Below are 55,419 nucleotides of genomic sequence, written 5' to 3' on the forward strand. Positions count from 1 at the left end.
CAATGGACTGATGATGTTCGGAATCACGACTGCCCTCTTTTTTTCGGCTATCCAGCAGGCCACGGGGAAGTTGGGCACGTCAAATAGAACCGCGCGTGAGCCGTAAAGGATTGGAGCAGCGAGAGCTTCCGGCGCAAAGCGGTCGCTGGCAGCGCCTCAAGCGGCTGGCGGCATTTGCCATATAAATCGGATTTTTTTCGACATCTACTCAACAATCACCAATGACTACTCACTAACGACTAACCACTATCGCGGTAGGCCGCCCCTGCCCGCCTGATCAGCCGGTTGATGAAATCGAGTTTCTGCACCACCGGCGGCGAGAGCACGAAGGGGTAGCTGTCGGGCTGGCCCATGCTGCGCTGGATGCTGTTCAGCGCGACGCTGAGGGGAACCCAGGCATCGACCAGGGGCTGGGCACCCACCGCCCTGTAGGGATCGAAATCGACCTCGGCGGCCATGGCCTCGTGGCGGCGAGGTTCTGTCGTGAGGCCGAACGCGCGGGCGGTTTCCAGCGTATCGACGATGTGGAAGAAATGCGCCCAGCATTCGGCAAAATCCTCGGCCGGATGGGCGCTGGCGTAGGTGCTGATGAACCTCTCCTGCCAGTCGACTGGTGGTCCCTGTTCGTAATTGCGTTTCAGCGCCTCGGCATAGTCCTCGCGTTCATCGCCGAACAGTGCCCGGGCTTCGTTAAGCGTCTGGTCGTCGCGCACCAGCTGGGCCCAGTAGAAATGGCCGATCTCATGGCGGAAATGGCCAAGCAGCGTCCGGTAGGGCTCGTTCATTGATACCCGCACGCTTTCGCGCGTCGCATCATTGGCCTCTGCCGCCCGCAGGCTGATGAGGCCGTCCTCATGGCCGGTCATGGCCGGAACGATATTGCCGTTGGCATCGACCTCGTCGGCAAGGAAATCAAACACGAGGCCGCCTTGCGGATCGACGTCGCGGCCGGGGCGCGGCAGGTTCCAGCGCAGCAGCGAGTAGAACAGATGACGCTGGGCCTGGCCGATCTTCTGCCAGCGCGCCAGACCTTCCGGATTGTCGGAGACCGGCACGATGCGGTTGTAGCGGCAGGCCTGGCAATAGACTTGGCTGTCATTGGTCGAGATCAGCCAGTTGCAGATGTCGTGCGCTGCATTGGCGCAGAAGCGGACGTCGGCTTGCGTGCGCGAGGACGCCTGCCACAGGTTTTCACCAGCAGGCGTCAGAGCCTCTACCGCCAACGCCTCGGGCAGAAAACCGAGCTGCGATCCGCAATTGATGCAGACGCGGTTGTCGAAGTGAACGGGATTTCCGCAATTTCCGCACTCGTAAAGTCTCATAGCCCGCCCGATATGTCTCGATGTAAGGGATGCTGGCGCAGCGGATGCCGGCCATAACGTGGTCTCATTCACAGAGAAATGCCCGCCGGCACAAGGCACAGCGGGCATCGGCGCTGAAATCGTCCATCCAGTTGAACCCGTCAGGACAGTCGATCCGCGCACCTTGGAGCCGCTGGCGCCTCTTTTCGAGATGACCGGCGGCAATCCGGATTACATGCGATCAACGGTACCCTTGACGGCATCCTTGGCCTTGCCTGTGGCCGTCTGGACCTTGCCCTTGATTTCCTGGCCCTTGCCTTCAGCCTGCAGCTTTTCGCTACCGGTTGCCTTGCCGGCAGCCTGCTTGACCTTGCCTGCTGCCTTATTGGCGGCGCCGGAAATCTTGTCGGAAGTGCTACCCATGATCAGTCTCCTTGAGAGGTTGAGGACAAGAGCGGAGCGTCCTGTCCTTGCGACTGGAAAACGGAGGGAGGCTCAAATTGTTCCGGCGCAACATCCAAAAGACGGAAAATAGATTTGCCTATGCGTGACCCGCATCGACCGACAGCATCGCGGGGGCGACGCCCATCAGGGCCAGCGCCCGGTCGTATTTATCGCCGAGATCGCGGTCGAAGATCAGTTCTTCGCTGGCCGGGCAATTCAGCCAGCCATTGTTGGCAATCTCGTTTTCGAGCTGGCCAGCACCCCAGCCGGCATAGCCCAGCATCATCATCGCCTTGGCAGGTCCCTGGCCGCGCGAGATGGCCCGGACGATGTCGAGTGTTGCCGTCAGGCAGATGTCGTCGTTGACGGGAATGCTGGATTCACTGAGGTAATCGTCCGAATGCAGGACGAAGCCGCGCCCGGTTTCAACCGGACCGCCGGTCTGGATCTGGAAATCGCGGGTGACGCCGGGCAGCCGGATCGCCTGCTGCTGATCGATGATGTGCAGATGCAAAAGAACGTCCGGAAAGGTCAGTTGCTGCGGCCGGTTGAGCACGAAGCCCATGGCACCGTCGTCCGAATGGGCGCAGACGAAGATGACCGTGCGGGCAAAATTGCTGTCGAACATGCCGGGCATGGCGATCAGGAACTGACCATCCAATACCCCGCGTTCGCGTTTTTTCTGGAACGTCGCCATCATGGTCTTAGCCTATCAACTCAGGTTCAAATGAAAAGCGTTTCCACCCTGGTCTTTTGTTGAGGATTTCATCGGTCCTTGAGGTCGCGTGCCATCAAAAGAAAATGATCGCGCGGTGAAAGCCGGCATCTTTCAACCCTGCCCCAAAACCGATATGCCTCAGCATCATGAAACATCATCGCCTCCTAGAGAATGTGCCTCATTTGGCTGCGCTGGCAACCCTCTCGGCGTATTTTTTTATCACCCCTGCCGCCGATGCCGCGCAGAGCCAATGGGTACAGTCAGAGGGTGGCGAGGTGCGGATTGTCGCCGACAGGCCCGAGCCGGACGGCACGATCCCTGCCATTCTCGACATCCGGCTGAAGCCCGGCTGGAAAACCTATTGGATTGAGCCCGGCGCGAGCGGCATCCCGCCGCAGATTACCATCGATCCACGCGACGGTATCTCCTTTTCCGGAATGCGCTTTCCAGCCCCGAAGGCGTTTCACGACGGCATTGCAGGCTATACCGGCTACGACCATTCGGTGGCGTTTCCGCTGTCCTTGAAGCGGGAGAAGACTGGGGATCTCAGCCTGAAGATCTCGGTGTTCCTTGGCATCTGCAAGGACATCTGCATTCCGGTTCAGGCCGATCTTGATCTTTCCCTGCCGCAGGGGCTTTCGGAAAACCCGCTCGACCGGGCGCGGATCGACGATGCGGTTGCGGCGCTGCCGATGCTGCCGTCCGACACGTTCAAGGTGACGGCCGCCTTCTTCGATGCCGCTGAAAAACGCCTGCATCTGTCGCTGGTGACGCCGGTGGCGACAACGCCAGCCGAACTCTTTCTCGCTGGCCCGCCCGGCTACAGCTTCGGCAAACCCGAAAAAGTGACGTCCAAGAACGGCCACGTCACAGCTGAGATCGCCGTGCGCGTTCCAGCAAATGGCGGTGCACTGAAAAGCGGCTCTGTCATGCTCGTCGCGCGCGCCGGCGAGCAGAGCATGCAAACCCCACTTGCCTTTGACTGAACCGAATCTATATTCCCATCCGACCCAACGGAGCCATCGCGCTCCGACCTTCCCGAAAAGACTTCAAGGAGTGAGACCGTGACCATTTCCGTCGGAGACAAGCTGCCCGCCGCCACCTTCAAGGAAAAGACCGCCGATGGGCCGGTCGAAATCAGCACCGAGCAGTTGTTTGCCGGCAAGAAGGTCGTCCTGTTCGCCGTTCCCGGCGCCTTCACCCCGACCTGCTCGCTCAACCACCTGCCTGGTTACCTGGAAAACCGCGACGCCATCCTTGCCCGCGGCATCGACGATATCGCCGTCGTTGCGGTCAACGACCTGCATGTGATGGGCGCCTGGGCGACCGCATCGGGTGGCATCGGCAAGATTCACTTCCTCTCAGACTGGAACGCCGCCTTCACCAAGGCGCTCGGCATGGATATCGACCTGTCCGCCGGCACGCTCGGCCTGCGCTCGAAGCGCTATTCGATGCTGGTGGAAGACGGCGTGGTGAAGACGCTCAACGTCGAGGAAAGCCCCGGCCAGGCGACTGTTTCTGCTGCTGCGGCCATGCTCGAGCAGATCTGACGCTACCCATCCGACAAGCGGACACCCCACCTCCATCATGCTCGCCCTTGTGGCGGGCATCCAGCGACCCGACGTCTGTCGGGTCAAAAAACCTTTCAGCCCGAGGACTTGGGCTGACTGGACTCCTGTGACAAGCACAGGAGTGACGGTGGTTTTGGCTGCCGCGGGATTTTCCCAGTGACCTTCCGAGAAACGAGAACCGGCTCTGTCAGTCCGAACCGGCCTGTCGAAGACACAGACGGGCTTTTACATTTACGCCATCAGCGCCTATTGCACGTGCCGCTCAACCAACGTTGCAAGCTGCCCGATGACCGTGCCCCAGCCGTCGTAGAAGCCCGCCTCTTCGTGCATGTTCCGGTCGGCATTGCTCTTGTGCATGACATGGGCGTGATAGTCGGTGCCCTCAGGGTGATCCTGCAGCGTGATGATGGCCGTCATGAACGGTTGCTCGGCCGGCCGCCAGCCGCCGGTCAGCGCATTGGTGAAGACGATCTTTTCGCCATCCTCGACGGCGAGGAAGCAGGCGGAGAGATGCGGCTGGAAATCGCCGCCGTTTTCGCTCATCTGCGTTGTGAAAGCGCCGCCCGGGCGCAACTCCATCGCGACGACCTTGCATCTGGCCGGTTGCGGGATCCACCATTGCTCGAAGCGTGACGGATCGGTCCAGGCGCTCCAGACGAGCGATCGCGGTGCCTTGATGATCCGGGAAATCGTCAGGTCGAGTTCGGGGTTGGGTGTTGTCATTGTCAGCCTCCTTCTGCCTGTGTCTTAGTTACAAACTGCTCGAGCCTGTCGGTACGGCCCTCCCACAGCGCCCGCTGCGCCGACAGCCAGGCATCGACCGCGGCGAACTGCTGCTTCTCGATGACACAGGTCCTGACCCGGCCCTGCTTGCGGGTCTGGATCAGGCCGCTGCCTTCCAGAAAATGAATGTGCTTCATGAACGACGGCAGGGCCATGTCGAATGGCTGTGCAAGGTCGCTAATGCTGGCAGGTCCCTTGCCCAGCCGAGCCAGGACGGCACGGCGGGTGGGATCTGCAAGCGCCTGGAAAATGCCGTTGAGTTGCTCTGAATAGTGACCCATAAGGCTAAGTATCATCGTTAAACACTTACCACAAGAGCTAAGTGTTACATCCTATCCTTGACTTGTCAGACTGGGACGGCATCTCTGCATTCGAGTGAGTGTTCGGGAGATCACGATGAAGACATTTCTGCGTATTGTTGCCGCTTGTGCCGCCATAACGGCAGCCGGACAGGCAGCAGCCAAGATTCCGCTGGTCAATGCCACCTGCCCCGGCAAGATCGAGGTTCACGCCGATCAGGGCGGGCCGATCTACATCAATGGCAAGGAAGGCAAGCTCAAAGTCTTCAATGAGAACTATTACGAAGCCAAGGGCAGCGGCGTCACCATATCGCTCACCATCAGTCCGGATGGATCTGCGGATGTGTCCTATACCGGCAAGGGCGGCGCCAATGGTGTCTGCACCGTAAAATAATCCGCAGAGGCGTCATGAACCAGAGCATCGCACTGATCGCCCTCGTCGTTGCCGACTATGACGAGGCGATCGATTTCTATGTCACGAAGCTGGGGTTCCTGCTGGTCGAGGACACTTACCAGCCGGAGCAGGACAAGCGCTGGGTCGTCGTGAGACCGCCGGGCGACGGCAGCACATCCCTGCTTCTGGCACGGGCATCCTCGGAGCATCAGGAAGCGTTCATCGGCAACCAGGCTGGCGGTCGCGTGTTCCTGTTCCTGCAGACTGACGATTTCTGGCGGGATCATGCGAAGATGGTAGAGACCGGCATCCGCTTTACCCGCGAGCCGAAAGAGGCCGCCTACGGCATCGTCGCGGTGTTCGAGGACCTCTATGGTAACCTTTGGGATCTCGTTGAGTTTACCGACGGACGGTAGAGGTTTCCGCTTTTCTTTGAATCGCGAAACGCTCCATTCTTTTGTTTGCCGCAATTCCGGACGCAAAACCGCTGCGCATTTTGCTGGAATTGCTTTGCCTACCGCTTCTTCTTGAACGGCTCCATGCCCTTGCGGGCCAGTTCGTCGGCGCGTTCGTTTTCCGGGTGGCCGGCATGGCCCTTGACCCAGTGCCAGGTGACCTTGTGGCTCTGGTTGGCGACGTCGAGCGCCTGCCAGAGTTCGCCATTCTTCACCGGCTTCTTGTCGGCGGTCTTCCAGCCGTTTTTCTTCCAGCCGTGAATCCACTTGCCGATGCCGTCCATGACGTATTTCGAATCGGTATAGAGATCGACCTCGCACTGGGTCTTCAGGCTGGTGAGCGCGGTGATCGCCGCCAAGAGTTCCATGCGGTTGTTGGTGGTTTCCGCTTCGCCGCCGCACAGGTCCTTCTCGGTCTCGCCATAGCGCAGCACGGCGCCCCAGCCGCCCGGACCCGGATTTCCGGAGCAGGCGCCATCGGTGAAGATATCGACATGTTTCATGCGGGCACTGTCTCGTTAATCAGGCCGTATTCGGCGGATGTTGCGATGGAACGGTGGAATTGCAGCTTCTTCAGATATTCGAGCGGGTCTTTCTTGACCACCAGCGCACCGGCCGGCGTCAACAGCCAGTCGTAGAGCCGGGTCAGGAAGAACCGCAGGGCAGAGCCGCGCGCAAGCAACGGCAGGGCTTCGATCTCGGCTGCGGTCAGCGGCCGCACGCTCTGATAGCCCGACAGCAGCGCCATGCCCTTGGTGATGTTGAAGGCACCGTCCTTTTCGAAGCACCAGGCGTTCAGGCAGACGGAGACGTCATAGGCGAGCAGGTCGTTGCAGGCGAAATAGAAGTCGATCAGGCCGGACAGGCCGTCGCCGAGGAAGAAGACGTTGTCTGGGAAGAGGTCGGCATGGATGACGCCTTGCGGCAGATCCTTCGGCCAATGGGCTTCGAGGAAATCCAACTCATTGGCGATCTCGGCCGCAAGGCCCGGCTGCACCTCGTCGGCGCGGTCGCGCGCATTGTTCCAGAGCGGCCGCCAGCCGCCGACAGACAGCGCGTTGGGGCGGCGGATCTCGAAGCCTTCGCCGGCCACATGCATGGCGGCGAGCGCCTTGCCGACTTCGCGGCAATGGCTGGCATCGGGCTTGCGCAGCCACATGCCTTCGAGAAACGAAATCACTGCGGCCGGGCGGCCGGACAGGTGGCCCAGCAGTGCGCCATCGGCGCGCGGCAGAGGCAGCGGGCAGGACAGCCCCTTGTCAGCGAGGTGATGCATCAGGCCCAAAAAGAACGGCAGGTCGTTCTGGTCCACCCGCTTTTCGTAAAGCGTTAGGATGTAGGCGCCCTTGGTGGTGTGCAGCAGGAAATTGGTGTTTTCGACGCCCTCGGCGATGCCCTTGTAGGACGTCAGCGTGCCGACGTCGTACTGCTTCAGGAAGCCGCTGAGATCGTCTTCGGTGATGTCGGTGTAAACTGCCAAGGTCGGATCTCGTGTTTTGAGCGGTGACGGATGGTCTGAGGTCGAGGAGGCCTACCCCCTCTGTCACTATCGTGACATCTCCCCCTCAAGGGGGGAGATCATTCTTTTTCCTTACAGGCTTTCCGGTAAGGCGGGCAAAAGCTTGCGGTCAATCTCCCCCCTTGAGGGGGAGATGTCCCGGAGGGACAGAGGGGGGTACCCTCGGCAGAACGAGAACAGTGAAACCGTTACTCCCCATTCACGAACGCCATGTCCTGCGCCGTCAGCGGCACGTGGCGAAGCTCGCGGTTGACCAGGAAGTTTTCGGTCTCCTCGACGGTATCGGCAAGCTCCACCGCAGCATCGTAACGCGCGCGAAAAGCCTCGATGATCTCGTTGACGATCACTTCCGGTGCCGACGCGCCCGCCGACAGGCCGACTGTAGAGATATCAGCGAAATCATCCCAGTCGATTTCCGACGCGCGCTGGACAAGGACCGATTTTTTCGCCCCGGCCCGGAGTGCGACCTCGACCAAGCGCTTGGAGTTCGACGAATTCGGAGCGCCGACGATGATGAAATGATCGCAGCCGGGGGCTGCCTGTTTGACGGCTTCCTGACGGTTGGTCGTCGCGTAGCAGATCGAATCGGCTGCAGGCGCCGTCAGGTTCGGGAAGCGCTCGTGCAGCCGCTTGATGACGCCGGCGGTATCATCGACAGACAGCGTCGTCTGGGTGACGAAGCCGAGATTGTCCGCGTCCGGCGGTATGTAGGTTTCGGCGTCCTCGACCGTCTCGACCAGCGACACGGCGCCTTCCGGCAACTGGCCCATCGTGCCGATCACCTCCGGATGTCCGGCATGGCCGATCAGCACGACATGGCGGCCGAGCTTCTGGTGGCGCATGGCCTGCTTGTGGACCTTGGAGACCAGCGGGCATGTGGCGTCGAGGTAAAAGAGATTACGCTCCGTCGCATCGGCAGGCACCGACTTTGGCACGCCATGGGCGGAAAACACCACCGGCTGCTTGCGATGCTCCGGCGGGATCTCGTCGAGCTCTTCGACGAAGATCGCACCCTTGGCCTCTAGGCCTTCGACGACGTAGCGGTTGTGGACGATCTCGTGACGGACATAGACCGGCGCGCCATATTCCTTCAACGCCAAGACGACGATCTGGATCGCCCGGTCGACCCCGGCGCAAAAGCCGCGCGGGCCGCAGAGGCGCAAGGTGATCGGTGTTTTTGCTGGAAGAAAAGTCGCCATTGATCAGAATGCCAGTAAGGTGAACACAAGGCCGAGAATTGCCGGCCCGCCCTGCACAAGCAGGATGCGCGGCTTGACCGACCATGCGCCATATATAGCGGCAACGATCACGCACACAAGGAAGAACAGCTTCAGCTGGACGGCAAATTCCGGCGGCGACGCGATCAGCGACCACAAAAGTCCGGCGGCGAGAAAGCCGTTATAGAGCCCCTGATTGGCCGCCAGAACCTTGGTCGCCTGCGCCTGTTCCGGCGTCATCCGAAACACTTTTTGCCCCTGCGGCCCCGTCCAGAGAAACATTTCAAGCACGAGGAAACCGACATGCAGGAGAGCTGTCAGGGCGATCAGGATGTTTGCGAGAATGGCCATTCGATTTCCCCAGGTGGCACGCTGCCTCGACCTTATGTCTTCCGCCGGAAGATGAAAATCCCGCTGATGACAACCAGCGCGGCGGCCAGCCCATACCAGGTCATGGCATATTGCAGATGGCTGTTGGGAAAGTCGAACTGCGTCACGCCGCCGATCGGCATGCCGCCTTCATGCGGCGTTGCATCGGCATCGATGAAGAAGGGCACGACCTTGGCCGGATCGAGGCCGGTGCTTGCGGCCATGACATCGAGATCCTTCCAGTAGAAGATGTTCTTGGCGACATCATTGTCCGGCACGGCCCAGGAGGGTTTTTCCAGGAGCTTGGCGCGGGAAAGTCCCGTGACGGTCTGGTCGCCGGTCAGCTGGCCCTGCTTGCGCATTTCCGGCTCTTTGGCCTCGAACGTGACGAAGCCGCGATTAACGAGGACGATCTGGCCATCGGTCAGCTGCAGCGGCGTATAGACGTAATAGCCGGTGCGGCCTCCATAGGTCGCGAAGAAATGCCGTTCCTTGTTGTTGATATAGGTGCCGGTGACGCGCACCGTGCGGTAATCGACATCCTCGCCGGCCTTGGCCAAGGCCTCGATCGCCGCCAGGTCGGCAGGCGGTGCGGCGCGGCGTTCCGCAATCGACGCCAGAAGCCCTTCCTTCCAGGCCAGCCGCTCCATCTGCCATGTACCAAGCGCGAAGAGGATCGCCAGCGCGACCAGAACCAGAACGATGCCAATGATGCGGCCGGCAAGCCCGCCGCTTTTCTTGTCCGACACAGTATCAGCCACGATCGATCTCGCCCTGGTGTGCATTGTTGCGGAATTGCAGCGTGATCAGGATACCCTTCAGCATGCGCATGAGGACCAGGCTGAAGATGATGGCGAGCGGTATCCACAACAGGAAATGCACCCAGAGCGGCGGATTGATGTTGACCTCCATCCAGAGAGCTGCCCCGACGACGATGAAACCGACGATCAGGATGACGAAGACCACCGGGCCGTCGCCAGCATCGGCAAAGCCATAATCGAGACCGCAATTGGCGCAGGCCGGCTTCATCGTCAGGAAACCGTCAAACAACTTACCCTCACCGCATCGCGGGCAAAGCCCCCTGATCCCGGCCTTGACCGGCTCGACCGGCGGGAAATGTGCGCTGTCTTCGTTCATGCCGTTTTCGTTCCTTCTTGCGCTGTGCTTCATAAACCATTCGCACCGGCAGCGATATATCGGCCCCCGCGACGTTTAGGCCCATCAACGCGTTGGCAAACAGGCAAAGAAAAAGGCGGGCACTCATGCACCCGCCTTCAAAATTCTTCAGTTCAGAAATCGATCACATATGAGCGATCGGCGCACCCCAGCCGCCCCAGATGTAGATCGAGAAGAACAGGAACAGCCAGACCACGTCAACGAAGTGCCAGTACCAGGCGGCGGCTTCGAAGCCGAAATGCTGCTTGGGGGTAAAGTCGCCCTTCACTGCGCGCAGCAGGCAGATGGCCAGGAAGATCGTGCCGACCAGAACGTGGAAGCCGTGGAAACCGGTCGCCATGAAGAAGGTCGCACCGTAGATCGAATCCTTGAAGGCAAACGGTGCGTGGGCGTATTCGTAAGCCTGAACGTAGGAGAACAGGATGCCGAGCAGAACCGTCAGGGTCAGGCCGTTGATCAGGCCCTTGCGGTCGCCGTGCAGCAACGCGTGGTGTGCCCAAGTAACCGTCGTGCCGGAGAGCAGCAGGATGACGGTGTTGTAGAGCGGCAGGTGCCAGGGATCGAGAACCTCGATGCCCTTCGGCGGCCAGACACCGCCGGTAAAGGCCGAGCGGGTTGCCTGGATGGCTTCGCCCGGGAACAGGCTGGCATCGAAATAGGCCCAGAACCAGGCAACGAAGAACATCACTTCCGAAGCGATGAACATGATCATGCCGTAGCGCAGGTGCAGCGACACGACGCGGGTGTGGTGGCCCTCATGCGCTTCCTTGATCGTGTCCGACCACCAGCCGTACATCGTGTAGAGAACGACAGCGAGACCGATGAAGAAGAACCACGGGTGCGCCCAGTCGACACCGAACAGGTGCAGCGTACCGCCCGACAGGTATCGCATATAGCCGACACCGCCAAAGGCCATGACGAAGGCGCCGATCGAGGCGATCAGCGGCCAAGGGCTCGGATCGATGATGTGGTAGTCGTGATTTTTCTGATGCGCATCGGCCATGTGGACTATCCCCGATAAGTCTTTCTCATGTCGTCATTTCCGGCTTAGCCGAAAACTATGATCTGTCAAAGTTTGTTGTCAGTTTCGGCGGGCTTTACCGTCAGCGCCGCAACCGGCTTTGACGGCTCGCGGGCGTAGAACGTATAGGAGAGGGTCAGCGTATTGATCCCCCTGGTCTCAACAGCCTTGACGATTTCCGGATCGATGAAGAAAACCACCGGCATCTTCATGTCTTCACCCGGTTGCAGTGTCGTCTCGGTAAAGCAGAAGCACTCGACCTTGTTGAAATAGGCCCCGGCCGCCATCGGCGTCACGTTGAAGACCGCCTGACCGGTCGTCGCCTTCTTCGCCATGTTGGTCGCTTCAAACTCGATCTGCACGGTTTCGCCGATCTTCAGTTCGATCTCGCGCTGCACCGGCTTGAAGCTCCAAGGCAGGTCGGATGCAATGTTGGCATCGAACGTCACCTTGATCTTCTTGTCGAGAATGATTTCGGAGGCCTGCTCGACGCGCTTGGTCGTACCGTTATAGCCGGTCACCCTGCAGAACATGTCGTAGAGCGGCACGGCGGCATAGGCCATGCCGGTCATGCCGACGACGAAAGCGAGGCAGGACGCGACGATGACGCCGTTCGCCCGTTCCTTCTTCTGTTCTGGCGTTCTGATCGGTGCCATGATCGTTCCTTACTGAACCATACCGTTGCTGAACTTGATCAGCGTCACGACATAGAAAATGGCAGCGAGACCGAAGAGAACGGCGCCAAGCGCGATATTGCGGCCGCGGCGCGACTTCTTCTGGGCGTCCGTGAGTGTCACGAGTTCCATCAGGCAACCTTTCCGGCAGTAAGCCACAGCGTGGCAATCAGGTGATCGATCATCAGCGCGGAGAAAATCGCGAAGAGATAGACGATCGAAAATGCAAAGAGCTTCTTGGCCGGCACCATCTTTTCGTCACCTTCCGGCATGCGGTGCACGCCGATCGAGTACCAGATGAAACCAAGACCGAGGGCTGCGGCGAAAGCGCCGTAACCGATGCTCGAAAAGCCGAGGATGGTCGGTACGACGCCGATGATCGCGGTCAGCACGGCATAGATGACGATCTGCGTCTTGGTGGTCGCCTCGCCGCTGACATTCGGCAGCATCGGCACCCCGACGGCGCCGTAGTCGCGCATCTTGAACAGAGCCAGCGCCCAGAAATGGGCCGGCGTCCAGAGGAAGGTGATGAGGAAGAGGACGATGCTCTCGATGGCGATGCCGTTGGTGACGCAGGCCCAGCCGATCATTGGCGGAAAGGCGCCGGCGGCTCCGCCGATGACGATGTTCTGCGGCGTCGAGCGCTTCAGCCACATCGTGTAGATCACCACGTAGAAGAAAATCGTGAAGGCGAGCAGACCGGCAGACAGCCAGTTGACGACGATGCCGAGGATGCAGACGGAAAAGGCCGATAGCGTCAGGCCGAAGGCGAGCGCTTCCTGCGGCAGGATCTTGCCCGCCGGGATCGGCCGCTTTGCCGTGCGGGTCATTATCGCATCGATATCGGCATCGTACCACATGTTGAGGGCACCGGAGGCTCCAGCACCCACGGCGATACAGAGGATCGCAATGAAACCGATGAAGGGATTGATATGGCCGGGCGCCAGCACCATGCCGGCAAGCGCCGTAAACACCACCAGCGACATGACGCGCGGCTTCAAGAGTTCGAAGAAATCGCGCGCAGAGGCTTCCGAGGGGCGAACACTGCCCTCCGGGCCCATTGCTTCGTGATTTTCGATGACCGTCATGTCTCGTCCTTGAATTAATCTGGCGCTCTTTCAGTCGCCTTTGCCGGATTTCCCGGCTTGGAACGAAGCCGCCGTTTCCGGCGGCTTCGGATTAAGTGCAGCGCTTACTTGATGCGCGGCAGCTGTTCCCACTGGTGGAACGGCGGCGGCGATGTCAGCTGCCATTCGAGCGTGTTTGCACCCTCGCCCCATGGGTTGTTGCCGGCAACGCGCTTCTTGGCGAAGGCTTCGGCCACGCAGAAGAGGAAGATCAGGACGCCGAAGGCCGAGATATACGAACCATAGGACGACACGGCGTTCCAGCCGGCATAGGCATCCGGATAGTCGATGTAACGGCGCGGCATGCCGGCGAGGCCGAGGAAATGCTGCGGGAAGAACACCAGGTTCACACCGACAAACATGACCCAGAAATGCAGCTTGCCGAGGAATTCCGAATACATGTAGCCGGTCATCTTGGGGAACCAGTAGTACCAGCCGGCAAAGATCGCGAACACGGCGCCGAGCGACAGAACGTAGTGGAAGTGGGCAACCACGTAGTAGGTGTCGTGCAGCGAACGGTCGAGGCCGGCATTGGCGAGCTGAACACCGGTGACGCCGCCGACGGTGAACAGGAAGATGAAGCCGATCGCCCAGACCATCGGCGTGGTGAAGCGGATCGAACCGCCCCACATCGTGGCAATCCAGGAGAAAATCTTCACGCCGGTCGGAACCGCGATGACCATCGTCGCGAAGACGAAGTAGCGCTGCGTGTCGAGCGACATGCCGACGGTGTACATGTGGTGCGCCCAGACGATGAAGCCGACGGCGCCGATGGCGACCATGGCGTAGGCCATGCCCAGGTAACCGAAGATCGGCTTGCGCGAGAAGGTCGAGACGATGTGGCTGACGATGCCGAAACCGGGCAGGATCAGGATGTACACTTCCGGGTGACCGAAGAACCAGAACAGGTGCTGGAACAGGATCGGGTCGCCGCCGCCTTCAGGCGCGAAAAAGGACGTGCCGAAGTTGCGGTCGGTAAGCAGCATGGTGATGCCGCCTGCCAGAACCGGCAACGAAAGAAGCAGCAGGAAGGCGGTGATCAGAACGGACCAGGCAAACAGCGGCATCTTGTGCAGCGTCATGCCCGGAGCGCGCATGTTGAGGATCGTGGTGATGAAGTTGATCGCGCCGAGGATCGACGAGGCACCGGCAATGTGCAGGCCGAGGATCACGAGGTCCATGGAAGGCCCTGGCGTTCCGGCCGTCGACAGAGGCGGATAGATCGTCCAGCCACCCCCGGAGCCATAACCACCGGCCGGGCCTTCGACGAACATCGACAGAAGCACGAGCAGGAAGGCCGGGATGATCAACCAGAAGGAGATGTTGTTCATGCGCGGGAACGCCATGTCCGGCGCGCCGATCATGATCGGCACCATCCAGTTGGCAAAGCCGCCGATCAGCGCCGGCATGACCATGAAGAAGATCATGATCAGCGCATGCGCTGTCGTGAAGACGTTGAACATCTGCTTGCCGCCGTCGATGGCAGCGTCGCCCTCGAAGCCGTAGACCATGGACGCCAGACCGTGGAAGATCTGGATACCCGGCTCCTGCAGCTCGGCGCGCATGAAGACTGACAGCGTGCCGCCGATGATGCCCGCGAAGATCGCGAAGATCAGGTACAGCGTGCCGATGTCCTTGTGGTTGGTCGAGAGGAACCAGCGCTGAAAGAAGGTCAGCGGCTTGTGGGCGTGGTCATGGTCATCGTGCGCATGGTCATGCGCGTGATCATGAAGGTGATCGTGGGTAGTGGTAGTTCCGGCCATTGGCCTGTCCCCCTTCGAAATACTTTTCGGGCGAATTACTGTGCGGCGTTTTCAGCGACGTCTACGGTCTTGGCCGCGCCGTCGATGGAGGCCATGAGTGCCTTGTTCGCATCACCAACATTGGTGGCGGCGGCAGCAAGCCAAGTGTTGTACTTGTCTTCGCTGACAACGCGGATGGCGATCGGCATATAGGCATGGTCCTTGCCGCAGAGCTCGGAACACTGGCCGTAGTAGAGACCTTCGCGCTCAGCTTTGAACCACGTTTCATTGAGACGGCCAGGAACCGCGTCGATCTTCAGGCCAAAGGCCGGCATGGCGAAGGCGTGAATAACGTCGGCTGCAGTCACCAGAACGCGGACAGTCTTGCCAACGGGAACGACGACTTCGTTATCGACGGCGAGAAGCCGCGGATATTCGTGCTTGTCTTCCTTGCCGAGCGAGGCGCGGTCTTCTTCCTTCATCATCAGACTGTCGAAGGAGAGCGGGGTTTCGCCGACTTCATATTCGTAGGACCAGTACCACTGGTTGCCTGTCGCCTTCAGCGTGATGTCCGGATTTTCCGGCGGCGTCAGCTGCGCGGTCAGGAGCTGGAAGGACGGGATCGCCAGGAACAAGAGCACGACGACCGGGCCAAGCGTCCAGACGATCTCAATTGCCGTGTTGTGGCTGGTCTTGGACGGGACCGGGTTCTTGCTTTCGCGGTAACGGAACACGATCCACATCAGCAGCGCCAGGACAAAAAGCGTGATCGGAATGATGAACCAGAGCGTGTAATGCTCGAACCATGTAATTTCTTCCATGATTCCGGTTGCTGCTGTCTGAAAGTTGGTCTGCCATGCGACCGGCTTGTCAGCCAAAGCATTCGAAGCGAAGAGCAGACAGGCAATCGATGCCAAAACTGCAAAAGCCTTGTTTTTCACTATAGTGTCTCCCTGGGCGCTTGATCAGGATCAAACCGTAACGCAGAATCCTTAGCCATACTGAAGCGCTTCAAACCACAGTTTGATGAACGCCGCAACATCTGTCCATTCAAGCCCATGCGGCATTTTGCGCAAACGACGCTTTTCACACAAACTGTTAAAGCCCTGCGCCCCCTACGGATACCGGCAGCGGCGAAAGGCGGCACGATGGCATCTCGTATTTCACGCCAATCTCCTGCCCTATACCATAAATAAAGAGCAATCGGCACTGCATCGGCGGCGTCTTACAGCGCCCTTTAGGGCAAAGTTGCTGTTTTAGGCCGGTTCATGAGCCCCATTTCCGCCACACCGGGCTGGAATGTACCGCGCGGGGCTTTTCATTTGCGGCTACGCGCTTCAAGAATAGCCAGACTGATTCTTAAGTTTGAGGTTTACATGGGCCTGTCCCTCCTTTCCCGGCTGCCGATCGCGGCGTTCGGACTTGCTGCCACACTATTTTCCTATACGGCAGCAGCCCAACAGCCCGGAGCACAACAGCCAGGTACACCGGGTACCGTGAAATCCAACCACGGCGCATGGTCGATCGTCTGCGACCAGCCGGCCGGCGCAACCGCCGAGCAGTGCGCGCTGATGCAGAACGTCATTGCCGAAGACCGGCCCGAAGTCGGCCTCTCCGTCGTTGTCCTGAAAACGGCGGACCGCAAGGCGAAGATTCTGCGTGTGCTGGCCCCGCTCGGCGTGCTTTTGCCGAACGGCCTTGGCCTCAATGTCGATGGCAAGGATATCGGCCGTGCCTATTTCGTCCGCTGCTTTTCCGACGGCTGCTATGCCGAAGTGGTTCTGGAAGACGAACTCTTGAAAACCTTCCGGTCCGGTGCGCAGGCGACCTTCATCGTCTTCCAGTCTCCGGAAGAAGGCATCGGCATCCCCGTCGACCTGAAGGGTTTTGGCGAAGGCTACGACGCACTGCCGTAAGGCATTCAGGCAAATCCGAGGAATACGGCCAGCAAGCGGTTTACCGAAACCATCGTCTCCGCGTTGAGTTTACCGCACGGCGCGCCGATTTTGTCCCTGCGCATCGTCATCACCTTATCCACCATAATCTGCGACGACTTGCGCAAACCGTTTTCGTCGTCGGGCTCGACGGAAAGGCGCAGAAGCGGCGTATCTTGCAGTGTTCCCGAAATAAGCAGGACGGTCACTGTCGGCGCTTGGTCGAAGAGATCGGATTGAATGATCAGCGCGGGACGCGGTTTGCCGAAATCCCCTGGCAAAGCGATGGTCACAAGATCGCCCCGCTTCATTCGTCGATCTCGCTCAGATCGGCAAAAGCGGCATCCATAAATCCCGCAAGGTCATCATCTGCGGCCTCGGCCTGGGCAATGATCATGGATTGGCGCCGGCACTCGGCTGCAAAACCCGCCTTTCGGGAATCCGGCACCCAAATCTGCAGCGGCCGAAGACCGGCCGCCCGCATGGCGTCCCGTCTCTGCTGAACACGCTCGTTCAATGCCTTTGCCATCTGCGTCAGCCCCTATTTGTTACATGTAACATAATCTCCCAAACCGGCCTGTCAATAATAACGGCTGACCGCGCACTCAAAACTTGCGGCCATGGTGACGCGTCTCTACATGGGAACAATCACACACGTTGCGGAGCTTCGCCCATGAACACCGATCTCATCAAACTGTTCGACAGCGACGAGGCTGCCATTCGCGAGGTTCTGGCGCAGACATTGGCGGGCGCCGATGACGGTGAACTGTTCATCGAGCATAGCCAGTCGGAATCGCTGTCCTTCGACAATGGCCGTCTGAAGGGCGGCAGCTTCAATACCGACCAGGGTTTTGGCTTGCGCGCGGTCGCCGGCGAAGCGGTCGGGTATGCCCATGCGGGCGATCTGTCGCTGTCGGCGCTGAAGCGGGCGGCCGATGCGGTCGGCGCCGTCACGCGTGGTTATTCCGGTACGTACACCGCGGCCCCGCAGCGCACCAACAAGAAACTCTATGGCGACGAGAACCCGATCGGCGAACCGAGCTTCGAGGCCAAGGTATCGCTGCTGCAGGAGATCGACGCCTATTTGCGTGCGAAAGACCCGAAGGTCCGGCAGGTTACCGCCTCGATCGCTGCCAGCTGGCAGGTGGTCGATATCCTGCGCGCCGACGGCGAGCGCATGCATGATATCCGGCCGATGACGCGGCTCAATATTTCCGTCGTGGTTGGCGAAGGCGACCGGCAGGAAGCCGGCTCCTACGGCGTCGGCGGCCGTCGCGGCTTTGGCGATTTTGTCGCTGTCGACAACTGGCAGCGCGGGGCGGACGAAGCCCTGCGGCAGGCCTTGGTCAATCTGGAAGCCATCGATGCGCCGGCCGGCACCATGGATGTGGTGCTGTCCTCCGGCTGGCCGGGCGTCATGCTACATGAGGCGGTCGGGCACGGCCTCGAAGGTGATTTCAATCGCAAGAAGACGTCGGCCTTTGCCGGGCTTCTTGGTCAACAGGTCGCAGCCAAGGGTGTGACCGTCGTCGATGACGGCACGATCGAGAGCCGCCGGGGCTCGCTCACCATCGATGACGAGGGAACCCCTTCCGCCTATAACGTGCTGATCGACGACGGCAAGCTGGTGGGCTACATGCAGGACCGCCAGAACGCCCGGCTGATGGGTATGAAGGCGACCGGCAACGGACGGCGTGAATCCTACGCGCATGTGCCGATGCCGCGCATGACCAACACCTATATGCTCGGCGGCGACAAGAGCCCGGAAGAGATCATCGCCTCGGTCAAGAAGGGCATCTATGCCGTTTCCTTCGGCGGCGGCCAGGTGGATATCACCTCGGGTAAATTCGTCTTCGGCTGCACCGAGGCCTACCTGATCGACAACGGCAAGATCGGCGCGCCGGTCAAGGGCGCCATGCTGATCGGCAACGGACCGGACGCGATGCAGCGGATCACCATGATCGGCAACGACATGAAGCTCGATACCGGCATGGGCAATTGCGGCAAGGGCGGCCAGTGGGTGCCCGTCGGCGTCGGCCAGCCGCATCTGCGGATGAACGACACGACCGTCGGCGGCACACAGGCCTGACCGGTTTTTTGGACCGGCCCCTTTTGGAAAGACCGGGGGCTATGACCGCCGGGCGCTTACCGGTGCCAAGCCCCTCCCCGTCAGCCGCGCGACGGCAGCAGCATGCAGTCGTAAGAGTGCCGCTTCAGCCAGTCGCAGGCGGCATCCGCCTCGTCGCGGCTGCCAAATCCGACGAACCGGGCGCGGTAGATGGTACCGGCGCCGTTGCCGACAGCTTCCGTATAGGGCGAAGCTGATTTCAGCGTATGGCCTGCAACCGACCGTGCCTGCGCCAAAAGCGCACGTGCGGCCTCTTGCGTCGGTGCCGCTGAAATCTGGATCTGCCAGGCGCCCGTAGGCAAGACATCCGCTGTATTTTCAAGCTCGTCCATGACAGCCGGGCGCTCGGCAGGAATTGTCGAGTCCGACGACACAATCAACGCGGCAACGGCATCGCCGCCTTGCCGTTTGGGCGCGGCAAAGGGCAATGGTACATCGGACGTGCCGAGGGCTGCGACTTCGACAGTGCCACGGGTCTTGGCCGCAGCCACCAGCGCGCGATTGCCTGAATTCGAAGCCTTGCCCAGATGGCGGTCCAGAAGTGCTGCCATCCTGTTATCGCGGCTTTTCGCGGTGCGGCCGCCGAGCACCACGCCGACCACACGCCGGTTCCCGTCGCGCACAGCGCTAACCAGGTTGAAGCCCGAGGCATTGGTATAGCCGGTCTTGATCCCGTCCATGCCGTCATAACGATACATCAGGTTGTTGTGGCCGCGGACCTTGCGGCCGCGAAAGACGAAGCTCTGGGTGGCAAACAGCTTGTATTCCTTGGGGAAGTCCCGCATTAGCGCGATCGCAAGCGTCGACATATCGCGTGCCGTCGTCACCTGGGCGCCAGCCGGCAGGCCAGAAGCGTTGATGAAGACCGTCCGGCTCATGCCGAGCTGGCGCGCCTTTCTCGTCATCGCCTTGGCAAAATTGGCTTCCGTGCCGCCGAGCTTTTCCGCCATGGCGGCGGCGGCATCGTTGCCCGAGCGCACGATCATGCCAAGGACCGCCTCGCGCACCGTCAGCTTCATCCCGGCCTTCAGCCCCAGCCGCATCGGCGGTTTGGCCGCCGCCGTCTTCGACACCTTGATCGGGCTATCCCAATGGATGGTGCCGCGGTGAAGGGCCTCGAAGGTGAGGTAGAGCGACATCATCTTGGTCAACGAGGCCGGATGATTGAGCGTGTCGGGATTTTCCGCCGACAGCACCTTGCCGGTGCGGGCGTCGATGATAATCGCGGCACTGCCGGCCCAGGCCATGGCCGGTCCGAGGACGAACGTGAGGATCGCCAAAAACAGGCATCGGAAAGTCGTCATGTCGGCCCCCAATTCGAAGGCACCCGCACGCGGGCGCGAATTTGCATCTTTTTGCGACAGAGCAGTGTCTTTGCTGCAACTTTGCGGCGGATTGCGTTTTTATGCGACGACTTTGGCCGCAGTGGTAAACGAAGATTTAACATTGACGCCATTCCGCAATGGCTAGTTAGAGTGGGATAAGGAACCGCGGGGCGGCACGGAGGCTGGACGGCAATTTCCTTGAGAGAAAGCGCCTTTCCGCGATCTTCACCGGTCGCGGAACCAAAATCCCTTGTCCGCGTTAATCGGGCACGCCGCATAACCGTCTGAAATTGCGGCCTGTTCAATGCAAGGGAGTTACATCATGGGACGCGGAATTCTGCTCTGGCTGCTGGGGGTCCCGATCCCCATTATCATCCTCCTCGCCCTCTTCTTCCGATAGGTGGCGCGATGACAATTCCGGTTACGACGGTGCCAGCAGGTACCACAACCGAGTCCTCGCACTCAGCCGTCAGCTGGGGCGCGATCATCGCCGGTGCCATTGCGGCATCGGCCATCACATTGGTGCTGTCGCTCGTCGGATCGGGAATAGGCCTCAGCCTGGCTTCACCGTTTTCGTCAGGCGGGTCGTCGCTTGCCACCTTCGCCATCGGCGGGGCCATCTGGCTGATCATCGTGCAGTGGGCATCAGCTGGCTTTGGTGGATATATCGCCGGGCGGCTCCGGACAAAGTGGACGGGGGTGAACCGGGATGAAGTGTTCTTCCGCGATACAGCACACGGGATTCTCGCCTGGGCGCTGGCAACCCTGATTGTCGCAGGCGCTCTCGGTTCGGCGGTCTCGTCGACAATAGGAGCCGGTGTACAGGCAACAGCGACGCTGACTGCGGGCGCAACGGCGGCGGGAGCCGCGGCGGCATCCTCAGATGCAGGGAGCAATGCGACATCCTATTTCGTCGATAGCCTGTTGCGACCTGCCAACCCGAGCACGCCGCCGGCCGGTTCGACCGGAGACGACACAGCCGGTCAGGTTTCGCGCATCCTTCTCACCAGTGCTGCGAATGGCGAAATGTCCGCCGGTGACCGCACCTATCTCGATCTGCTCGTTGCCTCCCGGACGGGGCTGTCGGAAGCGGATGCGAAAGCGCGCGTCGATGCGGTTCTGAAAAGCGTCGATGATGCCAAGGCCGCGGTGGCCCAGGCTGCTGAAACGGCGCGCAAGACCAGCGCGACGATTGCACTCTTCGGTGCGCTTTCACTGCTCATCGGCGGTTTCATTGCCGGTGTCGGGGCTGCCATCGGCGGCCGCCAGCGCGACGAGGTGGATGGGGTTCTGCCTGCATAATCATCGGCTTGCAGACATTGCGATAAGAGGCGGCCCGGCAAAGGGCCGCCTTTCGCATGCCTGCAATCGTTACGGCATGGGCGGATTCAGCCGGTATTAACGCCGCCACCGCTACAGTCCGGCGACATCAACAGAGGGCCGGGATTGCCGGCCATTTTGGAACCGCCCCGTGAAAACCATGCTGAGACAGGCCGCCAAGCGCGCCGCCATTATGGGTGGCCTCCACGCCGCCCGGCTCCTTGGCGCGGCCGGGCTGATGCGCGAGGCACGCGGCCGCGGGGCGATTTTCACGCTGCACCATGTCCGGCCAAGACAGCCGCTGGCCTTCGATCCCAATGCGCATCTGGAAATAACCCCGGACTTTCTGGACACGGCAATCGTCCGGTTGAAGCGGGATGGCTACCGGTTCATCGCACTCGATGCCCTGCCCGCCCATCTCGCTTCGAACGATCCCCAGCCCGTTGCCGTCTTCACGCTGGATGATGGCTATCGCAACAATCTTGTCCATGCCGCACCTGTGTTTTCCAAGCATGCGGTACCCTTCACCGTCTTTGTTGCAGGGGGGGTCATAGACCGCACAGCCATCTTATGGTGGGAGGTGCTGGCCGACCTGTTAAAACGGAACACCAGCCTGCAATTCCAATTCGATAGGATCGAGACGCTGCCGGCCGAAACCATACAGCAGAAACAGGCGGCCTTCGACCGCATTGCCACCTTTATCCAGACGATCGATGAAGCGACGGCGGTGGACCGACTGAAAACCCTTGCCTCCAGCCAGGGCGTCGATGCTCTGAAACTTACGGCAGACCTGACCCTCAATGAGGCGGGACTGAAAACGCTGATCGAAAACCCGCTGGCGAGCCTTGGTGCCCACACGATCAGCCACCGCGCACTGGCGCGGCTGCCGGACGATATCGCGCGCGACGAAATGGACAAGTCGGCGCTGCGGGTTGAAGAGATCACCGGCAACCGGCCAGTCTCCCTCGCCTATCCCTATGGATACGCCGGGACTGTTTCACCACGCGACCACAAGCTTGCAAGAGACCTTGGCTTCACCGTCGCAGTCACCACCCAGCCGGGAACAGTGAACGGCCGCCTGAACACAACAGCCCTGCCCCGTATTTCGCTGAACGGTCATTTTCAGAAGGCGGGCTATGTCAGCGCGCTCGCGTCGGGCATTGCCTTCAAGCTGATGGGCGCGCGCTAAGGCGCGCCTCTGTCAAGGATACATCCGTACCTTGTTCCAATCGCCCTCGGCCTCATCACGGCGGAATTCGATCCGGTCGTGCAGGCGGAAGGCGCCATCCTTCCAGAACTCGATCGACGTTGGCTTGATGCGGAAACCCGACCAATGATCAGGACGCGGAATCTCGCCGATCGCATATTTCAGCGTGTATTCGGCAACGGCCTTTTCCAGCGCAAACCGGCTTTCGAGCGGACGTGACTGTTTTGACGCCCAGGCACCGATGCGGCTGCCGCGGGCGCGTGTCTTGTAATATTCGTCGGCCTCTTCATTGCTGACGATCTCCACCGGCCCGCGCACCCGCACCTGCCGGCGCAGCGTTTTCCAGTGAAAACACATCGCCGCCTTCATGCTGCCGAGAATTTCCTGTCCCTTCTGGCTTTCGAAATTGGTGTAGAAGACGAAACCACGCTGGTCGAAGTCCTTCAAGAGCACCATGCGCACATCCGGCAGGCCATCGGCATCCACCGTTGCCAGCGCCAAGGCATTGGGATCATTGATCTCTGAGGCCTGCGCCTCTTTCAACCACGTGCCAAAAAGAGAAAAAGGCTCATTCTCTTGCGTGAAGTCACCAGTTGTTAACCCAGTCTCACTCATATTGCCATCCAATGCCGTAACGTGTGGCGGGGACGCGGTCCCGCCCGCCGAACAATAAATGTCAGAGCTTGCACGTTGCGTCTCCGGACCTTGAAGCCGCTCTTTCCAGTCTGACAGGTATGCCATTGCAAGACATAGCAAAGTGGATAGAGGACACAAAGGTTTTATCCCGGTTGAGCGGGATTGCCGCAGTGTGCCTGGCCACCACAACCCTTTCGGGATGCCTCGGCGGTCTTGATTTTTCCGGAACTCCCGATGTCGACAGAACCGTCGCGACCAATTCCGTGCCCTCCGTCCGCAACGGCGAAGACAATTCCGACGCGCTCACCGTCAGGAACGCCGTGTCATCCGCCGATGTGACGAGGATTGCCGGAAACCCCATTCCATGGGCGAATTCGAGCTCCGGCAGCGCGGGGGTGATCAGCAGCATTTCCGAGGAGCAGGTCAACGGCACCACCTGCCGCCGGTTCACCACCACCCGCCATTCCTATCAGGGCATCGCCAAATTCGACGGCAATACCTGCCTGCTCGGCAACGGCGAATGGTATCTGACCAGTTTTGGCCCGCGCAGCTGACGGCGGGGTGGGTGCCCTTCGCTACCGCGCATTAACCACGCTGCAACAAAGACGCGGCCCGGGGCCATTTACACAACCGGCGCAGGCTCGCAGCTAACCGGAATTTAAGCAGCAGCTTCTCATCATCACCGGCAAAGGGACAAGACCGTCAGAACGCGGCTTTCCGATTGTTTCAACAGGCTGAAAGAACCGCTGGACGCGGCAACTCGGCTTTCAAGGGCGGTGAGATAGATGCGTGATCCCTATTCAGTGCTCGGCGTCAGACGCAATGCCGGACCGGACGAGATCAAGGCCGCTTGGCGGTCCGTGGCAAAAGCCGTACATCCCGACCAGAACCAGGACGATCCGCTGGCCACCCAGCGCTTTGCCGAGGCCGGCCGCGCCTACGAGGTGCTGAAGGATCCGAAGCTGCGCAACCGCTACGACTATGCCCGCCGCGAGGCCGAACTGCGCCGCATGGAAGAGATGAAGCGTAAGACGCGCGGCACGGACGAAGACACCATCGATCCGGAAACCGCCGAAGACATGATCTCGCGCATCTTCGGTGCAGACGATCGGGCAAAAACCCAAAGCGCACGGCCGCAGGAAAGAAAATCGGCCGCCGCGCCGCCACAGGCCAAGGCCGAACCGAAGCCGGAGCCCAGACCAGAACCAAAGGCCGAAACAGCAGCGGAGCCGGACGCTAACGCGGAAGCAAAGCCCGAGCCGGCCGACAAAGTGCCGATGTTCGGCGGTTTTCCACGGGCCGCCGCGCCGGCTGCAGAACTCGTCTCTGCCATCGTCCGGCGGATTCGCGGCGCCGGCAAGCCTGCACCGGAAAAGGTGCCGGACATTTTCTGCGACGTCACGGTTTCGATCGAGGATATTTTCCGCCGCGACAAGGCAACGGCAACGCTGCCAGACGGTCAGACACTGAAGGTCGCCCTGCCCGCCGGCACCACCGATGGCAGCATCGTGCGTCTCAAGGAGATGGGCTACCGGTTGAACGGCATGCAACGCGGCGATGTCGTCGTTGCGGTGCGCGTCCTCCAGGACGGCCGCTTCCGCACCGATGGAACAGATCTGCGCACCACCTTGCCCGTCAATATCCAGGATGCGATCCTCGGATGCGAAATGACAGTGGAGACCCTGACCAGCCCGGTTAGCGTTACCATTCCGGCCTGGTCCGGCTCCGACCATGTGATCCGGCTTGAGGGCCACGGCCTGCCGACAGCAGACGGCAAACGCGGCGACCTTCTGGTGGAACTGCGGCTGATGCTGTGGGAAAAGCCGGATGAAAAGGTCACCGACCTGATGCGCAGCCTGCGCAACGGCCTGTTCCTGTAAAGGTTTTGCGACAAACGCGGTGGATGGCTGCGAGCGATTTAGCCGCTGACCCAATATTACGGGGACTAACAGTTCCTGATCTCACCCGTGCTTGAACCACCGGGACGGCTATGTCATAGCCAGTGCTCGAAAAATTCAGAGCCGACGCGACCGCAAGGGGCGCGAAGGTTCCGGCAGGTTCAACATATGCGAATTTCCAGTCGGCCAACGCCTGACTGATGGAAGCATAGGCTTTATTGGGGGCATAACATCATGTCGCAAACATCCGGTCTGATGAAGGGTAAACGCGGCCTTATCATGGGTGTCGCAAACAACCGGTCGATTGCATGGGGGATTGCCAACGCAATTCATGCGCAGGGCGGCGAACTGGCGTTCACCTATCAGGGCGACGCCCTGAAGAAGCGGGTCGAACCGCTGGCCGAGGAACTGGGTGCCATCATGGCCGGCCATTGCGACGTCAGCGATGAATCCACCATCGACGCGGTGTTCGAACACCTGGAGAAAACCTGGGGCAAGATCGACTTCCTCGTGCACGCCATCGGCTTTTCCGACAAGGACGAGCTGACCGGCCGCTACGTCGATACGTCAGCCGCAAACTTCGCCCTGACGATGAATATCTCGGTCTATTCCTTCACCGCCGTTGCAAAACGCGCGGAAAAGCTGATGACCGATGGCGGTTCGATGCTGACCATGACCTATTACGGCGCCGAAAAGGTGATGCCGAACTATAACGTCATGGGCGTTGCGAAGGCTGCACTCGAAGCCAGCGTCAAGTATCTGGCCGTCGATCTCGGCCCGAAGAACATCCGCGTCAACGCGATCTCGGCTGGTCCGATCAAGACACTTGCAGCCTCCGGCATCGGCGACTTCCGCTATATTCTCAAGTGGAACGAGTATAACGCGCCGCTACGCCGCACCGTCACCATCGAGGAAGTCGGAGATGTCGGCCTCTACATGCTGTCGGACCTGTCGCGCTCGGTCACCGGCGAAATCCATCATGCCGACAGCGGCTACCATGTCATCGGCATGAAGGCCGTCGACGCACCGGATATCGCCGTCGTCAAGGACTGACCCGCATACGAAAGTACTCCGGGGCTCTCGAACAAGACGGGCGCCCCGGCTCCTCGCGTCGGGCCGTCAAGCCCCCTGCCCCGGAGTTTCTCCGTGACCATCTACATGATCCGCCACGGCCAGACCGACTGGAATGCGCAAATCCGCATGCAGGGCCAGAAGGATATTCCGCTTAACGATACCGGCAGGCGGCAGGCCAGCGGCAATGGCCGCGCGCTTCTGGCTCTTCTAGGCGATGACACGGAAAAATTCGATTTCGTCGCAAGTCCGCTTCACCGTACCCGCGAGACCATGGAACTCATTCGCGAAGCGATGGGGCTTGCCCGCTCCGGCTACCGGATGGACGACCGGTTGAAGGAAGTCTCCTTCGGCGATTGGGAAGGCTACACAATGGCCGAGCTCGAACAGGAAATGCCCGAGCGGGTGGCGGAACGCGAACTGTCAAAATGGGATTTCATCCCGCCCGGTCCGGATGCCGAAAGCTATGAAATCCTCTCCTGGCGTGTCGGCGCGTGGCTGTCCAGCGTTTCGGCGCCGACCGTCTGCGTCAGCCATGGCGGCGTCATCCGCACGCTGTTCAAGATTTGCGGTGCCATGGATGCGGAAGAGGCAGCTCTTGGCGCCATTCCACAGGATCGGATTTTGAAGATCGAGAACGGTATGATCGGCTGGCTCTAAGTTTCACATTTGCCGAAAACGGGAAATGGCCGATCTTCTAAATCAGCCCTGCCGCCCAAATGACGCGGCACTCAGCCAGTGCCGCGAATGCAGTTTTACTGCACGATTTCCAGATCATTGATGACGCGCTTGCCATCAACCTCGGTGTAGAACACCAAAACCTTGACGCCAGCCTTCAGGCCGTCGAAATTGAATTCTTCGGGAGCCTGATAATTCTTGCCGTCGTCCAGCGACAGGCTCAATTTGTCGGTATCGACGCCGGTGATTACAGCTTCGACATCAGCACTTTCGGCGAAGGCGCTCAGCGGCGAAAAGAAACCGGCTGCGGCCATCAATGCAGCAACGATGAAACGCATCTGTCGTGCCCTCTTCAGTAATTCATTCAATTTTCTTGTGCTCACTGTTTGACCTCCGATTGTGGCAAAAATCGCCCATTGCCGTGTCATTTAAAATTTTATCGAATTTGGGCAGGTCATGGTTAACCAAACCTTGATCGACGGTTTCCTCCTGCCCCCGGTGCGCGGATTTCTTAGCAGGAACAGCCTCTAAAGCCAATCTTAAGACTCCCTCTCTACCGTAACGCCGGGGAATATGGGGTGCATGGCCGTTGACTAAAAGCGCTACAATCCGTCGTCGCGCCTGGACGCTGGCCAGGCTGGTGAAACCGTCGGTTTTCCCTGCTGCGATTGCCGCCGCCGTCGTCTTTACCGGCGGATATTTCTTCGAACAGCAGAATCGGGAAAACTTCCAGAGCGAATTGAAGAGCAACGTTCAGAACGAGCTCGACCTGGTTTCTCTGCGTCTACAAAGCGAGATCAACAACAACATCACGGCGCTGCGCGGCTTTGCCAACAATTTCGCCGTTGACCCGACGATGCCGCAAACGCATTTCGACCAGCTGGCGACCAAGCTTCTGATCCAGAACCCGCAGATGGTGCGCGTCAGCGCAGCACCCGATGCGGTCATTGGCATGACCTTTCCGCTCAAGGGAAACGAGCGAATGATCGGCACCGATTTCAAGAAGTTCCGTTCATCGAGAATCGCCGTTGACCGCGCCCAATCCAAGGCAAAACCGATCATTGCCGGACCTGTCCGGCTGCCGAGCGGCCGTACCGGGTTCAACCTCTTTTCTCCCGTCTTTACCAGGATCGACGGTAACGCGTCGTTCTGGGGCTTCATGGAAGCTGTGATCGACGAAAAGGGGGTTTACGGCAGCGCACGCCTTATCGATGACGGCCGGCAGGAAAGCCGGGCGCATGATGGCCACCGGCAGGTGGACATCCAGCTGGCTATCCGCGATATCTCGGTGAAGAACAACATACAGGATGCCTTTTTCGGCGATAACGATCTCTTCGAAAAGGCGCCGGTCATCCGCCAGCTTCAACTGCCGGGCGGCACCTGGGAACTGGCAGCGATCCCGGCGGATGGATGGGCGCAGGAGCCGGCCAACAGCACATGGCTTGAAGTCACCATTCTCGTTGCCGCAACGATCATCATCATTCCGATTTTCCTGACGGGCGGACTGGTCAATGAGCGCCAGCGCAACATCGCCAAGCTTCGATCCCGCGAACGGGAACTGCTGACCGTCTCGCACCGGCTCAACCTGGCACTCGAATCCTCCAAGATCGGCATCTGGGAAATCGACCTCGATACACAGACACGCTCCTGGGACGAGCGCATGTACCATCTGCATGGCTTGCCACCTGGCGGCGGGGATCCGAGCTACGCGGAATGGCGCGGCTCCGTGCATCAAGACGATATCGCCACTGCTTCGCTGACATTGTTCCGGGCGTTGGACGAGGATCTGGAATACCGCTCGCAGTATCGCGTCGTCGGGCCCGACGACAGCATCCGTCATATCCGCAATGTCGGGTCCACCCATACCGGTGCTGACGGCAAGGCCAAGATCACGGGCATCAGCTGGGACGTTACCGACGACGTCCTGATGACCCAGCAGTTGCGGGCTGCAAAAGCCGGCGCGGATGAAAAGAATACCGAGCTTGAAGAAGCCCTGACCGGTCTGTCCGAACGTGAGCAGCAGCTGGAAGCAATTACCCGGCGTCTCGATCTTGCGCTTGATTCCTACAAGTGCGGCATGTGGGAGGCTGATCTCGTCACCGGCATCACCTATTGGGACGAGCGCATGCATCAGCTCTACCGGCTGACCTACGCCGGCGGCGAGACGACGCATGAAACCTGGGTCAACGCGCTGCATCCGGATGACCGCGAAGAGGCGCTTTCGAGCGTTGGCCGAACCATCGCCGAGGGCTTGCCTTACGTTCAGGCGTCGCGTGTTGTGCTTCCCGATGGGACAATCCGGCATGTCCGCTCCGTCGGCAAGATCCACGAGACGCCGGGCGGCGGCCGAAAACTGGTCGGCATCGCCTTCGATATCAGTGACGATGTGCTTTTGACAGAACAGCTGCGCACCGCAAAAGCCATGGCAGAGGCCAAAAACGACGAACTGGCCGACGCCAAGGACCGTATCGAGCATAATGCACTGCATGATCCTCTGACCGGGCTCGGCAACCGCCGCATGCTCGATAAGGAACTGGAGGCGCTATCGATCGCCGGCAAGGACGGCCTGCAGACTATCGCCATCCTGCATATCGACCTCGATCGCTTTAAACAAATCAACGACACGCTGGGCCACGCGGCCGGCGATGCAATGCTGGTGCATGCCTCGAAAATCCTGCGCGCGAATGTGCGCGCCGGCGATGTGGTCGCGCGTATCGGCGGTGATGAATTCGTCGTTCTGGTCACCAATCCCCCAAACAAGTTGTTCCTGTCGAACCTCTCCGAACGGATCATCGCAGAAATGCGCCAGCCGGTTGACTATAACGGGTTTCCCTGCCGTTTCGGCGTCAGCATCGGTATCGCCGTCGGAAAGGATCTTGCCTGCGACGAGCGGCAGTTGCTGGTCAATGCCGATATTGCGCTGTACCGCGCCAAGGAAAGCGGCCGCAACCGGCACGAATTCTTCACCGAGGCGCTGCAGGCCGAGATCATCACGACAAAACGCATCGCCGATGAAATTCTGGAAGGCATCGAAAAAAACCAGTTTGTCGCCTGGTATCAACCACAGTTCGACGCAAGTACCTTGCGTCTCTCGGGCGTCGAGGCACTGGTGCGCTGGAACCATCCGCGCGAAGGTGTGCTGACGCCGGACAAGTTCCTCCACATTGCCGAGGAACTGGATGTGGTGGCAACGATCGACCGCATCGTGCTCGACCGCTCGCTGATCGATGCGATGCGCTGGGCTGCCATGGGCATCGACGTACCGAAGATTTCCGTCAACGTTTCGGCCAAACGGCTCAGCGACGACCTGCTCTTGAACTCGTTGCAGGGCCTGTCGTTCAAGCCCGGCCAGCTGTCGTTCGAACTGGTGGAATCGATCTTCCTCGACGAGAGCGATGATATCGTCACCGCCAATATCGAGGGCATCAAGAAGCTCGGCATCGATATCGAGATCGACGATTTCGGCACCGGCCATACCTCGATCGTCAGCCTGTTGAAGATCAAGCCGAAACGGCTGAAGATCGACCGGCAGTTGGTGGCGCCGATCCTCAATTCCCGCAACGAGCAGGCGCTGATCCGCTCGATCATCGAAATCGGCCGGTCGCTGGGCATCGAAACGGTGGCCGAGGGCGTGGAAACCATGGCGCATGCGGAGATGCTCGGCCTGCTCGGCTGCGATCTCTTGCAGGGTTATGCCTTCGCCAAGCCTTTGAGCTTCGACAAGTTCGTGGCATTCGCCAACAAGGAAGCCCTGCAACTGGCGTCTTGATTGGCCTTTACGGCGAGACAGACTGTTCACGCGGCAATCGTCATATTTCGCCAGAAAGGTTTTCCCTTTCCGGCGTTTTCCACTATTAGTCTGCGCCTACTGAATGGCGCAACGGCTCGCCCGGATGCGCTTGGCCTCATTTCCGGTTGCCTGATCCATGTCGCACAATACTTTCGGTCATCTTTTCCGCGTTACCACCTGGGGCGAAAGCCACGGGCCGGCGCTCGGCTGCGTCATCGACGGCTGCCCTCCCGGCATCCGTTTCACCCTGCCCGAGCTGCAGGCCTGGCTCGACAAGCGCAAGCCCGGCCAGTCGCGTTTCGTTACCCAGCGCCGCGAGGACGATCTGGTCAAGATCCTCTCCGGCGTCATGCTGGATGCGGACGGCGAGACGATGATCACCACCGGCACGCCGGTCTCGATGATGATCGAGAACACCGACCAGCGCTCCAAGGACTATTCCGAGATTTCCAAGAGCTACCGGCCGGGCCACGCCGATTATACCTATGACGTCAAATACGGCATCCGCGACTATCGCGGCGGCGGCCGCTCGTCGGCGCGCGAAACCGCAGCCCGCGTTGCCGCCGGTGGCCTTGCCCGCAAGGTGGTTCCAGGGCTTGTCGTGCGCGGCGCGCTGGTGCAGATCGGCAAGCACAAGATCAACCGCGACAACTGGGACTGGAACGAAGTCGGCAACAACCCGTTCTTCGCGCCGGACCCTGCCATCGTCCCCGTCTGGGAAGAGTATCTCGACAGCATCCGCAAGTCCGGCTCCTCGGTCGGTGCGGTCGTCGAAGTCATTGCCGAAGGGGTGCCGGCCGGGATCGGCGCGCCAATTTATGCCAAGCTCGATCAGGATATCGCCTCCAACCTGATGTCGATCAACGCCGTCAAGGGCGTCGAGATCGGCAACGGTTTTGGCGCTGCCGAAATCACCGGCGAGGAAAATGCCGACGAGATGCGAATGGGCAATGACGGCAACCCGATCTTCCTGTCGAACCACGCCGGCGGCATTCTCGGCGGCATCTCGACAGGCCAGCCGGTGATCGCACGCTTTGCCATCAAGCCGACCTCCTCCATTCTCACCGAACGCCAGTCGATCGACAGTGACGGCAACAATGTCGATATCCGCACCAAGGGCCGCCATGACCCTTGCGTCGGCATCCGCGCCGTGCCGATTGGCGAGGCGATGCTTGCCTGCACCATTGCCGATCATTACTTGCGTGACCGTGGCCAGACCGGCCGGTTGAAGTAACATCCAAGGAAGAACCCCATGCCCTTTGACCAGAAGCGCGTTGCCGATGCCATCCGGGCCTTCGAGGCCGGCGAGATCGTTGTCGTGACTGACGACGACGGCCGCGAGAACGAAGGCGACCTGATCGTCGCGGCCGTCCATTGCACGCCGGAAAAGATGGCCTTCATCGTGCGCCACACCTCCGGCATCGTCTGCACGCCGATGCCGAAGGAAGAGGCCAAGCGCCTCAACCTCAACGCCATGGTGGCGGAAAACGATTCGGCCCACACGACGGCCTTTACCGTCACCGTCGATTTCAAGCACGGCACGACAACCGGCATTTCGGCTGAAGACCGGACGTTGACGGTGCGCAACCTTGCCAACCCGAATGTCGGTGCAGCCGACTTCACCCGTCCCGGCCACATCTTCCCATTGGTCGCCCGCGAAGGCGGCGTTTTGATGCGGTCCGGCCATACGGAAGCGGCTGTGGATCTCTGCCGCCTTGCCAGCCTGCCGCCGATCGGCGTCATCTGCGAGCTGGTCAATGATGATGGCACGGTGACGCGCGGCCCGCAGGTCACCGAATTTGCCGAAAAACACGGCCTCAAGCAGGTCTCCGTTGCCGATCTCATCGCCTACCGCCAGCGCAAGGAAACGCTGATCAATCTGGAGGCGACTTTCGACGTCGACACCCCCTATGGCAAGGCCAAGGCGCATGCCTATTCTCTGCCCTGGGACCCGATGCAGCACCTGGCCGTCACCTTCGGCGATATCCGCGACGGCGTCGATATTCCGGTCCGCCTACATCTGGAAAATGTCGCTGCAGACGTGTTCGGCCGCGATTGCCAGCTCGATCCGATCATGAAGCGCATGTCCGAACAGGGCCGCGGCGTCATCGTCTATCTGCGCGAAGGCTCGGTCGGCGTCGGCGTATCAACGACCGCACGCGCCGGCAAACATGAGCGCGAAGAGCACAGCGAAGCACAGGCCCGCGAAAGCGAATGGCTGGAAATCGGCCTCGGCGCCCAGATCCTGAAAGACCTCGGCATCACCTCGATCCGCCTGCTCTCCTCGCGCGAACGCCACTATGTCGGGCTGGAAGGTTTTGGGATAGAGATCGCGGCGACCGAGATCATCTGAACGAGACAAGCAATATGCAAGAGGCCAACGGTCGCGATGTGACCGGTGGCCTCTTGCCATTTCCCCGGACGAGCGCATCGGCAGCCGTGCCCGCTGCGGAATAATCCTGCCGGGAATGCCGGGGGCTATCCTTGGGAGCGCACCGAGAGATCAAGTTTCTCTCGGAGTTTCCGCTTCTCGTCGCGTGAATGGGTGGGGGCGGTTAACGCGATGTCCTCCGTCTTGGTGGTCACTGCTTTTCCGAGGATACGATGTAGCGTGGACATGAGCGTCGTATAGTCGTTATCGAAATCACCGTGGTGCCGCGCCTTGCTGGTGTCACGGGGAGACAGATGCTTCTTCCGGCTGGCAGGCTTCCAGAAGGCTGCGGGCAGATTTTCCTCGCTGTGGTCCCGGTCAAGACCAAGCAGCGGCACACCGTCTTTGATGACGGGTATGTGCGCCCATTTTTCAAAGGCATTGCTGACCAGATACAGCAGAGACTTGTGGTAGATGCCGGCGCAATCGTCGTCCCGCTCGGTGGCATCGTCCATGACGAACAGATCGAACGCCTCGATGGTCCCCTTCTCGATTAGAGGTTTATAGGCCTTGTTGAAAAGCTCCATCGTGCAGGCCGGAGCCCATAGGGTGAGGCTGGCAATCTTGACCTTGCCGGCAACCAGGCGTTCGACCAGAGGTGCGAGGAAAATCGAACCCGCACTGTGGCCGACGAGATGGATCTCATCGATCTTGCCGGAGGTATAAAGACCGATCAGATGATCCGCCGTCAGCCTTGCCGCGCCCGCCCTGTTGCTCGTTGCCCGCTCGGCATTCTCCTTCATCTCGTCCCAGAGTGCCTTTCCGCCGAGATTGCGCGCCACGACCTCGAGCGTATCGTCGAGCCGGTCCAGCATGAAATCCTTGGCCTTGTCGAGGATACCTTCGTCGCGCCGCCGCGACAGGGCATCCTTCAGGATATTGCCGATGGTGCTCCAGGCATCGGAGCGCCAGATGAAGGATAATGGATAAACCTGCGAGTTCAAAAGTGGGGCAAGATTGTTGGACACGGTCTGCACCGCGCCATCCTGCGAGACGAGGCCGCCATGGGCGTAGAGTAACACCCGCTTCTTGTCCCAGCTCGCCATCGATGCGGGCATCCGCTCGGTGACGAGGGTCTTCAAAGCGGCCGGTGTCAGTCCGTAGGTTCCCTTCTCATCGAGAACGCCATCATTCTTCGAGGTGATGATATAGGGCCGCAGATCGGCATAGACCTGGCTTTCATAGCTGCGCGGCGCATCGGCACGCATCGCCGCCGAAGCCATCGGGGATGTCAGATCCACGGGAGCTCCGAGCGCAGCAACCCAGATATCCGACCCGTTTGCCAGCCAGTCGACATAGGACAGGTTGGCGAGGCCGCCGGAACCCCATTTTGGCCCCCAGCTGTTCTGAATCCAGAAGCCGCGCCGGTCATAACCGACCACCGCAAAAGCGTGGCCGCCGATGATGGTATCCTGCCGGTACTCGATCAGTTCGTCGCCTTGACCGACGCGTTGCCATCCTTCGTGCACGGCAGCCGTGGCGTAGAGCATGCCAACCTCATTGATGGCGGCGTGCATCGCCACAAGGTCCTTGTGATTGACCCGGAAATAGGCGCCGAGCGGCCTGCCCAGCGCATCGGCCGACCGTTTCTCCTCCAGCGTCGGATCCGGGTCGCGATCCTTCCAGAGATCCAGTGCACACAGGCCATGCTTGAACCAGCCCTTCATTGCACCGCGGGCGCTTGATCCATCATAGTCTTCGCCCGGCCACTCATCGTAGCGCTTGGCCATGGCATAGAGCATCCAGGCGCTGACTTCGTCGGCGGTCGGATTCTGGCCGCGGATCCGCAACAGATAATTCGCGACCGTCGCCAGTCCGAAGCCGGTACAAGCGCCCTCTTTGCCTTGATTGAGGACCGGTATCTCGAGCGCGCGGTAACCGGCAAGATCGGACACCGCAGGAACCCGGATAAGGGTCGGCACGAATGTCGCATCCCGAAAATCCACGGTGTCGGGGAGCGCATCGAATGTTCTTTTAGGGGGATTGCGCGGCTTGCTCGGCTTCTTGACAATGGCTCTCTCCTGCCAGCTCAAATCGACGGGTCGCGTTCTTCTACCTCAACTCTTCAACCGCCACCCAAGAACTACACGTATATAGCGTATTTACAGATGTTGCAATCCGCACGTTTTTGATATGCCGATCGGGGATCACCAGTTGATGAACCTAGCTGCTGCCCCACCCCTCCAGAAACACCACCCGCTCGACACCGGCAAACTTCGCCACACGGGTCAACTCCGCCTCTAGCCGCTCCATCCGGCCGGTGGATGAGCGCACGCCCTTTTCCCACCAGAGCCGCTTGACGTTCAGCGAGCCGGTCTTGCGCTCCGCCTTCATGTCGATGCGGCCGACGATGCGGTCGCCTTCGAGCAGCGGGAAGACATAGTAGCCGTATTCACGTTTTGGCTCGGGGACGAAAACTTCGATACGATAATAGAAACCGAACAGGCGTTCGGTGCGATTGCGGTTGCGGATCAGCGGATCGAAGGGGCTGAGCACGCGGATACGGGCGGGCGGCTCAGCGAGGTCGCCGAGATTGTCGGGGAAACCGGTGAAGGCATAGGAAAGACGTGGTTTTTCGCCGTCGGCGGGCACGATCATCACCTCGGTCAGTTCGTCGCGATGTTCCGTAACCCAGGCCTTGGCTTCTTCCGGCGAAATCAGGTCGAAGAACGCGGCGATCTCGCCATGGGTGGCAAAACCGAGCCGTTCGAGCGCCGCGCGGCAGGCCCAGTCGAGGAAGACGTCGTGGCTGACCTCGGGCTCGTAATGATGGCCGGGGATGACCCGTTCAGCGAGATCGTAGATCTTCTGGAAGTTCTGGCGGCCGGCGATGGCAAGCTTGCCGGTATGCCAGTAATATTCGAGCGCCGTCTTGTTGGGATGCCAGTTCCACCAGCCGCCCGATTTATGATCGGCAACCTTGAGGTCGCGCGACATGACAGCGCCGCCGTCGGCGATGCGCTGAAAAGTCTCTTCGAAGGTACTGTCGAACCCTTCGCCATGCCATTTCAGCCAACGCTCCATAAGGATCGGCTCACGCCGGGCAAAGCGGTGTTTCCAATAGCGGAAAAACTCCGAAGGCAGGATCGAGGCGTCGTGCGTCCAGTGTTCGAACAGCGCTCCGTCCTTTTCCAGAAGCTCGGTCAGGTGCTCGCGCTTGTAGGTCTGGTTGCGCGAAAACAGGATCTGGTGATGGGCGCGCTCGACGGTCGAGATGCTGTCCACCTGGACGAAGCCGATCTCATGAATGAGATCGAGCAGGCCCTGCTTGCCGAGCGCCCGGTTGGGGGCTGCGGCCAGGCCCTGCTTGTTGAGGAAGATGCGCCGGGCATCGCGGTTGGAAACGAGAATCGCCATCTGACAATCTAGGCAAATGTTCACACTTTGTTCAAGTCGAAACCGGCGCCTATTTCCATCCATAAGGAAATCGTCCTATAGAGCCTCGACATTCGAACGCGGGGGACGCGGATTGGACATACGCTTTTCCGGCGCATCAGTGAGATATGGCGAGCGCACGGTTCTTCAGCCGCTAACGCTATCGCTGACCGAGCGGCGCATCGGCATTATCGGGCTGAACGGATCTGGCAAGACCACGTTCGCGCGGCTGATCAACGGGCTGGTCAAGCCGACCGTGGGCCAGGTGACGGTGAATGGTCTCGATACCGTGCAGGACGCCAGTGCGACGCTGGCTGAGGCCGGTTTCATTTTCCAGAACCCGCAGCACCAGATCATCATGCCGATCGTGCACGAAGATATCGCCTTCGGCTTGAAGAACCGTGGGCTGAAGGCGGACGAGATCGAGCGCCGCACAGCCGCCGTGCTCGAACGCTTCGGCATCACCCATTTGGCCAGACGGCGAGTGCACGAGCTTTCGGGCGGCGAGACGCAGCTGGTCGCCATTGCCAGCGTGTTGGTCACCGGCCCCGGCATTCTCATTCTCGACGAGCCGACCAATCAGCTGGACCTGAAAAACCGGCGTCTGGTGGAAAATACCATTGCCGGGCTTGCCGAGCACACCATCGTCATCAGCCACGACCTGCCGCTGATCGAAAAGTTCGACCGGGTATTGCTGTTTCATGACGGCAGGCTTGTTGCCGATGGCCCGGCGCCTGAGAGCATTCGCGTCTATCATGAGGTGGCCGGATGCTGAACGGGCTGAATATCGAGGGCACGACGCCGCTGCACCGGATGTCGGTGCGGATGAAGCTCGCCATCCTGCTGATCTGCGGGCTGGCGCTGTATGCCGTTTCGTCCCTTTATATTCTGATCCCGGCCTTCGTCATTGCCGCCCTGATCTATTTTACCACGGGCCTTTCCTTTCGCGAGGGCGTGTCCCGGCTGAAGCCCATCCTGTTCACAATCCTGATCCTTCTGATCGCCACCGCCTATCTGACCTCGATGCGCGAGGCGGCCGAGAGCTTTTTCCGGCTGATGGCGATCGTGCTGTTTGCAGGTGCTGTGACCGCGACGACGGCGACCGGTGCCTTTATCGACGAGATCACCCGGCTGCTGCAGCCGCTCGACCGGCTCGGTCTGTTGCGGGCCGCCGATGTCGGGCTCGCCTTCGGGCTGGTGCTGCGGTTCGTGCCGGATATCTTCAACCACTACCAGTCGATCCGCGAGGCGCACCGGGCGCGCGGGCTGAAAGTCCGGCCGTTGACGATCCTTGCGCCGTTGATCATCCTGACGCTGAAAGACGCCGACACGATCGCCATGGCCATCGACGCGCGCGGTTTCAGGCGGCCGCGGGAGAACCGCTGACTGACAGCGCCGGGGCCTGCGAGCCTCCGAATTTCCTTTCCGGCCTTGGCCGAACGCATGCACAAATATCGATCGACAAAGGACCTGCCATGACCACCAGAGACCTCGTTCTCATTGCCCTCTTCACCGCGATCATCGTGGTTCTCGGCCTCATCCCGCCGGTGACGCTCGGCTTCATTCCGGTGCCGATCACCGCCCAGTCGATGGGCGTGATGCTGGCGGGCTGCATCATCGGCGCCAGGCGCGGCGCGCTCGCTTATGTGCTGCTGGTGCTACTGGTCGCCATCGGGCTTCCGGTTCTGTCCGGCGGCCGTGGCGGACTGGCCATCATCCAGGGCCCGACCGGCGGCTTCGTGCTCGGCTGGATCGTTGCTACATTTGTCACCGGCCTGATCGCCGAGCGGCTGGTCAAGGAAGGCCAGAGCGAGATCAGGCAATTTGCCGGTTTCTTCATCGCCTCCGTCGTCGGGGGCATCGGCGTGCTCTATGCCATCGGCATGCCTTGGGTGACCGCAGTCACCGGTACGCCGCTTTCAGCCGTCGCCACCGGTTCGCTGGCCTTCATCCCGGGCGATCTCGTCAAGGCCGTGATTGCAACGCTGGCAGCCCGCGCCGTTCTCGCCGGCTATCCGCTGCTGCACGCACGCGCCTGAGCGCCTCATCATCGTCAAATAGCCCGGGCGTTACGTCCGGGCTATTTGCATTGGCGCGCCGCTGTTGAAAACACCGCAAACGCCCTACCTAAAGCATGGACCTCGCCCCCCCGAAGCCATAGGTTCCCGCCATGACCACGATCCTGTTCGAAAACCCTATCTTCCTGGAACACAAGGTTCCTGAAGGCCATCCCGAGCGGCCCGACCGGCTGAAGGCGCTGAACCTTGCGCTGGAGCATGAGCGGTTTTCGCCGCTGTCGCGGCTTGAGGCGCCGCAGGGCAACGAGGATCTGGTGCTGCTTGCCCATCCCGAACAGCACCTGCGCACGGTGATGTCCGCCATTCCAGAGGAAGGAATCGAGGCGCTTGAGGCCGATACCTATGCCAGCCCCGCCAGCTTGCAGGCCGCCTTGACCGGCATCGGTGGCGCAGTTGCGGCCGTCGATGCGGTGTTTTCCGGCAAGGCCGACAATGCCTTCGTCGCCTCGCGCCCGCCCGGCCACCACGCCGAAAAGAACAAGGCGATGGGCTTCTGCTTCTTCAACAACATCGCCATTGCCGCACGCCATGCCCAGCAGAAATACGGCGCAGAACGCGTCGCCATCGTCGACTGGGACGTGCATCACGGCAACGGCACGCAGGATATCTTCTGGGATGATCCGTCCGTGCTGTTCTGTTCGACGCACCAGATGCCGCTTTATCCCGGCACTGGTGCCAAGACCGAGACGGGCGCCGGCAATATCGTCAACGCGCCGCTGTCACCCGATACCGGCAGCGATCATTTTCGCGAAGCCTTCAAGTCGCGCATCCTGACAGCGCTCGACGATTTTCGCCCGGATTTCATCCTGATCTCGGCTGGTTTCGACGCCCATCACCGCGACCCCCTGGCGCAGATCAATCTGGTCGCCGAGGATTTCGATTGGGCGACCGGGCGGTTGCTTGACGTCGCGGGGAAAACCGCAAACAACCGCATCGTCAGCCTGCTCGAAGGCGGCTACGATCTTCAAGGGCTGGCCGAATCGGCCGGAACCCATATCTACCGCCTGATGAGAGGATGACCATGACCACCACCGCGCAAACGGGCGCCGCCCCGATCGACGTATCCGCCCTCTCCTTCGAAAAAGCCGTCGAGGAACTCGAAGCCATCGTCTCGGCGCTGGAGCGCGGCGATGTGGCGCTTGATAAGTCGATCGAGATCTATGAGCGCGGCGAAGCGCTGAAGAAACATTGTGAAGCGCTGTTGGGTGCCGCTGAAAATCGAATCGAGAAGATCAGGCTCGACCGGGCGGGCAAGCCGCAAGGTGTAGAGCCGCTCGACGGGGAGTGAGTGACACCAAGTCTACAGGGCTATGGTCGTTCTGATCTCATCGTAGCCTGCATGCAGGCCATTGGCATCGTGTTCGATCAGTCCGGCCTTGGATAAAATCTCCACGTCCTCGTGAACACGCCGGTAATCCCTGCCCAAGCTGCGCGCTAGGGCGGCAATGCTGGCCTGTGGATGGCGGCGCAGATGACGCAGCAGTTCAAGCCGCTTTGTCGTCATCGTCTGCGACAACGCATCCCAATTCACGAAGGTCAGATGGTCTTCGGAAACGGCCTCGCCCTTTTCCGCGCGATGCCACGCATCGGCGACCCGCTTCTCCAGATCGACAAAAGAACCGCCAATATGAAGCTCTACATCCTTGCTCATATTCGCTCTCCCCTTTCCCTTTCGACATCCCGCCGGAAATCGGCCAGCAGCTTTTCAATGGAGACAAACGCGTAATTTTCTTCGTGGTCGCCATAATGGCGATGATCGCCCTTGCCGCGTTCATTGTCATATCCAACAATTCTCTCGCCCGGACGGCCGTAAAACAGAGAATATTTGAGAAAGTGGGACGCTGGCGGAACGGATACCGGCACGCGCCAAACCTTGACCTCAAGGATCGCACCATCCTGAAAAATCAGGCGATCACGAATGATCAGTGTCGCTTTCATTACTCAAAATATGTCATGCGACGCCATATGGCGTCAAGCGCCATAAATCCGGGAAAGGACCACTGGTAGTTTTGCTGCTCCGGGCCTACCTTAGTGTTGATTTAAACCGACGAGGATCCGCCATGTCCTTCTTTCCCGGACCAGACCCCGAGGCCGGTGATGCGCCGGCGTGCGATGCGATCGAGCATCTGATCATTCCGCGCACCAGCGATATCGGCAATCTGCAGGTGCGCCGGGCGCTGCCGACGGCAAAGCGCCGGCTGGTCGGGCCGTTCATCTTCTTTGACCGGATGGGGCCTGCTCTGCTCAAGGCCGGTCAGGCTCTGGATGTGCGGCCGCATCCGCATATCGGGCTTTCCACCGTCACCTATCTGTTCGATGGCGAGATCAAGCATCGCGACAGCTTGGGGACCGAGATGGTCATCGCGCCCGGCGACCTCAACCTGATGACGGCGGGACGCGGGATCGTGCATTCGGAACGCTCGCCGGAAAACCTGCGCGGCAAGCCGCAATCGATCTCCGGCCTGCAGACCTGGCTGGCGCTGCCCGATCAATACGAGGAGATCGACCCGATCTTTGCCCATACCGAAAAACGCGACCTGCCCTCCTTCAACATGGACGGACTGGAAGGCCGAGTCGTCATCGGCCAGTTCGAAGGCATGAAATCGCCGGTTTCGGTGTTTTCCGACACGATCTATGTCGATTTGAGGATCGAACCCGGCAAGAGTGCGCCGTTTGCGGCCGAATGGGAAGAGCGGGCGCTCTATATCCTCGAGGGCGAGGCAATCATCGCCGGCGATCATTTTGCCGACAATCAACTGCTGGTTTTCCGGGCGGGCGATGCGATCACCGTCACCGCCGGCCCATTGGGCTGTCATATCATGCTGTTCGGCGGGGCAGCCCTTGGTTCGGCCCGGCATATCTGGTGGAACTTCGTTTCGTCCTCCAAGGAACGGATCGATCAAGCCAAGGAGGAATGGCGAACCGGCCGTTTCGACATCGTGCCTGGCGACGAGGAAGAGTTTGTCCCTTTGCCGGAACGGTAATATTGGTTAAACTCACAGCGTGCCGCAAGAAAACCGGTTTTTGCAATCCATAACGAAACTGTTTAAAGACGCGGTTCCCAGCGGACACCAACACTAGACATCGCGGCTCCCTTGAAAGCGCGAGAACGAAGGCCTTAGCGTGACACAATTGCCAGTCCATCCGATGCCGGCGACCCCCCTTCTCGATCAGGTAACCTATCCCGATGATTTGAAGAGGATCGACGACAAGGACTTGCCGCAACTGGCAGCCGAACTGCGCTCGGAGATGATCGACGCCGTATCGCGCACCGGCGGTCATCTGGGTGCGGGCCTCGGCGTCGTTGAATTGACCATTGCCATCCACAAGGTCTTCAATACCCCGCATGATCGGCTGATCTTTGACGTCGGTCATCAATGTTATCCGCACAAGATCCTCACCGGCCGCCGCGACCGGATCCGCACGTTGCGCCAGGAGGACGGCCTGTCCGGCTTCACCCGCCGCGCCGAAAGCGAATACGACCCTTTTGGTGCTGCCCATTCCTCGACTTCGATTTCCGCCGGCCTCGGCATGGCAGTCGCGGCCGATCTCTCCGGCGAACACCGCAACGTCATTTCCGTCATCGGCGATGGCGCCATGTCGGCCGGCATGGCCTATGAGGCGCTCAACAATGCCGGTGCGCTCGATGCGCGGCTGATCGTCATCCTCAACGACAACGACATGTCGATCGCGCCGCCGACCGGCGCCATGAGCGCCTATCTGGCGCGTCTTGCCTCCGGCCGCACCTATATGGGCTTCCGCGATCTCGGCAAGAAACTGACGGCCTATCTCGGCAAGACGGTGGACCGGGCGATTACCCGCGCCGTCGAACATGCGCGCGGCTATGTGACCGGCGGCACGCTGTTCGAGGAGATGGGTTTTTACCATATCGGCCCGATCGACGGTCATTCCTTCGAGCATCTTCTGCCCGTGCTGCGCAATGTACGCGACAATTCTAAGGGCCCAGTGCTGATCCATGTGGTGACGCAGAAGGGCAAGGGCTATCCGCCGGCAGAAGCTGCAGCCGACAAATATCACGGCGTCAACACGTTCGACGTCATCACCGGGGCGCAGGCCAAAGCCAAGCCGAATGCTCCGGCCTATACCTCCGTGTTTGCCGAAGCGCTGACGCAGGAAGCTGGCTATGACGACAAGATCGTCGCCGTCACCGCCGCCATGCCATCCGGCACCGGCCTCGACAAGTTCGCGTTGGCCCACCCCTCGCGCTGCTTCGATGTCGGCATCGCCGAGCAGCATGCGGTGACCTTTGCCGCCGGACTGGCGTCCGAAGGCTACAAGCCGTTCTGCGCGCTCTATTCGACCTTCCTGCAGCGCGGTTACGACCAGGTGGTGCACGACGTGGCGATCCAGGGCCTGCCGGTGCGCTTCCCGATCGACCGCGCCGGTTTCGTTGGTGCCGATGGTCCGACCCATGCCGGTTCGTTCGACACGACCTATCTTGCCACCCTGCCCGGCTTCGTCGTCATGGCGGCAGCGGATGAAGCGGAACTCAAGCATATGGTGCGCACCGCTGCGGCCTATGACGAGGGTCCGATCTCGTTCCGCTATCCGCGCGGCGAAGGTGTCGGCGTGGAGATGCCGGAACGCGGCCAGATTCTGGAAGTCGGCAAAGGCCGGGTGATGAAACAGGGCTCGAAGGTGGCGCTGTTGTCCTTCGGTACGCGCCTGGCCGATTGCCTTGTTGCCGCCGAAGACCTCGATGCCGCCGGGCTTTCGACGACCGTCGTCGATGCTCGCTTTGCCAAGCCGCTTGATCATGACCTGATCCGCCAGCTGGCCAAGCATCACGAGGTGCTGATCACCATCGAGGAAGGTGCCGTCGGCGGCTTCGGCAGCCATGTGCTGCAATTCCTTGCCCATGAGGGCCTGCTCGATAACGGCCTAAAAATCCGGCCGCTGGTTCTGCCGGATATCTGGATGGAACAGGCCAAGCCCGAAGCCATGTATGCCAAGGCGGGCCTCGACCGCGCCGGCATTGTTTCGACCGTGTTCAAGACGCTCGGCCAGAAGCAGCAGATCGGTTCCAGCGTCGCCGGCTGAGGGCGCATTGCGCCTCAGGCATCGATCAATCTTTGATGGATGGGACACCGGCAGAGCCGGTGTCACCGATATCACTGTGCCGCCCCCACGCGGTGGCGGCATTTCTCGACCATACCAATCAGATATTGGCACCGCCATCGATGGTGATGCTTGAGCCGGTGATGAAGCGGCTTTCCTCTCCGGCGAGAAACGTCACCAGTGCGGCAATATCCTGCGCCTTGCCGAAGCGAGGGATGGCCATCAAGGCAAGCTGCGGCTCGGCGTGCTCACCCTCTGCGGGGTTCATGTCGGTATCGGTCGAGCCGGGCTGGACGATGTTGACGGTGATCTCCCGTGGCCCCAGGTCGCGTGCCAATGCCTTGGTCAGACCGACCAGCGCGAACTTGCTGGTCGAATAGATGCTGAGGCCGGGGAACGGCACTTGTTCGCCGAGATTGCTGCCGATGAAGATAATCCGGCCGCCGGATCCCATTACCGCCACTGCCGCCTTGGAGGCGACGAAGCTGGCGCGGACATGGATGGCCATGACGCGATCGAATTCCTCAAGCGTCGCCGTATCGATCGTATCGACCGAGAAGACGCCCGCACTGTTGACGAGGATGTCGAGGCTGCCAAGCTTGGCGTGAGCCTCAACCACAGCTGCCTCGACGGCTGCCGCATCGAGATTGTCCGCCTTGATGGCAAGGGCCCTGCGGCCAAGCTTCTCGATGGCGCTGACGACTTCCTGCGCCTTCCCCGGAGCGCTTGTATAGGTGATGGCGACATCGGCGCCCTCCTTGCCAAGCGCCAGCGCAATGGCCGCACCGATACCCCGGCTGCCGCCGGTGATGAACGCAACTTTGTTGTTCAAGCGAGACATGACATTTCCTTTTTTGTAATGATCGATACATATATCCTGTCAGGATTGCCTGCCATCGTCAATTGATTTATGTACTGGTCACTACAGAAAGGAGTTCCGATGTGTCAAAGAGGCCGCCCCCGTACCTTCGACAGCGACGCCGCTTTGAGACAGGCAATGCTAGTCTTTTGGGAGAAGGGCTACGAGGCGACATCCATGGCCGATTTGACGGCGGCTATGCAGATCGGCGCCCCGAGCCTCTATGCGGCCTTCGGCAACAAGGCCGAGCTGTTCGCGGCGGCTCTCAAGACCTACAAGGCCGAGATTGGACTGGAGATATGGGATTCTTTGCCAAAGGCCGCGACGGCACGGCAGGCCTTTGCCGATTTCCTGCGTGAGACAGCAGTCGCCTATGCGCGCTCCGATCAACCACGCGGCTGCATGATTGCGCTTGGTGTCCTGAACGGTCACACGGAGGCCAATCCAGCCTGCGAACTGCTGCGGGATTGCCGGCTGGAAAATGCCAGCCTGCTGCGCGAGCGGCTGGAGCAAGGCGTGCGCGACGGCGAGATTCCGCCCTCAGCCGACTGCCAGCAAATCGCCTATTTTTACGCAACGGTGCAGCATGGCATGTCGATTACCGCCCGCGACGGCGCAACGCTGGCCTCGCTCCAAAGCACCGCCGACGCAGCAATGGCAGCCTGGGACGCACTAACTGCGCCGCGATAAAACTGCGCGTCTCTTTGTGTCCAGCCGCGGCAAGATAGCGGCAGTATCAAAAACCCCGGCGATCGCTCGATCGCCGGGGTTTTACATTGAAACGAGATGCCGATTTAGGCGGCGCGACGCGATCCGTAAGATGCGGTTCCGGACGCCCCTCTACCGCTATCGAGCTGGAACTGGGCGATCAGTTCGCGCAGGCGGCTGGCTTCGTTGGCGAGCGTCGCGCTTGCCGCGTTGGTTTCCTCGACCATGGCGGCGTTCTGCTGGGTGACCTGATCCATCTGGTTGACTGCCGTGTTGACCTCGGCAAGGCCAACCGACTGTTCGCGGGCCGAGGTGGCGATCGCGTCCATATGCTGGTTGATCGTCACGACATAGGTTTCGATGGTCTTCAGGGCATCGCCGGTTTCGCGCACCAGCTTGACGCCGCCCTCGACCTCGACGCTCGAGTTGCGGATCAGTTCCTTGATCTCCTTGGCAGCCTTTGCCGAACGCTGCGCCAGTTCGCGCACCTCCTGGGCGACGACGGCAAAGCCCTTGCCGGCATCGCCGGCGCGGGCAGCTTCAACCCCGGCATTCAACGCCAGAAGATTGGTCTGGAAGGCAATTTCGTCGATGACGCCGATGATACTGGAAATCTGGCTAGAAGATTCTTCGATCCGGCGCATGGCCTCGACCGCGTTGGCAACGACTGCACCCGACTGGGCGGCACTGGCATTGGCCTGCACCGCCACCGAGCGGGCCTCATCGGCGCGCTTGGAGGAGTTGGAGACATTGACGGTGATCTCATCGAGCGCTGCGGCGGTTTCTTCCAGCGACGCTGCCTGCTGTTCGGTACGGCGGGACAGATCGTCCGAGCTCTGGCTGATTTCGCGCGTGCCATCATCGATCGAACCGGCCGACTGGGTAACGGCTGTCAGCGTATTGCCCAATTGTTTGACCGCAGCGTTCAAGTCGTGACGCAAGGCCTCGAAGTCGGGGGCGAAGGCATCGTCGAGCTGGAACGACAGATCGCCGGCGGCAAGACGGCGCAAGCCGGTTGCCAGACCTGATGTCGCCTGCTGCAGGCGCTCCTGTGCTGCGGCTTCCGCTTCCTGCGTCAGGCGGATGCGGTCGGCTTCGGATCGAGCCCGTGCCTCCTGCGCTTCTTCCTCAAGCCGGTGATTGGCGATGGCTGCCTGGCGGAAGATCTCGACGGCACCGGCCATTTCACCGATCTCGTCCTTGCGGCCCGTGAAGGGAATAGTGCTCGTGGTATCGCCACCGGCAAGGCCTGTCATGGCACGGGTGGTGGCGACGATCGGCTTGGAGATGCCGCGCCCGACGAGATAGACGGTGAGTGCCAGCAACAGGATTGCCGTAATCACCGCGGCGATTGCAAGGTTTTCCGCACGCGCAATCAACTGCGCATTTTCTACCTCGGCAGACTGGCGCAGGCTGGCAAGATCCTGTGTCAGCGCCGCCAGGATCGGCTCGACATCTGCGAATGCCTTGGCGACGTGCTGCCGCGTTTCGCTCTCGATCGCCGCTGTGGCCGCATAGGCTTTGAAGGTTGCCTGATAGACCTGCAGAGCCTTCATGATCGCCTCGTAGGCTTCTTCAGAACCGAAACGCTCCGGCGCGAATGCTGCAAAAGTCTTGGCTTCTGCCTCATGACTTGCCACATACTTGGCGTCACGGCGCATGATGAAATCCTTCTCATGGCGCCGCATCGTCAGCATGCTAGCCTTCAATTCGCTGTCCTGGATATCATTCAACAGCTTCTCGATGGAATGCACGGCCGCGCGCATTTCGCCCTCCCTGCCCTTCGAGGAATCGAGCCCGAGCTCGGTGTTGGCCGCAACCAGCGCCTTGAACTGGCCAAGATAAACGTCGAGCCCGGCCGCGATCGCCTGCAGCTTCTGCTGAACAGCGGTATCTGGAACCGTCTGCTTCAACACCTCCAGCTGTCCGCGCGTTTCGACGGAAAACTCCTCGTGGTGCAGGACGGCTTCCTCGCTCTTTTGCAGCAGGAAATCCTTTTCCGCGCCGCGCTCCTCAAGCATCTTGTTTTCGAGCACCAAAAGCGCCTTGTCCGACGCCTCGATCGCGCGCTCCTTTTCCCTGAAGGTCTGCTCGATCGTCTTTTCAATGATGAAAATGGCGACGATCGAGAGAATGCCGGCGACGGCGATCGGGACGAGCAGACCAATCTTGTGGGACAGCCGAAGGTGCATGGAGACTCCCTATTGCCCGGCCAGGGCGGCCGATGCGCAAACAATGTGAAAAAACTGAGGTATATGCCCGTTCCGCCACGCGGGATGGCACTCGGAACATGCCGCCGAAGCGAACTCTTCGAGCAAATTCACCAGGCGATGCATGACCTGGTATCGCACATCCGAAAACGTGCGATGTAAGTCACATCAAATTAGAGCTTTCGAATTAAATATCGGTAAAAACCTCCAAAATTTTACTGGTAAATACCGCGCTACAGGCCGGGAGTGCTGTCCGCCATGCCTCGTGCCCCACGGAAGCAGCCTCTTTCGGCACTATTTGAACGCGCCCGGCCGCATGGGCCTTGCCATCCCCGGCCTGACGCGCCATGAGAACCCATGTCAAACGAACCAAAAACCTCCGTCCGCCTCGACCAGCTGCTTTTGAACCTGGGGCTTGTCGCCAGCCGTTCGCGCGCCCGCGATGCGATCCAGCGCGGTACCGTCACCGTCAACGGCAAAGTCGTCACCAAGGCAAGCTCGACCTTTCCCGAGGATGTGACGATCGCCATCGACGATCCCGTCCAGCCCTATGTTTCGCGCGCGGCGCTGAAACTGAAGGCGGGCCTTGAACATTTCAAGCTGTCGCCCGAAGGACTGGACTGTCTGGACATCGGCGCCTCGACCGGTGGCTTCACCGAAATCCTGCTGCACAATGGTGCCGCCCATGTCATTTCCGTCGATGTCGGCCACGGCCAGTTCCATCCGCGCCTTGAGGCCGATCCGCGCGTTACCAATATCGAGGGCCTGAATGCCCGTGTGCTGGACGAGGACACCCTCGACGGCCGCGAGATTTCCTTCATCGTGTCCGACGTCTCGTTCATTTCGCTGAAGCTGGCGCTGCCGCCGGCGCTGGATCTCGCCGAGCCCGGCGCTCATTGCATCCTGCTCGTCAAGCCGCAGTTCGAAGCTGGCCGCGAAGCGATCAGCAAGGCAGGCCTGCTCAAGGACCCTTCAAGCGCTCCTGCGGTTGCGGCGGAACTGGAACGCTGGCTGGTCGAGGACATGGGCTGGGAAAGCCTTGGCCTCATCCCCTCGCCGATCTCAGGCGGTGATGGCAACGAGGAATATCTGCTGGCGGGTCACAAACCGCTGGATGAAGACGACGCTTCGGACGACGATGCGGAGCAGGACGAAGCCGTATGAGCACCGAGACGCTGACCATCGAGAAGATCGGCCAATCCGGCGACGGCATTACCCGTGGTCCGTTCGGACCGGTCTATGTGCCCTTCACGCTGCCCGGTGAAACCGTGGCACTCGCGGTCAACAAGGACAAGGGCACGGTCATGTCGATGTCCGACATCTCGCCCGAACGGGTCGAGCCAAAATGCCGGCATTTCGGGCCGGACGGCGAGAACGGCACCTGCGGCGGCTGCAGCCTGCAGCATGCCAGCGACAGCCTTTACCAGAGTTTCAAGCGGCAGCTGGTTCTCGACGCCTTGAAATCGAAGGCGTTGCAGGCCGACGTAGGCCCCCTCGTGCTTGCCCATCCCGGCGAGCGGCGGCGCACAGTGTTTACCGCGCGGCGGACCGAGAAAGAGCTGTTGCTCGGCTACAACCAGCCTGAAACCCATCACATCGTGGCGATATCCGAATGTCCCATCGCAAGCCCCGGCATCGTGTCGCGGCTTGCAACCATCCGCACAGTCGCCAATGCGATGGCCGTCAATGCCGAGACGTTCCGCATCACGGTGCTTGAAACGCTGTCCGGTCTCGATCTCTCATTCGAGGGCATCAAGGCAATGGACGACCGGCAGCGCCGCATGGCGGTCGAAACCGTTCTCGGCCAGAAAAGCGTTGCCCGCCTCAGTCTCAACGGCGAAATCCTGATCGAGCCGATTAAACCGGTGATCGATTTCGGCGGCGTTTCCGTTTCGCCTCCTCCCGGAAGCTTCACGCAGGCGACGAAGCCTGCGGAAGAGGCTATGGCGGAACTGGTGATGGCGCATCTCGGCAAGGCCAAGCGTGTCATCGATCTCTTCGCAGGCTCGGGCACCTTCTCGCTGCGCATCGCCCGCAAGGCGCGCGTGCATGCCGTGGAAAGCGAAGACAAGCCGCTGAAGGCGCTGGATTTTGCCGCCCGCAACACGCAAGGGCTAAAACCTGTCACGGTGGAAAAGCGCGATCTCTTCCGCCGGCCGATGATGGCTTCCGAACTGAAGGTCTATGACGCCATCGTCTTTGATCCGCCGCGCGCCGGTGCCGAAGCCCAGGTGAAGGAAATGGCCCGCTCCGGCGTCAAGAAGGTCGTCGCGGTCTCGTGCAATCCGGTAACTTTGGTACGCGACCTGCGTATCCTCGTCGATGTGGGCTACCGGATCACCTCCGTGACGCCGATCGACCAGTTCCTGTGGTCGTCACATGTGGAAGTCGTGGCGACGCTGGAGAAGTAAAAGTGCAACTGGCCGACCCGGAGGTTTCAAGCCTTCGGATTGCGCCTAGCGTCCAGCATCTTGCGCAAGCCTTCAACGGCCGGCAGCGCTGCAATAATCCCCGGCATTGCGATTTCGCCGGCAATGCCGCGCAATTCCGGCCCCAGAGCCTCGATTGCAGCATCCCGGGCAGCCCTGCCCTCCGCCGTCAACGAAACCCGCTTCGAGCGGCCATCATGCGGATCGGGGGCGATGGTGATGAACTGCTTGCCCTCGAGATGGCCCAGTGTATTGGTCATCGCACCCTTGGTCACCTGCATCGCCTGTGCGATCGACAGGGGCGTGCGCGCATCCCCCAGCCGGACAAGATGATTGAGCACGACGAATTGCGGCAAGGTCATGCCCTCAGGCATCACCTTCTCGAACGCATTGGCTGACAATTGCGCGACGATGCCGACTTCATTGAAGAACCGGAACAGCGTTTGCAGGTCGTTTTCGCTCGCCGTCATGCGCTCCTGATCCGGGTGTCCACGGGCCAGCGGGGTGCGCCCTCAATAGCCGGACCGTAGCCGAGACGAACGAACATTTGAAGCGTTTCATTCTCTTCCACCGCAAGCGCGTCACGCATGGCGAGAAAGTGCGGGCGCATTTCGGTAAACTCCTGCAGCGCCTGGCTGAATGGGTGCATCGAGACGCCCGCCGCCGTGGCGGCCAGATTGAGGCGGATATAATCGCGCCCGGCGGCGATCTGGTCGGCGCGGCTGTTGCCTGCGGTCTTCAGCCAAAGGAAAGCCATTGCCGTGTCGACCGGCTCTTTGAGGATCGGAATCTGCTGCTGGAACGTCGATGACGTCTGGTCAAGCATGGCATCGCGCGACAGCAGACCGGCCATCGACAATCCCTCGATGAACGCGCCGGACAGATCGATACCGTCCGGATTGGCCTCAATTTCGGCGCGGCCGACGCGGATGAGGTCGATGCTCTCCTTCAATGTGTGCGGTGTGGTGATCTCCGTGAAATAGGCCTGCCAGGCGAGCTGTCGCAGCGTCTCGACGCGGGCGGGATCGTTGGTATGGCCAATGGCCGACATACGGGCGGCGGCGGCAATTTCGACAAGTTTGTCCGCCTCGACCGGCCGGGCAAGATCATAGGGCTCCTTGTTCGAGCGGCGCGACAGGACATGCGCAAAAAGCGGATCAGCGCGGATCGTTGCGTCCTGAACGAGCCGGATATGGGCGACCGGTCGGTCATCCAGCCGTGGTTGCGGCTCTCCCTTTGGAAACAGCACGATGTTCGCCCGGTATCCCTCCTCGGCCGCCGCTTGTGCCAGAAGTTCGAGGAAGCAGCCAAGGCCGATGGTGATCTGCCGGTCGTGCGGATCGGTTTGCGGCAGGCGGCGATCAGCCTGGCAATAGAGCGTGATTTCGTTTTCCGCGGACAGATCGGCAAGCCAGGGCTGCCGGTTGTGCGGGTTGGGCGCCAGGATCGCGAAGGACAATATCCGGCGTCGGAGATCGGCGTCCCGGCGGCCGGCATCCTGCCATGGCCTTCTTGCCGAGACAGGATCACGGGTGGAAACCCAAAGAGCGCCAGCGGTTGCCGCCAGTACCACACCGCCTGCAACGATGCCCATAAACATCCGCCGTGTCGCTGCCATGCCATCCTCCATTTGGTTTAATAAAGAACTATATAGTTTAATGTTAAATCAAATGCAATACCCATCGGGACGAGCAATGGAAACGAAAACACCCGCGCCGGAGATCCGGCGCGGGTGTTTGGGATGCGAGGCTGAGGTTATCAGGCGGCGCGGCGGGCGTAATTGCTCTGCCTTGCAGCCGGCGCCGACGACTGGGTGTCGCCGATGTTGAACTGGGCGAGCAGGTCGTTGAGGGCGGCGGCTTCCGAGGCGAGGCCGTGGCTGGCGGCGGTCTGTTCCTCGACCATGGCGGCGTTCTGCTGGGTGCCCTGGTCCATGGTGTTGACGGCCGTGTTGATCTCTTGCAGGCCAATGGACTGTTCGCGGGTGGCCGTGACGATCGCACCGATATGCCCATTGATCTCCTGGACCTCGGAGACGATCGCCTGCAGCGACTGGCCGGTTTCGCCGACCAGCGTCACACCGGCACGGACCTGATCGCCCGAGGTGGTGATCAGCGCCTTGATTTCCTTGGCGGCATTGGCAGAGCGCTGGGCAAGCTCGCGTACCTCCTGGGCAACGACCGCAAAGCCCTTGCCTGCATCGCCAGCACGGGCCGCCTCGACGCCTGCGTTCAGCGCCAAGAGGTTGGTCTGGAAAGCGATGTCATCGATGACACCGATGATGTTGGAAATTTCGCCGGAGGACTTTTCAATGCCCTGCATGGCGTTGACGGCATTGCGGACCACTTCGCCGGACTTTTCCGCTCCGGCGCGGGTGCGGGCAACCAGCTGGCCGACTTCTTCAGCACGGCGGGCGCTGTCCTTGACCGTGGTGGTGATCTGCTCAAGGGCTGCGGCCGTTTCCTCCACGGAGGCTGCCTGCTGCTCGGTGCGGCGGGCAAGATCGTCAGCGGCGGTGCGGATTTCGGTCGCGCCGGCATCGATGGCGCGGGCATTGGCGCCAACAGCCTGCAGCGTGTGGTGCAGCTTGGTCACCGAATTGTTGAAGTCGGCACGTAGGCGGTCCAGATGCATGACGAACGGAACCGAGATGCGGTAGCCGAGATCGCCATCGGCAAGACGGCCGAGACCGGTTGCGAGCGCCTCGACAGCCTGCTGGATATCGGCGGTTTCCTTGGCTTTGAGCGCTTCGCGCTCGCGGCGCTCCTGCTCGGACAGCGAACGGCCGGTTTCGGCTTCACCTTCGAGGCGCGCACGCTCGATGGCATTGGTCCGGAACACGGCGACAGCGGCGGCCATTGAGCCGATCTGGTCGCGGCGTTCCTGGCCGGGAATTTCGGCCTTCAGGTCACCGGCAGCCAGGCGCTCCATGGCACCGGTCATATCGGTGACCGGGTGGATGACGAGGCGGCTGAGCAGGGTTGCGAGGAAGGCGATCATCACGCCGACCGCCAGAAGCGTGGCGATGGTGGCGGCGATCCGGAACTGGCCGATGGCGGAATAGGCCAAATCGGCATCGACGACGAAACCGACATACCATTCGACCGACGGAAGACCGGCGACCGGCACGAAGCTGACGAGCTTCGACTTGCCGTCCAGCTTGGTCTGCATGATCGTTGAAGCGATCGAGGGGGTCTCCGCCGGGAAAGCATCGGCGAGCGTCTTGGTGACCAGCTTCGCATCGGGATGAACGAGGATCTGGCCGGACTTGTTGACGAGGAACGCAAAGCCTTCACCACCGACATCGATATCCTTGACCATCGACACCAGCGTCTTCAGCGAGAAGTCGCTGCCGGCAACGCCGATCAGCTTGCCGTCCTTCTTCACCGGTGCTGCCGCGCTGATGATCAGTTCGCCAAGCGAAGCATCGATATAGGGATCCGTCAGCACGGTGCCATCGGCCTTGACCACATCCTGATACCATGGGCGCTTGCGCGGATCGTAGGTTTCCGGCATCGCCTGGACTGGCCAATTGGTGAATTTGCCGGTTTCGTCACCGACATAGGTGCTGATGAACTCCTTGATCAGAACATCGTTTTTCATGATGCCGAGAAGGCCGGCCTGGTCGGCGGCGCCGCCAGCGGCGTTTGCGACCATGGCCGTCAGCGTGACGCGGCCGTTCAGCCAGTTGGCGACGCTCTGGGCGGCCTGCTTGCCGGAGGATGAAATATTCTCCTCGACGGCGCGCGTGGTCACATCATGCTGGAGGCTGTCGATATAGACGGAAAAGCCGCCAAAGGCGGCGACGACGACGAAGGACGCGGCAACAAGAATGCGCGTCATGAGATTGGATCTTTTCAAGGCAGACTTCCCTAATGCGGACCGGCGGTGGCGCCGGGCGGAGGCTCGAACGTATCCGCGCACGGGATCGGCGGCCGGCGCTGACGCGCGAAACCGTTCCAGATTGCGGGTATGGGGATGACATGCCACGAGGGCGCAGACGGCGCGCCTCATGCGCCCGACAAGGGCCGGCAGACCGGACCTGTGATTGCCTGAACCATACGGGCGGCCACTTAAGGCAGGGTTAAATTTTCATTGCAGGAAAAGTGAAGACTTTAAGGGTATTCCGCCTATTCGGCCGCCTGTTTCAGCGCGGAAAGCAGCTGCGGCTTCTTCAAGCCCCAGGCGGTCGCCAGATGCATGGACGAGGAAATGCCGGCATCGAGCATGTAGGGGCCGGGCGTATCGGCCTTGACCCGCGACGCCGGCCTCGGCTTCAGCGGCGTCCCGTGGCCCATGCCGTCGATCAGGTAGAGTTCGACTGCAACCTTGCCCGACGCATCCTTCCAGACACGGCGGATATGGCCATCGACATCGCTCTGGGTATAGGCCGCGGTTTCAAGGCCGTGCACATCAAGCCATTGTTGTAAAAGCGCGTCTGCGTTGGACAACGACACCGTATGATCCTTCGTGCCGTGCCAGATCGAAACCGTGGGGAAATCGCGCGTCACCGGTGATGCAGCCCGCACGAGATCGCCCCATTCCTGCCCTGCCCGTTCCGGCGAAGACTTCATCGCAGCCAGCGCCCGGTGCACGTCACGGGCTGCGCCATAGGGCAGTCCGGCGATGACACCACCACCGCGAAACACGTCAGGATAGGTTGCAAGCATCGCAGCCGCCATCGCGCCGCCTGCGGACAGGCCGGTGACGAAGACACGCTTGCGGTCGATGCCGTGGGCCGATACCATCTTGGCGACCATCTGGCGGATCGACATCACCTCGCCGCGATCGCGGGTGACGTTGCTCGGGCGAAACCAGTTGAAACAGAGATTGCCGTTGTTGGAGCGCTTCTGTTCGGCATAGACGACCGCAAAGCCGCGCTCACGCGCCAAGGTCGACCAGCCGCTGCCCCTGTCATAGGCTTCAGCGGTCTGGTGGCAGCCATGCAGGACAACGACGAGAGGCGACTTTTTCGGCAGGCCCGCAGGGACATAACGGAACATCCGCAGGCGGCCGGGATTGCTGCCGAATGCCTTGACCTCCTGCAACCCTGCGGCCGGTTTTGCTACGGACCGGGGTTTTGCCGCTGGTTTTGATGCCGATGGTTTTGTGGACACGGTGGAAACAAGTGCCTTGCGCGTCACCTTGACGGCCTTGGCAATGGTCTTTTCCCAACGCCGGTGCTGCCTGAGCATGTCGGACAGGGAAAACTTGAAATGAGACCGCATGGACGAACCCTTGGTTGGCGGCATGCCTCCGATGCCGAAATTCCTCCACGCAACGGGTTTCAATATGGGGCACGCCCTACCGTCCGGCAAGGTCGGGTTGGTATATGAATCTCAAGGCCGGGCGGCAGGCAGCCTCTTCTTCCCTGCGCGGAGAAGTGCCGAGCAAAGCGAGGCGATGAGGGGGCGTTTCGGCACACTCGAAGCGTGCGGCTCCCCCTCATCCGG

59 protein-coding genes (1 of these 59 running past the window's edge) are annotated in these 55,419 nt (G+C 60.7%); 26 read left to right on the top strand and 33 right to left on the bottom strand.

The window, feature by feature from the left end; all coding sequences use genetic code 11:
• On the top strand, positions 1–106 hold the 3' end of the coding sequence (locus ACP7E0_RS11605; protein ID WP_426125036.1) for a potassium channel family protein. Its footprint begins 344 nt before the window's first position; the window shows 106 of its 450 coding nt (coding positions 345–450); its start codon lies beyond the left edge, outside the window; its stop codon occupies positions 104–106.
• Positions 107–239: 133 nt separating this feature from the next.
• On the opposite strand, the gene ACP7E0_RS11610 is transcribed toward ACP7E0_RS11605, so the two are convergent.
• From ACP7E0_RS11610 to ACP7E0_RS11620, 3 genes are all read right to left on the bottom strand, one after another.
• The gene (locus ACP7E0_RS11610) at positions 240–1,322 is read right to left on the bottom strand and encodes a zinc-binding metallopeptidase family protein (protein ID WP_426125037.1); all 1,083 of its coding nucleotides are present in this window, start codon (positions 1,320–1,322) and stop codon (positions 240–242) included.
• 210 nt (positions 1,323–1,532) lie between these two features.
• Positions 1,533–1,724: a CsbD family protein gene (locus ACP7E0_RS11615; RefSeq protein ID WP_426125038.1), complete on the bottom strand. Its 192-nt coding sequence runs from the start codon at positions 1,722–1,724 to the stop codon at positions 1,533–1,535.
• A 118-nt stretch (positions 1,725–1,842) separates the two neighbouring features.
• Positions 1,843–2,445 carry a YqgE/AlgH family protein gene (locus ACP7E0_RS11620; protein WP_426125040.1) on the bottom strand — a complete coding sequence of 201 codons (603 nt, stop codon included), beginning with the start codon at positions 2,443–2,445 and terminating at the stop codon, positions 1,843–1,845.
• Between the two features lie 191 nt (positions 2,446–2,636).
• Here ACP7E0_RS11620 and ACP7E0_RS11625 point away from each other — a divergent pair, with 191 nt between their 5' ends.
• Both ACP7E0_RS11625 and ACP7E0_RS11630 read left to right on the top strand, forming a co-directional pair.
• Positions 2,637–3,449: a protein-disulfide reductase DsbD domain-containing protein gene (locus ACP7E0_RS11625; protein WP_426125041.1), complete on the top strand. Its 813-nt coding sequence runs from the start codon at positions 2,637–2,639 to the stop codon at positions 3,447–3,449.
• Positions 3,450–3,527: 78 nt separating this feature from the next.
• Positions 3,528–4,013 carry a peroxiredoxin gene (locus ACP7E0_RS11630; protein WP_426125042.1) on the top strand — a complete coding sequence of 162 codons (486 nt, stop codon included), beginning with the start codon at positions 3,528–3,530 and terminating at the stop codon, positions 4,011–4,013.
• Positions 4,014–4,280: 267 nt separating this feature from the next.
• On the opposite strand, the gene ACP7E0_RS11635 is transcribed toward ACP7E0_RS11630, so the two are convergent.
• Both ACP7E0_RS11635 and ACP7E0_RS11640 read right to left on the bottom strand, forming a co-directional pair.
• Positions 4,281–4,757, bottom strand: a complete 477-nt coding sequence (locus tag ACP7E0_RS11635) for an SRPBCC family protein (protein ID WP_426125043.1) — start codon at positions 4,755–4,757, stop codon at positions 4,281–4,283.
• A gap of 2 nt (positions 4,758–4,759) precedes the next feature.
• A complete protein-coding gene (locus tag ACP7E0_RS11640) occupies positions 4,760–5,098 on the bottom strand; it encodes an ArsR/SmtB family transcription factor (RefSeq protein WP_426125044.1) in 339 nt (112 codons plus the stop codon).
• Between the two features lie 115 nt (positions 5,099–5,213).
• Here ACP7E0_RS11640 and ACP7E0_RS11645 point away from each other — a divergent pair, with 115 nt between their 5' ends.
• Positions 5,214–5,510, top strand: a complete 297-nt coding sequence (locus tag ACP7E0_RS11645) for a hypothetical protein (RefSeq protein WP_426125045.1) — start codon at positions 5,214–5,216, stop codon at positions 5,508–5,510.
• A gap of 14 nt (positions 5,511–5,524) precedes the next feature.
• The gene (locus ACP7E0_RS11650; protein WP_426125046.1) at positions 5,525–5,926 is read left to right on the top strand and encodes a VOC family protein; all 402 of its coding nucleotides are present in this window, start codon (positions 5,525–5,527) and stop codon (positions 5,924–5,926) included.
• 98 nt (positions 5,927–6,024) lie between these two features.
• On the opposite strand, the gene rnhA is transcribed toward ACP7E0_RS11650, so the two are convergent.
• The 12 genes from rnhA to coxB all read right to left on the bottom strand — a co-directional run bounded on the left by rnhA (position 6,025) and on the right by coxB (position 15,751).
• Positions 6,025–6,468 (bottom strand): ribonuclease HI, encoded by a 444-nt coding sequence (gene rnhA / locus ACP7E0_RS11655; RefSeq protein ID WP_426125047.1) that lies wholly within the window; start codon positions 6,466–6,468, stop codon positions 6,025–6,027.
• Positions 6,465–7,445 carry a homoserine kinase gene (locus ACP7E0_RS11660; RefSeq protein ID WP_426125048.1) on the bottom strand — a complete coding sequence of 327 codons (981 nt, stop codon included), beginning with the start codon at positions 7,443–7,445 and terminating at the stop codon, positions 6,465–6,467. Before ACP7E0_RS11660 ends, rnhA begins: the two co-directional genes overlap by 4 nt.
• Positions 7,446–7,672: 227 nt before the next feature.
• Positions 7,673–8,683: a 4-hydroxy-3-methylbut-2-enyl diphosphate reductase gene (gene ispH / locus ACP7E0_RS11665; RefSeq protein WP_426125049.1), complete on the bottom strand. Its 1,011-nt coding sequence runs from the start codon at positions 8,681–8,683 to the stop codon at positions 7,673–7,675.
• 3 nt (positions 8,684–8,686) lie between these two features.
• Positions 8,687–9,052 carry a DUF1304 domain-containing protein gene (locus tag ACP7E0_RS11670; protein WP_426125050.1) on the bottom strand — a complete coding sequence of 122 codons (366 nt, stop codon included), beginning with the start codon at positions 9,050–9,052 and terminating at the stop codon, positions 8,687–8,689.
• A 32-nt stretch (positions 9,053–9,084) separates the two neighbouring features.
• Positions 9,085–9,855 (bottom strand): SURF1 family protein, encoded by a 771-nt coding sequence (locus ACP7E0_RS11675; RefSeq protein ID WP_426125051.1) that lies wholly within the window; start codon positions 9,853–9,855, stop codon positions 9,085–9,087.
• On the bottom strand, positions 9,824–10,207 hold the full coding sequence (locus ACP7E0_RS11680; RefSeq protein ID WP_426125053.1) for a DUF983 domain-containing protein: 384 nt from the start codon (positions 10,205–10,207) through the stop codon (positions 9,824–9,826). The genes ACP7E0_RS11675 and ACP7E0_RS11680 overlap by 32 nt, the downstream gene beginning before the upstream one ends.
• 163 nt (positions 10,208–10,370) lie before the next feature.
• The gene (locus tag ACP7E0_RS11685) at positions 10,371–11,249 is read right to left on the bottom strand and encodes a cytochrome c oxidase subunit 3 (protein ID WP_426125054.1); all 879 of its coding nucleotides are present in this window, start codon (positions 11,247–11,249) and stop codon (positions 10,371–10,373) included.
• Positions 11,250–11,314: 65 nt separating this feature from the next.
• Entirely contained in the window at positions 11,315–11,923 is a 609-nt protein-coding gene (locus ACP7E0_RS11690; protein WP_426125055.1) for a cytochrome c oxidase assembly protein, read from the bottom strand.
• A gap of 9 nt (positions 11,924–11,932) precedes the next feature.
• Positions 11,933–12,073: a hypothetical protein gene (locus tag ACP7E0_RS11695; protein ID WP_426125056.1), complete on the bottom strand. Its 141-nt coding sequence runs from the start codon at positions 12,071–12,073 to the stop codon at positions 11,933–11,935.
• Positions 12,073–13,029, bottom strand: coding sequence for a heme o synthase (locus tag ACP7E0_RS11700; RefSeq protein WP_426125057.1), 957 nt, complete (start codon positions 13,027–13,029; stop codon positions 12,073–12,075). Before ACP7E0_RS11700 ends, ACP7E0_RS11695 begins: the two co-directional genes overlap by 1 nt.
• Positions 13,030–13,133: 104 nt before the next feature.
• Positions 13,134–14,831 carry a cytochrome c oxidase subunit I gene (ctaD, locus tag ACP7E0_RS11705; protein ID WP_426125059.1) on the bottom strand — a complete coding sequence of 566 codons (1,698 nt, stop codon included), beginning with the start codon at positions 14,829–14,831 and terminating at the stop codon, positions 13,134–13,136.
• 35 nt (positions 14,832–14,866) lie between these two features.
• Complete coding sequence (gene coxB / locus ACP7E0_RS11710; RefSeq protein ID WP_426125060.1) at positions 14,867–15,751, bottom strand: cytochrome c oxidase subunit II; 885 nt, start codon at positions 15,749–15,751, stop codon at positions 14,867–14,869.
• Positions 15,752–16,186: 435 nt separating this feature from the next.
• Here coxB and ACP7E0_RS11715 point away from each other — a divergent pair, with 435 nt between their 5' ends.
• Entirely contained in the window at positions 16,187–16,726 is a 540-nt protein-coding gene (locus ACP7E0_RS11715; RefSeq protein WP_060636419.1) for an invasion associated locus B family protein, read from the top strand.
• 5 nt (positions 16,727–16,731) lie between these two features.
• Here ACP7E0_RS11715 and ACP7E0_RS11720 read toward each other — a convergent pair whose 3' ends face one another.
• Positions 16,732–17,055: a type II toxin-antitoxin system PemK/MazF family toxin gene (locus ACP7E0_RS11720; RefSeq protein ID WP_426125062.1), complete on the bottom strand. Its 324-nt coding sequence runs from the start codon at positions 17,053–17,055 to the stop codon at positions 16,732–16,734.
• Positions 17,052–17,273 carry an antitoxin MazE family protein gene (locus ACP7E0_RS11725; RefSeq protein WP_426125063.1) on the bottom strand — a complete coding sequence of 74 codons (222 nt, stop codon included), beginning with the start codon at positions 17,271–17,273 and terminating at the stop codon, positions 17,052–17,054. Before ACP7E0_RS11725 ends, ACP7E0_RS11720 begins: the two co-directional genes overlap by 4 nt.
• A 144-nt stretch (positions 17,274–17,417) precedes the next feature.
• On the opposite strand from ACP7E0_RS11725, the gene tldD reads away from it, so the two are divergent.
• Positions 17,418–18,833: a metalloprotease TldD gene (gene tldD / locus ACP7E0_RS11730; protein ID WP_426125065.1), complete on the top strand. Its 1,416-nt coding sequence runs from the start codon at positions 17,418–17,420 to the stop codon at positions 18,831–18,833.
• An 80-nt stretch (positions 18,834–18,913) separates the two neighbouring features.
• Here tldD and ACP7E0_RS11735 read toward each other — a convergent pair whose 3' ends face one another.
• Positions 18,914–20,176 (bottom strand): D-alanyl-D-alanine carboxypeptidase family protein, encoded by a 1,263-nt coding sequence (locus ACP7E0_RS11735; protein ID WP_426125066.1) that lies wholly within the window; start codon positions 20,174–20,176, stop codon positions 18,914–18,916.
• A 429-nt stretch (positions 20,177–20,605) separates the two neighbouring features.
• Here ACP7E0_RS11735 and ACP7E0_RS11740 point away from each other — a divergent pair, with 429 nt between their 5' ends.
• Both ACP7E0_RS11740 and ACP7E0_RS11745 read left to right on the top strand, forming a co-directional pair.
• Entirely contained in the window at positions 20,606–21,499 is an 894-nt protein-coding gene (locus ACP7E0_RS11740; RefSeq protein WP_426125067.1) for a hypothetical protein, read from the top strand.
• 178 nt (positions 21,500–21,677) lie between these two features.
• Complete coding sequence (locus ACP7E0_RS11745) at positions 21,678–22,706, top strand: polysaccharide deacetylase family protein (protein ID WP_426125320.1); 1,029 nt, start codon at positions 21,678–21,680, stop codon at positions 22,704–22,706.
• Positions 22,707–22,718: 12 nt separating this feature from the next.
• Here ACP7E0_RS11745 and pdxH read toward each other — a convergent pair whose 3' ends face one another.
• Positions 22,719–23,339: a pyridoxamine 5'-phosphate oxidase gene (pdxH, locus tag ACP7E0_RS11750; protein WP_426125069.1), complete on the bottom strand. Its 621-nt coding sequence runs from the start codon at positions 23,337–23,339 to the stop codon at positions 22,719–22,721.
• 125 nt (positions 23,340–23,464) lie between these two features.
• Between pdxH and ACP7E0_RS11755 the strand changes: the two genes are divergently transcribed.
• The 4 genes from ACP7E0_RS11755 (at position 23,465) to ACP7E0_RS11770 (ending at position 26,989) form a co-directional block, all read left to right on the top strand.
• Positions 23,465–23,914 carry an RT0821/Lpp0805 family surface protein gene (locus ACP7E0_RS11755; protein ID WP_426125070.1) on the top strand — a complete coding sequence of 150 codons (450 nt, stop codon included), beginning with the start codon at positions 23,465–23,467 and terminating at the stop codon, positions 23,912–23,914.
• Between the two features lie 231 nt (positions 23,915–24,145).
• The gene (locus ACP7E0_RS11760; protein ID WP_426125072.1) at positions 24,146–25,240 is read left to right on the top strand and encodes a DnaJ C-terminal domain-containing protein; all 1,095 of its coding nucleotides are present in this window, start codon (positions 24,146–24,148) and stop codon (positions 25,238–25,240) included.
• A 252-nt stretch (positions 25,241–25,492) separates the two neighbouring features.
• Positions 25,493–26,311 (top strand): enoyl-ACP reductase FabI, encoded by an 819-nt coding sequence (fabI, locus tag ACP7E0_RS11765; protein ID WP_426125074.1) that lies wholly within the window; start codon positions 25,493–25,495, stop codon positions 26,309–26,311.
• 93 nt (positions 26,312–26,404) lie between these two features.
• On the top strand, positions 26,405–26,989 hold the full coding sequence (locus tag ACP7E0_RS11770; protein WP_426125075.1) for a histidine phosphatase family protein: 585 nt from the start codon (positions 26,405–26,407) through the stop codon (positions 26,987–26,989).
• Positions 26,990–27,084: 95 nt separating this feature from the next.
• Here the strand turns inward: ACP7E0_RS11770 and ACP7E0_RS11775 are convergent, their stop codons facing one another.
• Both ACP7E0_RS11775 and ACP7E0_RS11780 read right to left on the bottom strand, forming a co-directional pair.
• A complete protein-coding gene (locus ACP7E0_RS11775; RefSeq protein ID WP_113318115.1) occupies positions 27,085–27,345 on the bottom strand; it encodes a DUF1344 domain-containing protein in 261 nt (86 codons plus the stop codon).
• A gap of 22 nt (positions 27,346–27,367) precedes the next feature.
• Positions 27,368–27,544 carry a hypothetical protein gene (locus ACP7E0_RS11780; protein WP_426125076.1) on the bottom strand — a complete coding sequence of 59 codons (177 nt, stop codon included), beginning with the start codon at positions 27,542–27,544 and terminating at the stop codon, positions 27,368–27,370.
• A gap of 103 nt (positions 27,545–27,647) precedes the next feature.
• Here ACP7E0_RS11780 and ACP7E0_RS11785 point away from each other — a divergent pair, with 103 nt between their 5' ends.
• The 3 genes from ACP7E0_RS11785 to ribB all read left to right on the top strand — a co-directional run bounded on the left by ACP7E0_RS11785 (position 27,648) and on the right by ribB (position 33,150).
• On the top strand, positions 27,648–30,776 hold the full coding sequence (locus ACP7E0_RS11785) for a bifunctional diguanylate cyclase/phosphodiesterase (RefSeq protein WP_426125078.1): 3,129 nt from the start codon (positions 27,648–27,650) through the stop codon (positions 30,774–30,776).
• Positions 30,777–30,933: 157 nt separating this feature from the next.
• Positions 30,934–32,031 (top strand): chorismate synthase, encoded by a 1,098-nt coding sequence (aroC, locus tag ACP7E0_RS11790; RefSeq protein ID WP_426125080.1) that lies wholly within the window; start codon positions 30,934–30,936, stop codon positions 32,029–32,031.
• Between the two features lie 18 nt (positions 32,032–32,049).
• Positions 32,050–33,150: a 3,4-dihydroxy-2-butanone-4-phosphate synthase gene (gene ribB, locus ACP7E0_RS11795; protein WP_426125081.1), complete on the top strand. Its 1,101-nt coding sequence runs from the start codon at positions 32,050–32,052 to the stop codon at positions 33,148–33,150.
• A gap of 125 nt (positions 33,151–33,275) precedes the next feature.
• On the opposite strand, the gene ACP7E0_RS11800 is transcribed toward ribB, so the two are convergent.
• Entirely contained in the window at positions 33,276–35,150 is a 1,875-nt protein-coding gene (locus tag ACP7E0_RS11800; protein WP_426125082.1) for a C1 family peptidase, read from the bottom strand.
• 241 nt (positions 35,151–35,391) lie between these two features.
• Positions 35,392–36,585 (bottom strand): winged helix-turn-helix domain-containing protein, encoded by a 1,194-nt coding sequence (locus tag ACP7E0_RS11805; RefSeq protein WP_426125083.1) that lies wholly within the window; start codon positions 36,583–36,585, stop codon positions 35,392–35,394.
• A 112-nt stretch (positions 36,586–36,697) separates the two neighbouring features.
• Here ACP7E0_RS11805 and ACP7E0_RS11810 point away from each other — a divergent pair, with 112 nt between their 5' ends.
• From ACP7E0_RS11810 to ACP7E0_RS11830, 5 genes are all read left to right on the top strand, one after another.
• Complete coding sequence (locus tag ACP7E0_RS11810; RefSeq protein ID WP_426125084.1) at positions 36,698–37,378, top strand: energy-coupling factor ABC transporter ATP-binding protein; 681 nt, start codon at positions 36,698–36,700, stop codon at positions 37,376–37,378.
• Positions 37,372–37,989: an energy-coupling factor transporter transmembrane component T family protein gene (locus ACP7E0_RS11815; protein WP_426125085.1), complete on the top strand. Its 618-nt coding sequence runs from the start codon at positions 37,372–37,374 to the stop codon at positions 37,987–37,989. Before ACP7E0_RS11810 ends, ACP7E0_RS11815 begins: the two co-directional genes overlap by 7 nt.
• A gap of 89 nt (positions 37,990–38,078) precedes the next feature.
• Positions 38,079–38,642, top strand: a complete 564-nt coding sequence (locus ACP7E0_RS11820; RefSeq protein WP_426125086.1) for a biotin transporter BioY — start codon at positions 38,079–38,081, stop codon at positions 38,640–38,642.
• 131 nt (positions 38,643–38,773) lie between these two features.
• Positions 38,774–39,700, top strand: a complete 927-nt coding sequence (locus ACP7E0_RS11825; protein ID WP_426125087.1) for a histone deacetylase family protein — start codon at positions 38,774–38,776, stop codon at positions 39,698–39,700.
• A complete protein-coding gene (locus tag ACP7E0_RS11830) occupies positions 39,697–39,969 on the top strand; it encodes an exodeoxyribonuclease VII small subunit (RefSeq protein ID WP_426125089.1) in 273 nt (90 codons plus the stop codon). Before ACP7E0_RS11825 ends, ACP7E0_RS11830 begins: the two co-directional genes overlap by 4 nt.
• A gap of 12 nt (positions 39,970–39,981) precedes the next feature.
• Here ACP7E0_RS11830 and ACP7E0_RS11835 read toward each other — a convergent pair whose 3' ends face one another.
• Positions 39,982–40,332 (bottom strand): hypothetical protein, encoded by a 351-nt coding sequence (locus ACP7E0_RS11835; RefSeq protein WP_426125090.1) that lies wholly within the window; start codon positions 40,330–40,332, stop codon positions 39,982–39,984.
• A complete protein-coding gene (locus ACP7E0_RS11840; protein WP_426125092.1) occupies positions 40,329–40,619 on the bottom strand; it encodes a toxin-antitoxin system TumE family protein in 291 nt (96 codons plus the stop codon). The genes ACP7E0_RS11835 and ACP7E0_RS11840 overlap by 4 nt, the downstream gene beginning before the upstream one ends.
• A gap of 122 nt (positions 40,620–40,741) precedes the next feature.
• Between ACP7E0_RS11840 and ACP7E0_RS11845 the strand changes: the two genes are divergently transcribed.
• Both ACP7E0_RS11845 and dxs read left to right on the top strand, forming a co-directional pair.
• A complete protein-coding gene (locus ACP7E0_RS11845) occupies positions 40,742–41,665 on the top strand; it encodes a pirin family protein (protein WP_426125093.1) in 924 nt (307 codons plus the stop codon).
• A 163-nt stretch (positions 41,666–41,828) separates the two neighbouring features.
• Positions 41,829–43,742, top strand: coding sequence for a 1-deoxy-D-xylulose-5-phosphate synthase (gene dxs / locus ACP7E0_RS11850; protein ID WP_426125322.1), 1,914 nt, complete (start codon positions 41,829–41,831; stop codon positions 43,740–43,742).
• 118 nt (positions 43,743–43,860) lie between these two features.
• Here dxs and ACP7E0_RS11855 read toward each other — a convergent pair whose 3' ends face one another.
• Positions 43,861–44,601: an SDR family NAD(P)-dependent oxidoreductase gene (locus tag ACP7E0_RS11855; RefSeq protein ID WP_426125094.1), complete on the bottom strand. Its 741-nt coding sequence runs from the start codon at positions 44,599–44,601 to the stop codon at positions 43,861–43,863.
• Positions 44,602–44,757: 156 nt separating this feature from the next.
• Between ACP7E0_RS11855 and ACP7E0_RS11860 the strand changes: the two genes are divergently transcribed.
• A complete protein-coding gene (locus ACP7E0_RS11860) occupies positions 44,758–45,309 on the top strand; it encodes a TetR/AcrR family transcriptional regulator (RefSeq protein ID WP_426125095.1) in 552 nt (183 codons plus the stop codon).
• A 104-nt stretch (positions 45,310–45,413) separates the two neighbouring features.
• On the opposite strand, the gene ACP7E0_RS11865 is transcribed toward ACP7E0_RS11860, so the two are convergent.
• Complete coding sequence (locus tag ACP7E0_RS11865; RefSeq protein WP_426125096.1) at positions 45,414–47,519, bottom strand: methyl-accepting chemotaxis protein; 2,106 nt, start codon at positions 47,517–47,519, stop codon at positions 45,414–45,416.
• Positions 47,520–47,894: 375 nt separating this feature from the next.
• Here ACP7E0_RS11865 and ACP7E0_RS11870 point away from each other — a divergent pair, with 375 nt between their 5' ends.
• Positions 47,895–48,701: a TlyA family RNA methyltransferase gene (locus ACP7E0_RS11870; RefSeq protein WP_426125098.1), complete on the top strand. Its 807-nt coding sequence runs from the start codon at positions 47,895–47,897 to the stop codon at positions 48,699–48,701.
• On the top strand, positions 48,698–49,948 hold the full coding sequence (locus tag ACP7E0_RS11875) for a class I SAM-dependent RNA methyltransferase (protein ID WP_426125099.1): 1,251 nt from the start codon (positions 48,698–48,700) through the stop codon (positions 49,946–49,948). The genes ACP7E0_RS11870 and ACP7E0_RS11875 overlap by 4 nt, the downstream gene beginning before the upstream one ends.
• Positions 49,949–49,974: 26 nt before the next feature.
• Here the strand turns inward: ACP7E0_RS11875 and ACP7E0_RS11880 are convergent, their stop codons facing one another.
• The 4 genes from ACP7E0_RS11880 to ACP7E0_RS11895 form a co-directional block, all read right to left on the bottom strand.
• The gene (locus ACP7E0_RS11880; protein WP_426125100.1) at positions 49,975–50,436 is read right to left on the bottom strand and encodes a MarR family winged helix-turn-helix transcriptional regulator; all 462 of its coding nucleotides are present in this window, start codon (positions 50,434–50,436) and stop codon (positions 49,975–49,977) included.
• Positions 50,433–51,584 (bottom strand): Acg family FMN-binding oxidoreductase, encoded by a 1,152-nt coding sequence (locus ACP7E0_RS11885; RefSeq protein WP_426125102.1) that lies wholly within the window; start codon positions 51,582–51,584, stop codon positions 50,433–50,435. The genes ACP7E0_RS11880 and ACP7E0_RS11885 overlap by 4 nt, the downstream gene beginning before the upstream one ends.
• Before the next feature lie 140 nt (positions 51,585–51,724).
• Entirely contained in the window at positions 51,725–53,809 is a 2,085-nt protein-coding gene (locus ACP7E0_RS11890) for a methyl-accepting chemotaxis protein (protein WP_426125103.1), read from the bottom strand.
• Between the two features lie 287 nt (positions 53,810–54,096).
• On the bottom strand, positions 54,097–55,194 hold the full coding sequence (locus ACP7E0_RS11895; RefSeq protein ID WP_426125105.1) for an extracellular catalytic domain type 1 short-chain-length polyhydroxyalkanoate depolymerase: 1,098 nt from the start codon (positions 55,192–55,194) through the stop codon (positions 54,097–54,099).
• Positions 55,195–55,419: the final 225 nt, after the last annotated feature.

The organism is Pararhizobium sp. PWRC1-1 (assembly GCF_049897905.1).
Taxonomy (GTDB): Bacteria; Pseudomonadota; Alphaproteobacteria; order Rhizobiales; family Rhizobiaceae; genus Pararhizobium.

Coding starts and splice junctions, on each gene's coding strand:
- ACP7E0_RS11700 (WP_426125057.1), bottom strand. CDS start 13,029: ATGACGGTCATCGAAAATCACGAAGCAATGGGCCCGGAGGGCAGTGTT.
- ACP7E0_RS11760 (WP_426125072.1), top strand. CDS start 24,146: ATGCGTGATCCCTATTCAGTGCTCGGCGTCAGACGCAATGCCGGACCG.
- ACP7E0_RS11825 (WP_426125087.1), top strand. CDS start 38,774: ATGACCACGATCCTGTTCGAAAACCCTATCTTCCTGGAACACAAGGTT.
- ribB (WP_426125081.1), top strand. CDS start 32,050: ATGCCCTTTGACCAGAAGCGCGTTGCCGATGCCATCCGGGCCTTCGAG.
- ACP7E0_RS11635 (WP_426125043.1), bottom strand. CDS start 4,757: ATGACAACACCCAACCCCGAACTCGACCTGACGATTTCCCGGATCATC.
- ACP7E0_RS11620 (WP_426125040.1), bottom strand. CDS start 2,445: ATGATGGCGACGTTCCAGAAAAAACGCGAACGCGGGGTATTGGATGGT.
- ACP7E0_RS11725 (WP_426125063.1), bottom strand. CDS start 17,273: ATGGCAAAGGCATTGAACGAGCGTGTTCAGCAGAGACGGGACGCCATG.
- ACP7E0_RS11840 (WP_426125092.1), bottom strand. CDS start 40,619: ATGAAAGCGACACTGATCATTCGTGATCGCCTGATTTTTCAGGATGGT.
- ACP7E0_RS11610 (WP_426125037.1), bottom strand. CDS start 1,322: ATGAGACTTTACGAGTGCGGAAATTGCGGAAATCCCGTTCACTTCGAC.
- ACP7E0_RS11685 (WP_426125054.1), bottom strand. CDS start 11,249: ATGGCCGATGCGCATCAGAAAAATCACGACTACCACATCATCGATCCG.
- ACP7E0_RS11740 (WP_426125067.1), top strand. CDS start 20,606: ATGACAATTCCGGTTACGACGGTGCCAGCAGGTACCACAACCGAGTCC.
- aroC (WP_426125080.1), top strand. CDS start 30,934: ATGTCGCACAATACTTTCGGTCATCTTTTCCGCGTTACCACCTGGGGC.
- ACP7E0_RS11830 (WP_426125089.1), top strand. CDS start 39,697: ATGACCATGACCACCACCGCGCAAACGGGCGCCGCCCCGATCGACGTA.
- ACP7E0_RS11775 (WP_113318115.1), bottom strand. CDS start 27,345: ATGCGTTTCATCGTTGCTGCATTGATGGCCGCAGCCGGTTTCTTTTCG.
- ACP7E0_RS11805 (WP_426125083.1), bottom strand. CDS start 36,585: ATGGCGATTCTCGTTTCCAACCGCGATGCCCGGCGCATCTTCCTCAAC.
- ACP7E0_RS11735 (WP_426125066.1), bottom strand. CDS start 20,176: ATGACGACTTTCCGATGCCTGTTTTTGGCGATCCTCACGTTCGTCCTC.
- ACP7E0_RS11845 (WP_426125093.1), top strand. CDS start 40,742: ATGTCCTTCTTTCCCGGACCAGACCCCGAGGCCGGTGATGCGCCGGCG.
- ACP7E0_RS11650 (WP_426125046.1), top strand. CDS start 5,525: ATGAACCAGAGCATCGCACTGATCGCCCTCGTCGTTGCCGACTATGAC.
- ACP7E0_RS11820 (WP_426125086.1), top strand. CDS start 38,079: ATGACCACCAGAGACCTCGTTCTCATTGCCCTCTTCACCGCGATCATC.
- ACP7E0_RS11640 (WP_426125044.1), bottom strand. CDS start 5,098: ATGGGTCACTATTCAGAGCAACTCAACGGCATTTTCCAGGCGCTTGCA.
- ACP7E0_RS11885 (WP_426125102.1), bottom strand. CDS start 51,584: ATGGCAGCGACACGGCGGATGTTTATGGGCATCGTTGCAGGCGGTGTG.
- ACP7E0_RS11815 (WP_426125085.1), top strand. CDS start 37,372: ATGCTGAACGGGCTGAATATCGAGGGCACGACGCCGCTGCACCGGATG.
- dxs (WP_426125322.1), top strand. CDS start 41,829: ATGCCGGCGACCCCCCTTCTCGATCAGGTAACCTATCCCGATGATTTG.
- ACP7E0_RS11895 (WP_426125105.1), bottom strand. CDS start 55,194: ATGCGGTCTCATTTCAAGTTTTCCCTGTCCGACATGCTCAGGCAGCAC.
- ACP7E0_RS11680 (WP_426125053.1), bottom strand. CDS start 10,207: ATGAACGAAGACAGCGCACATTTCCCGCCGGTCGAGCCGGTCAAGGCC.
- ACP7E0_RS11860 (WP_426125095.1), top strand. CDS start 44,758: ATGCTAGTCTTTTGGGAGAAGGGCTACGAGGCGACATCCATGGCCGAT.
- ACP7E0_RS11870 (WP_426125098.1), top strand. CDS start 47,895: ATGTCAAACGAACCAAAAACCTCCGTCCGCCTCGACCAGCTGCTTTTG.
- ACP7E0_RS11720 (WP_426125062.1), bottom strand. CDS start 17,055: ATGAAGCGGGGCGATCTTGTGACCATCGCTTTGCCAGGGGATTTCGGC.
- ACP7E0_RS11865 (WP_426125096.1), bottom strand. CDS start 47,519: ATGCACCTTCGGCTGTCCCACAAGATTGGTCTGCTCGTCCCGATCGCC.
- pdxH (WP_426125069.1), bottom strand. CDS start 23,339: ATGAGTGAGACTGGGTTAACAACTGGTGACTTCACGCAAGAGAATGAG.
- rnhA (WP_426125047.1), bottom strand. CDS start 6,468: ATGAAACATGTCGATATCTTCACCGATGGCGCCTGCTCCGGAAATCCG.
- ACP7E0_RS11690 (WP_426125055.1), bottom strand. CDS start 11,923: ATGGCACCGATCAGAACGCCAGAACAGAAGAAGGAACGGGCGAACGGC.
- ACP7E0_RS11880 (WP_426125100.1), bottom strand. CDS start 50,436: ATGACGGCGAGCGAAAACGACCTGCAAACGCTGTTCCGGTTCTTCAAT.
- fabI (WP_426125074.1), top strand. CDS start 25,493: ATGTCGCAAACATCCGGTCTGATGAAGGGTAAACGCGGCCTTATCATG.
- tldD (WP_426125065.1), top strand. CDS start 17,418: ATGAACACCGATCTCATCAAACTGTTCGACAGCGACGAGGCTGCCATT.
- ACP7E0_RS11855 (WP_426125094.1), bottom strand. CDS start 44,601: ATGTCTCGCTTGAACAACAAAGTTGCGTTCATCACCGGCGGCAGCCGG.
- ACP7E0_RS11675 (WP_426125051.1), bottom strand. CDS start 9,855: ATGCACACCAGGGCGAGATCGATCGTGGCTGATACTGTGTCGGACAAG.
- ctaD (WP_426125059.1), bottom strand. CDS start 14,831: ATGGCCGGAACTACCACTACCCACGATCACCTTCATGATCACGCGCAT.
- ACP7E0_RS11745 (WP_426125320.1), top strand. CDS start 21,678: ATGCTGAGACAGGCCGCCAAGCGCGCCGCCATTATGGGTGGCCTCCAC.
- ACP7E0_RS11715 (WP_060636419.1), top strand. CDS start 16,187: ATGGGCCTGTCCCTCCTTTCCCGGCTGCCGATCGCGGCGTTCGGACTT.
- ispH (WP_426125049.1), bottom strand. CDS start 8,683: ATGGCGACTTTTCTTCCAGCAAAAACACCGATCACCTTGCGCCTCTGC.
- ACP7E0_RS11875 (WP_426125099.1), top strand. CDS start 48,698: ATGAGCACCGAGACGCTGACCATCGAGAAGATCGGCCAATCCGGCGAC.
- ACP7E0_RS11670 (WP_426125050.1), bottom strand. CDS start 9,052: ATGGCCATTCTCGCAAACATCCTGATCGCCCTGACAGCTCTCCTGCAT.
- ACP7E0_RS11645 (WP_426125045.1), top strand. CDS start 5,214: ATGAAGACATTTCTGCGTATTGTTGCCGCTTGTGCCGCCATAACGGCA.
- ACP7E0_RS11835 (WP_426125090.1), bottom strand. CDS start 40,332: ATGAGCAAGGATGTAGAGCTTCATATTGGCGGTTCTTTTGTCGATCTG.
- ACP7E0_RS11890 (WP_426125103.1), bottom strand. CDS start 53,809: ATGACGCGCATTCTTGTTGCCGCGTCCTTCGTCGTCGTCGCCGCCTTT.
- ACP7E0_RS11615 (WP_426125038.1), bottom strand. CDS start 1,724: ATGGGTAGCACTTCCGACAAGATTTCCGGCGCCGCCAATAAGGCAGCA.
- ACP7E0_RS11695 (WP_426125056.1), bottom strand. CDS start 12,073: ATGGAACTCGTGACACTCACGGACGCCCAGAAGAAGTCGCGCCGCGGC.